We start from the raw sequence: 56,421 nt of genomic DNA on the forward strand, positions 1-56,421 counted from the left end.
CGCATAGCTGCGACGCTTGGCGATGCCGATACGCTGACACAGCTGGCCGCCGCCTTTGGTATTCACAGCCTGCGCGCGCCCCTGCTGGCGCTGCGCACGGCGCGGGTGAACGCGGCCCTCGCAGGCCGCAGTGCGATCACGGCAGAAGATCTCGAAACAGCCGCATCACTCGTCTACCCGCAACGCGCCACACAGGTGCCCGAGGCGGCGGAGCAGGAGAGCCAGCCTCCGGAGCCACCCGAAACGCAGGAAGACGCAGGCTCCGGCAAGGGCGACAGGCTCCCCGACGGCGACATGCTGGTGGACGCGGTCCGCGCCCTGTTGCCGCCCGATCTGCTCGCCGGGTTGGCCTCCGCCAGCAGCGCCCGCGGCGGCAGCGGTTCGGGGGCCGGCAGCAGCCGCAAGGGGAACCGGCGCGGGCGACCGCTGCCGTCACGCCCCGGGCGGCTCGACGGACGCGCGCGGATCGATCTGGTGGCGACCCTGCACGCGGCGGCACCCTGGCAACCGTTGCGGCGACGCGCGCAACCAAAGGCGCAGGGCCTGCTGATCCGGCCCTCCGACATCCGGCTGAAGCGTTACGAGGAACGATCGGACCGGTTGTTGATCTTTGCGGTGGATGCGTCAGGTTCGGCTGCGGTAGCGCGGCTGAATGAGGCCAAGGGGGCCGTGGCGTTGATGTTGGCGGAGGCCTACGCCGCGCGCGATCACGTGGCGCTGATCAGCTTTCGGGGCACGCAGGCGGAGCTGCTCTTGCCGCCGACCCGGTCGCTGGTCCAGACCAAGCGGCGGCTGGAAAGCCTGCCCGGCGGCGGCGGCACGCCGCTGGCGCACGGCCTGCGGGAGGCGGCGGCGCTGGCCGTGCAGGCCCGCGGCAAAGGGTTGACGCCGACGCTGCTGGTGCTGACCGACGGTCGTGCGAACATCGCGCTGGATGGCACGACGGACCGCGCCCGGGCTGCCAGCGATGCCGAAGACATGGCCCGCGTGATCCGTGCTCAGGGTGTCGAGACACTGGTCATTGACGTCTCGCAGCGCCCGCAACCGGGGTTGAGCCGACTGGCACAGCGTTTCGATGGCGGCTACCTCGCCCTGCCCCGCGCCGACGCGCGCAAAATCACCGGTGCGGTCAGCGCCGCGCTGGACGGGTAGCGCGGGATGCGCTGGCCGCCCCCGTCCGACTGGCCAAACGTCAGCCTATCGCGGCAGATCCATGCGCCGCCGCACCGATGGCACGTGCAGGAAACCGGCGCGGGGCCCTGCCTGCTCATGCTGCATGGGGCAGGTGGCAGCGTTCACTCCTTTCGGGACATGCTGGGTGCACTGGCGGCGCACTACCGCGTCATTGCCATCGACCTGCCGGGACAGGGATTTACCCGGCTGGGTGCGCGGCATCGCTGCGGTCTGGATCCGATGGCCCAGGATATCGAGAAGCTATGCCAGCAGGAAGGCTGGCAGCCGCGGGCGATTATCGGGCATTCGGCGGGAAGCGCCCTCGCGCTGAAGCTGTCGCAGACCCTGCGCACGGCTGAGGGAGAGGTGCCGCAGGTGGTGGGCATCAACCCGGCCCTCGATACCTTTGACGGGATTGCGGGGGTGCTCTTTCCCGCCATTGCCAAGATGCTCGCCGCGATCCCCTTCAGCGCCAGTGTCTTTTCCGCCACCTCCGCCACGCCGAGCCGGATCGAGACGCTGCTGCGTGGGACAGGATCAGTTTTGGATGCAGGCGGCCGGGCGCTCTACCAGCGGCTGGTCGCGGACCGGGACCACGTGGACGGCACGCTCTTGATGATGTCTCAATGGTCGTTGGACGCGTTGGTGCGCAGCTTGCCTGCGCTGGAAACACGCACACTTTTCATCATTGGCTTGCGGGACGGCGCCGTGCCGCCACGGGTGGCGCGTGATGCGGCGTCGCGGATGGCAGATGCCCGTGTGATCGAGTTCCCCGACCACGGCCATCTGGTCCATGAGGAGGTCGCGGACGATATCGCGCGGCACGTCTCAGCGTTTCTGGGCGACCGGTCCAGCGAGGGTACCCAGCCTCGATAAGGGCGATGTGCGCCTCGTCACCCCTCCAAAAATGTCGCTGTCATGTGTTCAAAACAGAAGCGCCACCCGCACGAACGGGTGGCGGCTTGACGCTCGTACCGGTGCTTAGCTCTGCGGCCCGACCGAAGCCAGATACGCGGCAACGTCCGCGCTGCCCTTACGGAGCTTGTAGGCCATACGGGATTTCGCCCCGTTGTCATCCAGATACTCCCGCAGGAACGCACGGGGATCTTCGACGTAGCTGGCGAGGTTCGCCTCGTCCCAGACCAAACCGGCCTCACCTGCCGCGACCAGATCATCGCCGTAGCGGAAATCCGCGACACCCGCCTGACGACCGATGACCCCGTAAAGATTGGGGCCGGTGCGGCCACCCTTCACGATTTCAGTGCCGTCATCGGCAACGATCATATGGCAGGATTTACACTGGTTGAAGGTTTTCTCTCCGGCTGCCGCATCCCCGGTGGAATGGCCATCCGCAAAGGCAGGGGCGGCCATGCCGACCATCATCAAGGTAGCAAGGATATGTTTCATGTTCGTCTCCTGGTTACTGTCCGTAAAAGGTAGCGGGCAGCCGCCAGAGTCAACCGGCACAATGTCGCGTGATCACGCCACAGCGTGGGATATCGCGCATTGTTTCCACAGCTCTTTGAGCGCCAGCACCAGATGTTCGATATCGTCGGTGCTGTGCAGCGGTGACGGCGTGAACCGCAGCCGTTCCGTCCCCTTCGGAACGGTGGGGTAGTTGATGGGTTGGACGTAGATCCCGTACTGCTGCATCAGATAATCCGCGATCATCCGGCATTTGACCGGATCCTTGATCATCACCGGGATGATGTGACTGGGATTGTCCAGATGCGGGATCCCCTCCTGATCGAGACGTTTGCGCAGATAGGCCACGCGCTCCCGCTGCAGCTTGCGCTCCTGATCGGACTGCTTGAGATGCCGGATGGAGGTCTGCGCCGCAGCCGCGACCGCAGGCGGCAGGGCGGTGGTAAAGATGAAACCAGAGGCAAACGACCGGATGAAATCGCACAACGCTTCCGAACCGGTGATATAGCCGCCCACGACACCATAGGCCTTGCCCAAAGTCCCCTCGATCAGCGTGATCCGGTCGGCCAGACCTTCTTGTTCGGAGATGCCGCCACCCCGTGGCCCGTAAAGACCAACTGCGTGCACTTCATCCAGATAGGTCATGGCACCGTGTTTTTCGGCGACCTCGACAATCTCCGCCATGGGGCAGATGTCGCCGTCCATGGAATAGACACTCTCGAACGCCACGATCTTGGGCGCGTTGGCGGGCAGCGCGCTCAGCTTGCGGTCGAGATCCTCTGGATCGTTGTGCTTCCACAATACCTTGTTGGCGCGGGAATGGCGGATGCCCTCGATCATGCTGGCGTGGTTCAGCTCATCGGACAGGATCACGCAATCGGGGATCCGCGCACCCAGGGTGCTGAGCGCCGCCCAGTTCGACACGTAGCCGGAGGTAAAGAGCAGCGCCTGCTCCTTGCCGTGCAGATCGGCGAGCTCCGCCTCCAGCAGCTTGTGATTGTGGTTCGTGCCCGAGATGTTGCGCGTACCGCCCGCACCCGCGCCGCAGCTGTCGATCGTGTCCTTCATGGCACGGGTCACCGACGGGTGCTGACCCATCCCGAGATAGTCGTTGGAACACCAGACCGTGACCTGATCGGGGCTGTCCTCATCGTGGCATTTCGCGGTCGGAAAAGACCCCGCCTGCCGTTCCAGTTCCGCGAAGATACGGTAGTTGCCATCGTCTTTGAGCGCATCGAGTTGCGTCTGGAACAGTGCATCAAAATCCATGATGTCCCCCCTTTATTTTAGCTGTCGGTATTGCGTCGGTATTGGGTCGGTGTTTTGTCGGTGCATCGGTCGGTATCATCCACCGCCAGAGGCGTTCGTCCGGGACCTTCAGCACCATCATCCAGTGCTCGAAAAGCGCCAGCGCCGTGATCGCAGTGAGCAGGCTGAAGCCCGCCACATCGCCCGGCTCGGATGCCGCGTAGAGCCGCTCCAGCCAGCAGGCCACGGCAAAGCTCAGCGCGGTGATCGACACCGGAAAAAGCCAGTTGAGCGGGCGGTGACGGAAGTGGCTGGGCAGATGCGCCAATGCGTTGGGCAGAAAATCAATGTTGATCTTGGGCACGCCGAAAAAGAGGTTCAACTTCGCCGACAGGCGCGCAAAGAACAAGACCGCAAAGGTCCAGGTGGCGAAACTATTGGTGGCCGCCAGATGCCAGTCGATCAGGAACATCGCGATCAGCACCGCCACCAGCAACATCTCGTGGTAGGCGAGCGTGCCCCAGGCGCGGATGAACCGCTCCCATTCCGGCACGTCGCTCGGCAGCGCATGATCGTTGGGCCCGGTGATCACCCCGGTGAGAAAGGCAAGCTCGATCCAGCCCCAGATCGCCAGGGCTGCCAGAAAGCCCGCGTACGCACCAAAAACCGACGCGTCGTGCAGTGAAGCCCAGACGCCGCCGAACCCGAGCGCGAGAACCGGCAGACCCCAGAGCACGGCCCGCCTGCGGGCGGCCATGCCTGCCCGGTCCGCGGATTTCACCACCCAGAGGATCGCACCGGTGGAAAACCACCAGACGAACAAGGCAAAGAGGGCCGGGATCCAGAAGCTCACAGGACGGACACCTCCGCAGAGGTGCTGGCGGGCAGCGGGGCACCCGTCACCCGTTGCTGGCAACGGGTGACCGCGGGCGCGCACCGCCTCGATGGCCCGCGCGCCCGCGTGCCCTCACCGCTTATGCCCGCTCCTTGGGTCAATACGCCGGCTCCAACCGGGTCGATGCCGGTACCTGGTGCTTCTTCACCGGGATCGTGAAGAGCGACACGAAGGCCGCCGCCGCCCGGGCCTGAGCACCGAGCTTGGCAAAGAACCTGCCAGAAGCCGTTGCCTCCGCCAGATCGACATTGGCCTTCTGCAGTTTCTCCAGCGTGGGCTGCCAGCGCGGATGCTCGATGTCGAGCGTGATCGGAAAGATCTGCTCTGTCAGCTTCGAAGTCTTGGTAAAGACCTCATGTGCGTACCAGTCGGGATCCACGCCCAGGGCCTTGTGGAACGCCGGGCGCTGGTGGTCACGCACGTACATCGTGGCGTAGACCGCCGTCAGGAAGAACTTGATCCAGTAGACGTTCTTGCCCGAGGTCAGCTTGGGGTCGGTCTTCATCAGCAGGGCAAAGGCCTCACCGTGGCTGAACTCATCGTTGCACCATTCCTCGAACCATTTGAAGATCGGGTGGAAGCGGTGCTCGGGGTGCGCCTCCAGGTGACGGAAGATCGTGATGTAGCGCGCATAGCCGATCTTTTCCGACAAATAGGTGGCGTAGTAGATGAACTTTGGTCGGAAATAGGTGTATTTCTTCTTCTGCGTCAGAAACCCGAGGTTCACCGCCACACCCGCCTCGCGCAGCGCGTCGTTGATGAAGCCCGCATGCCGCGCCTCGTCCCGTGCCATCAGCTGGAACAGCTGGGTGATGTCCTTGTTGGCCCCGCGGCGCTTCATTTCCTTGTAGAGCACGCAGCCCGAGAATTCCGCGGTGCAGGAGCTGATCAGGAAATCGATGAATTCCTTTTTCAGCTGCGGCTCCATCCCGTCCCAGTCCACATGGTCCCAGTCCTCGTTCTTGCGGAAATGCCCCTTGTTGGGGTCGCTGACCATCTGGTCGATCAGCTTGTCCCAGTCCTCGCGGACGGAGCTTACGTCGATGGCGTCGAGCTCGTCGAAATCCGTGGTATAGAACCGCGGTGTCAGCAGCGTGTTCTGCATTGCCACTTCTGTGGCGGCAACGCTGTCGAACTTGGCCTGCTCCTCCTGGATAGCGAGGCCTTCCTCGACCGTGGTGGCATCGGCGGTGTGGGTCGCACCCGCGGTGGGCGCATCGGGGTTCGGGGCGTTGTTCTGGATGTTCACAGCGTCACCTCCTCGGAGAACGAGAACTCGCACAGCTCCATCACTTCGAAATCACCCGTTAGTCGGGTCCAGAGCTGCTCAAGCTTGCTGGCGCGGATGATCGTGGCCTCGCGGTCCTCCACGACGATCTCGCCGAAGGGGGCCATGATCTCCTCTCCGTGTACTTTCACTTCGTCACCGGGGTAGATCACGGCGCCGTTGTTGAACCGCACATGCGCGTGCAGGCTCTCGAACTTGTGGCTGATCTCCACGGTGCAGGGGGCACGTTCAAAGTCCTTTGTCAGTAGTCCCATAAGGTGGCTTCCTTTCTTGGGGCTCAGGGTTGGTCCAGCAACCTGGCGAAGGTGCGGGTGTTGGATGCGCCAAAGCCCATGAGCTCGGCTGACCATCCGGTGACGGGGTCGTAGAGGGAAAGACGGTTGCCCGCGCGCAATCGCAGCAGGACAGGGTCGGTCGGGGCGGCACCGATCTTGGCGCGTTCGCGGGCAATGACCCGCTCGATCCCGGCGACAAAGCCGCCCTTGTCAGAGGCGAAATCAGCGATCACCGTCCCGGTGGCGTCGAGCACACGCGCGGCCCCGGAGGCGTCGCCGGTCAGCACGATGGCCCGTTCGGTCAGGATCTCGCCCTGTGGCGGCGTGCTTTGCACGGGCCGGTCGGTGAGGGTCGCAACAGTCACGATGAGCAGGACAACGGCTGTCAGCCCGAACATGGCGCGCACCATGATGCGCGGGATCATCTCTTCGGCCTTGGCGTGAATGCGGGGTCTGGCGTGGCTGGTCATGATGTTACTCCGCCGCAACAGCGTTTGCATGGCCTGCGCGCGCGACCGTGGGCCGTGCCACACGCGCCTCCGCGGCTTCGGCCAGCATCTCAGCCACCCGCTCGGCCTCGGGGATACAGCGCAACGCAGGCTGTGTGCGTTTCATGTGCCAGGGCCGCACGTGCGGCCAGCAAACGAGATAGCTGAGCTTGGTGTCGCCCAGCGTCTCCAGCGCGATGGTCCCCGTGCCGCTGCGGCGCAGATCCAGCATGGCATTGCCCACCTGAGTATAGGGCAGGTTCAGCGTGACGGTCAAAGCCGCCCCGATCCGCATGACCACACGCGCATCGGTCACCGTGTAGACCGTGGCGCGCGCCTGGGCATAGGCCACCAGCGCCAAGAGACCGCAGACGAAAAGACCCAGCAGCACGAAGGGCAGCGCCGCACCGATCGCCCGGCCCAGCGGCATGAGATCGACGAGCGACCCGAAGCGCCAGAGCGCCAGCAGCCCAAAATAGCTCGCCACCCACTTCAGCCACAGCGCTTCGCAGGCCAGTGTCCACCAGTCCGGACGCCCTTGCCAGAGGATCTGTTCTCCCTGCGGCGGACGCTCGGGCAGCCCCTCGATGGGCTCGATCTCGAAATCGTCGTGCCCGTGGGCGGGGGCTTGCGCGTATGGCTTCTGAGACATGGCGAGTATCTCCTTTCGGTTGCAAGAGGCGGTGGCAAGAGGGCGCGCGCCCTCTTGGCCGTTGCGCTCAGAGTTTCGGCTCGGCCCGGGACCCGGCGTAGAGTTTGCCGCCACCGTAGTAGCCCGAGATCTTGTCTTCTTCGAGCAGGGTCACCTGACGCGGGCTGGCAATGCTGGGGATGGTCGCGAAATGCTTGCCGTAAAGCGCATGTACCGCCACCCGGTCGGATTTGATCCGTGCGAAGGTGATCGGCATCAGCCGCGTGCCCGAGCCCCACTTGGGGTCCAGCTCCATCTCCAGATAGCGTACCAGCTGTTCGGGCTCGTCGATCCACATATCGGTGATCTTGCCCACGATCTCGCCGTCGCCCGCTACCACGGGAAGTCCGCGCGGATCGCGGCCCGCGGCCACGCGAAAGGCCTCCGCGCCCGACATCGGCACGATCTTTGGATGGCCATGGCCGTCAAGCTCGGGGTGATCCTGACGCGGCGCCCAGCTGGCAGGCCCGACACCATCCAGCATCGGGTCACCCGTGGGCTCCAGCGGATAGCCATTGCCTGGGCCCACCCGCTTCATCGGGATATCGGCGCGCTCGGGCGCTTGCCCACTGGGCACGCTGATCTCGCCGCGACCGTGCGGCAGCTTGAAGGTCTTGTCCTCAGGCAGCGGGAACAGCCCGGGCGAGGAGGCAGGATTGCCCTCGTCGTCTTCCAGCGGGTAGCCCTCGCGCATGTTCTCGCGCTGGATCCAGATCACCAGTGCGGCGAAGAAGATATAGAATAACCACAGCGACAGGCTCGCCAGGTCGAATTCGCCAAAGAATGTTTCCGTCATGTCGTTTCCCTCTCTAACGGGGTCATGTTGGGAAATCCGCAAGTCCCATGGGACGCTTGCTGATTTCTGTCGGGGTGAGGGGGCCGCTTTGGCGCACGAGCGGTCCCAGGATGACGAGCGTGGCGAACAAAAGGCCAATCTCGGTATGATAAACGAAAGAGTATCCGGTGGCCGGGCTGTTGAGCGCCTCGCCCATATACCCGGCGGTGGCCGCATGGCCGACCCAGTCGCGCAGCCCCCCACCAATGGCGATGGAGACACCCGCGGCGGTGGCCTGTGCTGCCCCCCAGGCGCCGAGCGCCAATCCACGGCCCGCCGTACCTGTCGCGGGCATGGTCATGGCCGCTGTCAGCGTGGCCACGGCAAAGAGCCCGCTGCCGAACCCGATCATCGCAGCGCCTGCATAAAACAGCGCGGGCGAGGCCATGGGATGCGCAAAAATCACCATGGAAAAGGCCCAGATACCGGCGACAAGACCCGCACCGGCCAGCCGGTAGGGGTTCGAGCCGCGCGCCAGCCGCGCCCCCGCAAGGGCAAAGCCAAAGAGCGCGCCCGCCGCCCAGAGCGCCGTCAGCAACGTGGTCGCCGCCACCGACAGGCCGAGGATCTCGCCGCCGTAGGGTTCCAGCAGCACGTCCTGCATGTTGAAGGCCATTGTGCCGGCGAAAACGCAGGCCAGCAGCCGCCCGGCCTTGCCGCCGCGCATGAAATCACGCCAGGCATCGCGGAACGGCGGGCGTGGCGCGGCCCGTTCGGCACGGCTCATCGGGCGGATGCGCTCTTGCTTCCAAAGCGCGATCAGCACCAGCGCGATGCCCAGGACGGCAGCCCCCTGCACAACGCGGATGAGCTTGAGCGCGGTAAAATCCGTGAGCAGCGCTCCCATGATCACCGCCGATACCCCCATGCCCACAAGGAACATCACGTATAGCAGCGCCACAACCCGGGGCCGCGTCTCGTCGGTCGCGCGGTCCGAGGCGAGCGCGAGCCCGGCGGTCTGCGTCATGTGCAGGCCCAGCCCGGTCATCAGAAAGGCCAGCGCTGCCAGCACCTCGCCCGCAAAGGGAATGTCGTGAACGACATCACCGCCCAGCACCAGCAGGGCAAAGGGCATCACCGCGAGCCCGCCGAACTGCCACAGGCTGCCGAACCAGATATAGGGGATCCGCTTCCACCCGATGGCGGATTTATAGGTGTCCGACCGGAACCCCAGCAGCGCCCGAAAAGGCGCAATCAACACCGGCAGCGCGATCATCAGCGCCACGATCATGGCAGGCACGCTGAGCTCCACGATCATCACACGGTTGAGCGTGCCCAAAAGCAGCACCGAAGCCATGCCCACGGACACCTGAAAGAGCGACAGCCGCATCAGCTGGCCCATGGGCAGATCGGCACTGGCCGCATCCGCAAAGGGCATGGCCGCAAGCGACAGGGACTGCAGGCGCGTGCTCACGCGGGCACCTCCATCGCCTGAGAGATGTAGAAGCCGGAGACCACACGGTCGACGGGACGCAGACCGCGCGACAGCCCTGTAGCGCGCGCAGCGCCCGCCAGTGCCACGGGGGCATGAGGGATCATGACAGGACTGCGGTCCGAGCGCGGGAACAGCTTGCCCGCATACCACATGGCCATGAGCAACCGTGTCCGCGGTGCGACAGTGAAGACGATGCTGCCCGACGTGCGGGCCTCCAACCCGGTCAGCGCCCGACCGATGGCCGCGGCGTCGTAGTAAATCAGACTGTCCATGGCGATCACATGATCGAACTGCCCCAGCCCCGCATCGAGCATATCGCCTGCCAGAAACTGCACCCGGTGGCGATCGTCAGCGGGCAGCCGTGCCTCGGCAATGCCAATCAACTGCGGAGAGATATCGATGGCCAGAACGTCCGCACCGCGGGCCGCCAGCTCGGCGGTCATCTGCCCGGCACCGCAGCCAGCATCGAGCACACGGGCACCGCGCAAGTCCTCCGGCAAGCGGCTCAGCATCAGCGCGCGCATCCGGTCCCGCCCCTGCCGGACCGTCTCGCGGATCCGCGAGACCGGCGCGTCAGAGGTCAACCTCTCCCAGGTCCGCGTCGCGGTCCGGTCAAAGTAGGTCTCCACCCGGCTCAACGTCGCGTCATAGCCAGCACCGACAGTCTCGGAGGAAGAGGCGAAATCCCGCATCAATCAAATCCCAGAAGCTCAAAGATCTCGCGGTCCGGCAGCGGCGCGGGGGCCAAAGGCTCGGTCCCGTTCCAAAGCGTCTCCGCCAGCCGGATGTATTCCTTGCGGACCTGCACGATTTCCTCGTCATCCGGCATCTCGAAAAGCGTCTTTTTCTTCAGCCGCGACCGCCGGATCGCATCCAGATCCGGCATATGGGCGATCCTGTTGAAGCCAACCGTCTTGCAATACCGATCCACCTCATCCGTCTCGCGCGAGCGGTTCGCCACACAACCCGCTAGCCGTACCTTGTAGTTGTTGGCTTTCGCCTGCACGGCGGCAATGATCCGGTTCATCGCATAGATGCTGTCAAAGTCATTGGCCGTGACGATCAGCGCCCGGTCCGCGTGCTGCAGGGGTGCTGCAAAGCCACCGCAGACCACATCGCCCAAGACGTCAAAGATCACCACATCCGTGTCTTCCAGCATGTGATGCTGCTTGAGCAGTTTCACGGTCTGGCCCACCACATAGCCGCCACAGCCCGTGCCCGCAGGCGGCCCGCCGGCCTCGACGCATTTCACGCCATTGAAGCCCTCAAAGACGAAATCCTCCGCCCGAAGTTCCTCGGGATGAAAATCCACCTCCTTCAGGATATCGATCACCGTGGGGACCAGCGATCCTGTGAGCGTAAAGGTGCTGTCGTGCTTGGGATCACAGCCGATCTGCAACACCCGCTTGCCCAGCATGGAAAAGGCCGCCGACAGGTTCGACGAGGTGGTGGATTTGCCGATCCCGCCCTTGCCATAGACCGAAAACACCTTTGCGCCCTCGATCTTGGCTGCATCATCCTGATGCACCTGCACCGAGCCCTCTCCGTCTTCCCCCCGCAGCGAAGGCGGTCGTCTGTCCAATGGACTCATGTCACTTTCCTCTCATGGGGGCGCGCTCCCCTGTCATCTTGCCAAATAAACTCCCGCCGGAGGCATCTGTCCTTGATCTGGCGCAACCTCTCATTGTGCTGCCACCCCTTCGAGCTGGTCTTCCAGATCATCCGCCGCGTCCTGCAGTGCTGCCAGCGTGTCCGCATCGGGCGACCAGTAGTTGCGGTCATTGGCCTCCAGCAAACGGTTGGCCATCCGGCTCGACGCGGTCGGGTTCAGATCCGCCAGCCGCCGCCGCATCTCAGCGTCCAGCACAAAGGTCTCCGATATCCGCTGGTAGACCCAGTCATCCACCTCACCGGTGGTCGCCGACCAGCCCAGGGTATTGGTGACATGTGCCTCGATCTGGCGCACACCTTCGGCGCCATGCTTCAACAGCCCTTCGAAAAACTTCGGGTTCAGGCTTCGGGTCCGCGTCTCCAACGCCACCTGATCGCGCAACGTGCGGACCTTGCCCGCCCCGCGCGTCTGATCACCGATGTAAACTGCCGCGTCCGAGCCCTTGGCCCGCTTCACCGCGCGGGCGATGCCCCCCAGCGTGTCAAAGTAGTGATCAACCGTGGTAACCCCCAGCTCGACCGATTCCAGGTTCTGATAGGCCACATCCACTTCGGCCAGCGTCGCCTGCAGCAAGGCCGCATTGGCTGCCGCCTTGCCATCGGTGCCATAGGCAAAGCTTTTGCGCGCCTCATAGGCATCCGCCAGCTCATCCTCATCACCAAAGGCAGAGCTATCGACGAGCCCGTTCACATTGGATCCGTAGGCGCCTTCCGCATTCGAAAAGACCCGCAGGGCGGCCTCTTCCATGGCGCAGCCTGTCTTCTCTGCGTAGGCCAGCGCATGGGCGCGGATGTAATTCTGCTCCAGCGATTCCTCTGCCGTCGCACATTTCAACGCGGCCTCTGCCAACATGCGCGTCTGCAAGGGCAGCAGATCGCGGAAGATGCCCGAAAGTGTCATCACCACATCGATCCTCGGCCGCCCCAGCTCCGCCAGCGGCACCAGATCCGCACCGCTCAGCCGCCCGAAACTGTCGAACCGCGGGACACAGCCCATCAACGCCAGTGCCTGCGCGATCGGGCCGCCATCGGATTTGATGTTGTCGCTGCCCCAAAGCACCAGCGCCACGGTGCGCGGCAGGCTCTCATGGGTCTCCAGCAACAGATCCGCCTGCTTGCGACCATCCTGACACGCAAAGGCGGTTGGCATCCGGAACGGATCAAAGGCGTGGATGTTGCGCCCCGTGGGCAGGATCTCCGGCGAGCGGATCAGATCCCCGCCCGCCACAGGCGGTGTGAAATGCGCCGAAAGCGCGCGCATCAACGCATCAAGTTCCGTCTCGCGCTGCAGGGCAGCATCAATCCGCGCCCGCGCGTCACCGTCCATTTCAGGCAGGATACGCAGATACTCGGCCCGCGCCGCCGCACTCAACGGCTCACCCACCACATGCAGACCTTCGGGGATCAGGGCGTCCTCGGTCTCCAGCAACCGCACCCAGAGCGCTTCTGCAGGGACATCGCCCATGTCAACCGCCGCTGCCTGATCGGCGATCAGCGCCTCGATCTCGGCGCGCTCCGGTGCCTCCGGCGCCGTGCGGCGCCACCGGGTGAGACTGTCCTTCAACTCCGCCAGACCCTTGTAAAGCCCCGCCGCCGCCAGGGGCGGTGTCAAATGGCTGACGGTCACGGCATTGGAACGTCGCTTGGCCAGCGTCGCCTCGGACGGGTTGTTGGCCGCATAAAGATACACATTCGGCATATCGCCGATCAGCCGATCCGGCCAATCCGCACCGCTGGGACCTGCCTGCTTGCCCGGCATGAACTCCAGCGCGCCGTGCATCCCGAAATGCAACAGGACATCGGCCTTCAGCGTGTTCTTCAGCCACAGATAAAACGCGGCAAAGGCATGTGTGGGCGCAAAGCCCCGCTCAAACAGCAGCCGCATCGGGTCGCCCTCATACCCGAACCCGGGCTGCAACCCGACAAACACCTTGCCGAAATGCGCACCCAGCACGAAGACACCGCGCCCGTCCGACTGCACGCGCCCGGGTGCAGGACCCCACTGCGCCTCGATCTCGGAGAGCCACGGGGTACCGGCCACGATCTCATCGGCGCTCACATGGGCGGCCACATTGGCCTCCTGACCGTAGGTCTGCGCCGACCCCCGCAGAACCGCCTCGCGCAGGGCGTCCACGTCCCGGGGCACATCAACGTCATAGCCCTCGGCCTTCATCCGCGTGAGCGTATTGAAGAGGCTTTCAAAGACGCTGAGATACGCCGCCGTGCCAGCCGCCCCTGCGTTGGGCGGAAAGCCGAAAAGCACAATCCCCACGGTCTGATCGGACACCGGCTGACGCCGCAGCCGCGCCTGCCGGATCGTCCGCGCCACGAGCGCCTCGATCCGCTCCGGACAAGGTGCCATGGTCTTGGCCCCGCCATCCCCGTCACAGCGCCGGAAACAGCCTTCACAGGCCGCAGGTCCGTGCCGTCCGGCAAAAACCGTCGGCGTCGTCGCACCATCCAGTTCCGGCAGGGCAATCAGCATCGTGGTCTCGATGGGGCCCAGACCCTGCGGCGACGCCGCCCACTGACCCAGCGTCTGAAACTCCAGCGGGTGTGCTGCGATATAGGGCACATCCAGTTCTTGCAGAACCTCGATAGCCGCTGAATTGTCGTTATAGGCAGGCCCGCCCACGAGGCTGAACCCCGTCAGGGAAACCAGTGCGTCGATGCAGACACCATTCGCATCATGGAAGTAAGCCTCGATGGCAGGGCGTGCGTCCAGCCCGCCCGAGAAGCCCGCAAGCACCCGGATCCCCCGCGCCTCGAACGCGCGAATGACCGCATCGTAATGGGCCGTATCAGAGGACAACACATAAGACCGCATCATCAACAGCCCGACGGTCATCGTGGCGTCGACGGGGCCGGGCACCGCGCGCACGTCCGTGGTGATGCGCCCGGGCAGATCGGGGTGGTACAAGGCGGCGTCCGGGTATTCGATGGGGGCGGCAGCCTCGGGCGCCGCCCGCCAGCCCGTGCCGGTCGCATAGCGCCCCAGCAGGAACCGAACCATCGCCTCGACGTTGTCGTCAGACCCGCCCAGCCAGTATTGCATGGTCAAAAACCACGCGCGCAGATCCTGGCTCTTGCCCGGGATGAACTTCAGGATCTTCGGCAGGCGGCGCAGCAAGGCCATCTTCTGCGCACCCGAGGAACTCGATGGTTTGGACGAGCCGCGCAGCCGCTTCATCAGCTTCATGGTGCCGGACTGCGGCGCCATCATGTCAAGCGATCCCATCCGCGTCAGCCGCACGATGGCCGCATCCGCAATCACCCCGATCATCGCATCGCAATGGTCCCGTCGCGCCTGCAGAGTGGGAAGGATGCGCGCGATATGCTCTTCGAGAAACAGCAGGTTGGCGATGATGATGTCGCCCGTCTCCACCGCCTCGCGCGCCGCCTCGAACGCCCCCGGCGTCTCGCCCCACTCGGCGGCCGCATGGATCGACAGCGAGAGCCCGGGATAATCCGCCCCCAGCCGCTCCATCGCGCGCAGCGCGGGACCCGCCGCATGGCTGTCCAGCGTCAGAATGACGACGCGGTATCCGGGCAACCGGCCCCCTATGCTGCGGTCATCGCGCATAATGTGCCTTCGCCTCATAGAGCGTCTCGACGCTGATCTCGGCAACACCACGATCCGCTGCGAACACTTCCGTATTGCGTCGCGCCTTGCCGCGCACGAAAAACGGGATCTTCTTCAACTCGCGCTCCGCTTCCTGCAGCCAGACCAGCGATGCCGCGGATTGCTCTTTCATCTTGCCCGCAAACTCCGGGGGGCGCGCCGCAGGCGCGGGGGGCTGGCCCCCCTGCTCCGCCTGGGGCTTGGGGGCATGCCCGCCGTGATGCGAGGGTCCTGCCGCATCGTGGAACTCAAAGTCATCCCGGAACATGTGCAGCAGATGTTCCTCCAGCCCCATGACCAGCGGATGCACCCAGGTGTCAAAGAGCACATTTGCGCCCTCCATCCCCATCTGTGGACTGTAGCGGGCCGGGAAATCCTGCACATGCACCGGCGCGGAGATCACAGCACAGGGGATGCCGAGGCGCTTGCCGATGTGCCGTTCCATCTGGGTGCCCAGGATCATCTCGGGCTGCAGCGCCTCGATCACCCGCTCCACCTCCAGATAGTCGTCGGTGATCACAGGTTCGACGCCGAAATCCTTCGCCAGCGCCCGGATGGGTCGCGCCATCTCCCGGTTATAGCACCCCAGGCCGACGACGTCGAAACCCATCTCATCGCGCGCCACCCGGGCCGCGGCGGCCACATGGGTGCCATCGCCAAAGAGAAACACCCGTTTACCGGTGAGATAGGTGCTGTCCACGGACTTCGAATACCAGGGCAGACGCAGGCGGCTTTCGTCGAGATAAGGCGCAAGACCGGTGATCCCGGCCACTTCGGCGACGAAATCGCGGGTCGCACCGACGCCGATGGGCACGGTTTTGGTGAAGGGCTGGTCCAACTCCCGCGCCATCCAGCGGGCTGCGGTCTCGGCGGTTTCGGGATACATCAGCACGTTGAAATGCGCTGCCCCCAACCGTGCGATATCCGCCGGAGAGGCCGTCATCGGGGCCACCACATTGACACTGATACCCATGTCCGACAGCAGGGTCGTGATCTCCGTGATGTCATCGCGGTGCCGGAAGCCAAGCGCCGTGGGGCCGATCAGGTTGCAGGTGATTTGCGCTGTCCGCGCCATCGGTTTTGCCAGCGCCCGGACGATCTGAAAGAAGGTCTCATCGGCACCGAAGTTCTCCTTGCGCTGGTAGCTGGGCAGCTCCAGCGGGATCACCGGCACGGGGATGTCCATCGTCTCGGCCATGCCGCCGGGATCATCCTGAATGAGTTCCGCCGTGCAGGAGGCACCGACGATCAGCGCCTGAGGCTTGAAGCGCGCGTAGGCGTCCTCCAGCGCCGTCTTGAAGAGGTCGGCGGTATCCGACCCCAGATCGCGCGCCTGAAAGGTGGTGTAGGTGACGGGCGGACGGTGATCGCGCCGCTCGATCATGGTGAAGAGCAGATCGGCGTAGGTGTCGCCTTGCGGCGCGTGGAGAACGTAGTGCAGGCCGGTCATGCCCGTGGCAACGCGCATGGCGCCGACGTGCGGCGGGCCCTCATATGTCCAGACCGTGAGCTTCATGACACAGCGCCTTCGGGGCTCTGCCCCCGAGGCTGCGCCTCTCCCCCGGAGTTTTTCGGGCAAAGTGAGGGAGCATCCACCGAGAGGAGGTCGCGGCGGCGCAGGGGGCGGGAGAAGAGGCCTGCGAGATCGCCTGCCTGTTCGTAGAAATGCACCGAGCTGAACACGAGCTCAATCGCCCATTTGGTGGCGAGGCCTTCTGCTTCCAGCGGGTTGGCGAGGCCCAGGCCGCAGACACTGAGATCGGGGCGGGCGGCGCGGCAGCGGTCGAGTTGCAGATCCACGTCCTGGCCTTCGGAGAGGGTGGGACCCTCGGCCAGCAGGTCGAGGTCGGGGCCGACGATGCCCTTGTGGATGAAGGGGGCGCTGATCTCGACCGCATCCATCCCGCATTCACGGGTCAGAAAGCGCGCGAGAGGGATCTCCAGCTGGCTGTCCGGGAAAAAGAAGACCGATTTGCCGCGCAGCACTTCAGAGGCCTGTGCAATCGCCTTGCGGGCCCGGGCGCGGGGGGCCTGGGTGACCCGCTCAAAGGTTGCGGGGTCGACACCGAAGGCATCGGCAATGGTACGCAGCCATGCCGTCGTGCCTTCTTCACCGAAGGGAAAAGGCGCCGCGAGATGGGAGGCACCGCGACGTTCGAGGGCTGCGTGGGTATCGCCGAGAAAAGGTTGGGTGAGGGCGAAGACGGTGTTGGGGCCGATGCCCAGACCGCTGTCTGCCCGCGGAGCCGGCAGCACCTTGATGGGGCCGATCCCCATGGCGCCCAGGAGCGACAGCGCCTGTTCTTCGACGACATCGGGCAGCGCCCCGACAAGCAGCAACTGGCGCGTGTCTGTCTCGGGCAGCACCGGCACCATGGCGGCGAGGCAGGCGTCTTCGCCTTGGGTGAAGGTCGTCTCGATGCCCGAACCGGAGTAGCTGAGCACCCGCACCGAGGGCGCGTATTTCTGCGTCATCCGCTCCGCGGCGCGGCTGAGGTCGAGCTTGATCACCTCGGACGGGCAGGAGCCTACCAGAAAGAGCTGCTTGATATCGGTGCGCCGCGCCAGCAGTTCGCCCACCACCTTGTCGAGCTCGTCCTGCGCATCGGCGAGGCCTGCGAGGTCCGTTTCCTCCAGGATGGCGGTGGCGAAGCGGGGCTCGGCAAAGATCATCACACCGGCGGCGGATTGCAGCAGGTGCGCGCAGGTGCGGCTGCCGATCACCAGAAAAAACGCATCCTGCATCTTTCGGTGCAACCAGATGATACCCGTCAGACCGCAGAAAACCTCACGCTGGCCGCGCTGTTTCAGAATCGGCGTGTTGCGGCAGCCACCGGAGACGGGAAGGCGGGGGACTTCGGTCATGCTGGCAGCCTCCCGCCATGGGCCGATGGGCTCTTGGCCTGCAGTCGGGCGGCCCGCAACTTCAGCACGAATTGCACGGCGTTGATGACGTAAGCCGCGTAGGCGGCGAGCGCCAGGAGCATGAGTGCCACAGGACCGAGCGCACCCGCGAAAAGCGCCCAGAGATAGGCGCTGTGCAGGGCAATCACGGCGAAGGAGAACACGTCCTCCCAGAAGAACGCGGGCGCGAAAAGATATTGACCGAAAACGATTTTTTCCCAGATCGCCCCGGTGATCATGATGAGATACAACAGGGCTGTCTTGAGCAGGATGGAGCCGGTTGCGATCTCATATCCGGCACCCGTCCAAAGGTACCTCAGCACCAGCACCAGCGACACCAGAAAGACCGCAAATTGCACAGGCGCCAACACCCCCTGAACCAGGGTCCAGACGGTCGCGTCCCGGCGCGCGCGCTCGGCGTCTGTGTAGAGTCCCGGAGGGACCTTTTTGATGGTCTTCTGGCTGCACATATCTGGAATGTCTTTGCCCTCTTGCCCCGTTGACGGTAGCTGCTTTGGCGGAAAAGTGTCAACTATAACTTACACTGGCAAAACTGACAGTTTGTGAGGCGAAACCACAGAGATTTCCTAATAGCTGAGCATCAGCAGCGCTATTCAGGAAATATCCGCTCCGGGATGGGCCGGGATCTTTTGGCAATCCGGCGAGATCTGTCAATTTAGTTTGACATTCTGCCGCTCAGAGCCGAAGCTATGGCGTGGAGTACGACTCGCACGGGCCGTCGTTCGTGCTTCCTGAAAGACCCAAGTCAATTCAGGTGGTGCCATGTCGGAAAGCAATCAATCTCAAACGCACAATTGGTCAGGCCAATGCCCGGACCGGGTGGATGCACTCGCAACACGGGTCATTTCCGTTCTGAGGGATCGTCAGGTCGGCACATCGGACGGGGTGCGGCGCTTTGTTGTGGACCACCTGGTGCGCGCCATCCTGGCCCGCGGCAAGTTCGACCCGATTTTGGTCCTGGATGAGATGCGCGGCCATCGGCTGACGCTGGATGATGTCATTGATCAGTATATCCCCCGTGCCGCCACGCTGCTGGGCGAAAAATGGGCAGCGGACGAGATCAGCTTTGCCGATGTGACCGTCGGCGCGTTGCGGCTGCAGTCCCTTCTCAGCGAGGCAGCCTGTCAGGCGCGAACCGACCTGCCCACGGACGAGACACGACCGAGCACGATGGTCGTTCTGCCGCAGGGAGAGCAGCATTTCCTGGGCCTCAGCGTTGTGGCCGCACAGCTCAGACGTATCGGTTGCGATGTATCCGTTTCCTATGACGAAACGCCGGGCAGCCTGCGCGCACGGCTGAAACTGGACCGTCCTGACCTGGTGCTGATTTCCTGTGCCCGTCGCGAAGGCCTTGAAACCGTTGCCGAAACGGTGCAAACCATCCGAACGTCGGCGCCCGCCGGCACCATCATTGCACTTGGTGGCGCCGTCTTGCAGGACGCGGACGCGTTGGAGGAACGGACGGGCGTGGACATCGTGACGCGGAATGCAAAAGACGCGGTTTCTCAGTTTTCCAGATCCGGCAGGACGCCGACGCGGTCATGACGACCGATGGCAATACGTTCTGGAGCAGCGGTGCAATACCGCTGATCGAACCCGAATTCCTCAGCAGCATCATCGCCGCGGCGTCAGACATCGCACTGGTGGTGTCGTCGGAGGGGATCATCCTGTCCGTGGTGCTGAACACCCACAGCGAATCCTTCGGCAATCTCAAGCATTGGGAAGGGCGCCCCGTCGTTGACTTCCTGACCCGCGAGACCGCGCCAAAATTCGAGGCAGCACATGCGGCCTTTCTGGCCGATGAGGTGCCGCGCAAGCAGCTGGAGCTGAACCACAGCGACAATGCGGTTTGGCAATACCCGGTGCGCTATACGTTTCACCGCTTCGGGCACGAGAATGCCGCCCTGCTGCTGGGCCGGGATCTGCGGCCCATCGCGGAGACGCAGCAGCAGTTGGTGCAGGCGCAGATCGCGCTGGAGCAGGGCTACGAGGCGCGGCGTGAATTCGATGCGCGGTTCCGTGTGCTGCTGGCCGAGACGGAAGAGGCGGTCGTTTACGTTTCTGTGCAGAGCGGGCGTATTGACGACGCAAACGAGGCGGCAGCGGCGCTTTTGGGTGTGACACTGGACGCGCTCAAGGGCAGCAGTTTTGCCCAGCAGTTTGCCAATCGCTCGACGGTGGAGCTGACCGAAAGCCTGATGAATGCCACGCTGGCCGAAGAAGGCGGGCGCGTCACCCTCAAGGCACATCGGGGCGGACGGGCGCTTGTCATTCTGCCGACCGTCTTTAGGGCGGGCGGGCAGCGGGTGTTGCTGTGCCGGATCCGGCCCGAAGGCGGCGCGACACCGGTTGTCGATACGGCGTCCAGTCAGGCGCTTGCGCTCTTTCGGTCCGGCAGTGACGCAATGCTCTTCATGACCGGCAAAGGGATCATCACGTCGGTCAACGACCGGTTGCTCGATATGGTGGGGGCCGCGCATCTGTCGGATGTGGTCGGGCGCAGCTTTGCGGATTTTCTGGGCCGGGGGCAGATTGACCTCGGCGTGCTGACCGATCAGGCTCAGCGCAGCGGGCAGATGCGGATCTATGCCACCAAGCTGGTCAATGAGCTGGGGGCGCGGCTGTCGGTGGAGATTTCGGGCGGGCCGCTGGATGACATGCCGGAGCCCGTGATCGGCTGCGTCATCCGCGATGTGAGCCATGTTGAAGCCACCCGGGCGCATCCCAGCACGTCCCATGTGCCGCAGGAACCCGCGCGCAACGTGATGGATCTGGTGGGGTCTGCCTCGCTCAAGGAGATCGTCGCGGAGACCACCGATGTGGTCGAAAAGATGTGCATCGAGACTGCGGTGGAGCTGACCAACAACAACCGCGTCGCCGCCGCAGAGATGCTCGGCCTGTCGCGGCAGAGCCTCTACGTGAAGCTGCGCAAATACGGGCTGCTGAGCAAGAACGGCTGAGCCCGCCCTGCCTCTTGCGTCGACTCAAACTGTCAGCCATAGTTGACACATGTCTGTCACTCAGGTCATACAGTCGCGCCGTTTTCCTGACCCCGCCGCCACCCTTCGGCTGATCAAGCCGATCACGTGGTTCCCGCCCATGTGGGCGTATCTTTGCGGTGTCATCTCGTCGGGCGTCTCACCTACCGGTCAATGGTGGCTGGTGCTGCTGGGCGTCGTGCTCGCGGGACCCATCGTCTGTGGGATGAGCCAGGCGGCCAATGACTGGTGCGACCGTCACGTTGACGCCATCAATGAGCCTGACCGCCCGATCCCCTCGGGCCGGATCCCGGGCCGCTGGGGGCTGTGGATCGCGCTCGCGATGTCCGTGCTGTCGTTGATCGTCGGCTGGCAGTTCGGGCCCTGGGGCTTTGGCGCCACCATCGTGGGCGTGCTGGCCGCCTGGGCCTATTCGGCAGAACCCGTCCGGCTCAAGCGCTCCGGCATCTGGGGGCCCGGCCTTGTCGGGCTCAGCTATGAGACACTGCCCTGGTTCACCGGAGCTGCCATTCTCAGCGCGGGCGCGCCCTCCCTGCCGGTGATGATGGTTGCGCTGCTCTACGGCATCGGCGCCCACGGCATCATGACACTGAATGATTTCAAGGCGCTGGAGGGCGACCGTCAGACCGGTGTCAATTCCCTGCCGGTGACGCTGGGGCCACGACGGGCCGCACAGGTCGCCTGCACCGTCATGTCGCTGCCGCAGGCGGGGGTGATCGGGTTACTGCTCTTCTGGGGCAAACCGCTGCATGCCGCCGGTGTTGCCGCCGTGCTGCTCGCGCAGTTCTGGGCGATGACGGTGATGTTCAAGGATCCCCGCGCCAAGGCGCCGTGGTACAACGGCACCGGCGTTTTGCTGTATGTCAGCGGCATGATGATCACGGCCTTCGCCGTCCGGGGGCTGGCATGACGCTGGGCTGGGGTGGCATCGCGCGATTGGGTCTGGTGCAACTGGCGCTCGGTTCCGTCGTGGTGCTGACCACCGCGACCATGAACCGGGTGATGGTGGTCGAACTGGCTTTGCCCGCGATCCTGCCCGGCCTGCTCGTCTCTCTCTATTACGGCACACAATTCCTGCGGCCCCGGTTCGGGCACGGCGCTGACCGGGGCGGACGGCGGACACCGTGGATCATCGGCGGTGTCGCACTGCTGGCCGCCGGTGCGCTTGGCGCAGCGCTCTCCGTCGGGCTGATGGCGCGGCATACCGGGATGGGTATCGCAGCCGCGGTGCCGTCGTTTCTGTTGATCGGGCTGGGCATCGGGTCTGCGGGCACGAACCTGCTGGCGCTGCTGGCCGCGCGCGTCAAACCGGAGCATCAGGCGCCTGCAGGCAGCCTTGTCTGGATCATGATGATCTTTGGACTCGCCGCCACGGGCATCACCGCGGGTATTCTGCTCGACCCCTACAGCCATGCGCGGCTGGTGGCCGTGACCTTTGGCGTGTGCACGCTGGCGATGTGCCTGACACTGCTGGGCCTGTGGGGGCAGGAGCGCGGGCAGACCGCCGCGCGAGACAAGACCGCCCTCCCCTTCCGCGCCGTCATCGCCGAGCTTTGGACAGACCGGCGGGTGCGGATTTTCACGGTGTTCGTCTTTGCCTCCATGCTGGCCTACAACCTGCAGGACCTCATTCTGGAGCCCTTTGCGGGCCATGTGTTTGGTATGACTGTCGGCGAAAGCACCCAACTCGGCGGGATGCACCACGCAGGTGCGCTGATAGGCATGCTGGCGGTGCTGCTGGGCGGCACGCTGCTCGCACGCTGGATTACCGTGCCGCTGCGCGTCTGGGTCGTTGGCGGGTGCGTGCTGTCGGGCCTGTCGCTGGTGGGTCTGGCCTACGGCGGGTTTCACGCCGCGCGCTGGCCGATCGCCGTGAATATCTTCACCCTCGGGCTCGCCAATGGCGCCTTTGCCGTCGCGGCCATTGGCGCGATGATGGGCCTCGCCCGCGAGGGCGGGGAGGGCGCAGAGGGCCTGCGCATGGGGCTGTTTGGCGCCGCTCAGGCCATCGCCTTTGGGCTGGGCGCCTTTATCGGCACCGCCATGGTCGATGTGATGCGCCTCCTGACAACACTGGACGCGCTGGCCTACGGCACTGTCTTTGCCCTTGAGGGCGGTGTCTTTCTGATCGCTGCAGTGCTTGCGCTGCGTTTGACCTCACCCCAAGCGACGCGTCCCGATGGAAGTGCCGCACTGATGCCGGGAGAATGAACGATGTATGATGTCTTTGTCGTGGGCGGTGGACCGTCGGGGGCCACCGCGGCGCTGGATCTGCTGCACTCGGGCCATAGCGTGGCACTGCTGGACCGCGAGGGGCGGATCAAACCCTGCGGTGGCGCCATTCCACCCCGGCTGATGCAGGATTTCGGCATCACAGATGATCAGCTGGTCGCCAAGGTCAACACGGCCCGCATGATCTCTCCCACCGGGCGGCACGTGGATATCCCTATCGAGAACGGCTTTGTCGGCATGGTGGACCGCAAGGATTTCGACCCGTTCCTGCGCGCCCGGGCGGAAGCCGCCGGCGCCACGGCGCTGACCGGGACCTTTCTGCGGATCGAGCGCGAGGGCGTGCGCACCTTCGTGGTCTACCGCGAAAAGGCAAGTGGCGAGGAACGCCGGGTGCAGACCAAGCTGGTGATCGGCGCGGATGGCGCGCGCTCCAAAGTTGGTCGCGCAGAAGTGCCGGGTGGTGACAAGATCCCTTATGTGCTGGCCTATCACGAAATCATCAAGGCACCGCCCAAGTCGGACATCTACGATCCCGTCCGCTGTGACGTGATCTACGATGGTGACATCTCGCCCGATTTCTACGGCTGGATCTTCCCGCATGGCGACAGCGCCAGCGTCGGCATGGGCACAGAGGTGTCGTCGGTCGATCTGAAACAGGCGACCGCCGCATTGCGCGAAACCGCAGGTCTGGCGGGCTGCGAGACCCTCCGGCGCGAAGGTGCGCCGATCCCGCTGAAACCGCTCGACCGCTGGGACAATGGCCGCGACGTGGTGCTGGCAGGCGATGCGGCTGGTGTCGTCGCACCCTCCTCCGGCGAAGGGATCTACTACGCGATGGTTGGCGGGCGCGTGGCGGCCACCGCCTGTGCAGCCACGCTGGCCTCGGGCCGGGTGCGCGATCTTCGGCTGGCGCGCAGCCTTTTCATGAAGGAGCACAAGACCGTGTTCCGCGTGCTTGGCTCCATGCAGAACGCATACTACCGCAGTGACGAGCGGCGCGAGCGCTTCGTGTCGCTCTGCCATGACATCGACGTACAGCGGCTGACCTTCGAGGCCTACATGAACAAGAAGCTGGTGAAGGCGCGGCCCATGGCGCATCTGAAAATCGGGTTGAAGAACCTTGCGCATCTCAGCGGTCTGGTGGCACCTACGCGCGTATGACGATCATGATCCCCGCCTGGGTCAAAGGCACGCTGACCCCGGTTGAAAAGCTCGAAGCGCACGTCAAAGGACTGCGGCACAAGGCGGTGTCGGTCTTTGTACTGGCGGGCGATGCGGTGCTGATGCAGCAGCGGGCCCTGTGCAAATACCACACGCCCGGTCTCTGGACGAACACCTGTTGTACCCATCCGGCGTGGGAGGAAGATCCGCTCGACTGTGCCATGCGGCGGCTGGACGAAGAGATCGGTGTGACCGGGCTGACCCCTGAGCATCGGCACCATCTGGAATATCGCGCCGATGTGGGCGGCGGGCTGACGGAGCATGAGGTGGTGGAGGTCTATGTGGCGCAGGCCACACGGGATCTCAGCGTCACGCCGAACCCCGAAGAGGTCATGGCCGTGGAGTGGATGCGCTTTGACGCGCTGCGCGCGGCGGTGGCTGAGACGCCCGAGCGGTTCACACCCTGGCTGCGGATCTATCTGGCCGAGCACGGGCAGAAGATCTTTGGCGATCTGGCGACGCTGTCGCAGCGGTAGACATTGCGTCTTAATGAGCTAACCGGTTTGAACAGCGGCTGCGCGACACCCCTGTAGTTGCCGTCCAGATCCAAGGGCAACGACCGAGCCTAAAGGATCTGACCTTCAACCTGAGACACACCGCTTCGTTCAGAGCACCCGCGCAACAGGCACTGTTGCGCCGCGCCGTTCCGCCCCCAAGGGGCGGCGCGATTGCGCCACCCCTCGGAACGGCGCTTCAGCATGAACGTCGGGTGTCTCAGGTTGAAGGTCGGATGCTTCAGGGTGGACGAGAAGTGCCCTCCCCGAGGAAGGGTCGGGCGCTGCCCGGCGCTGCCGCCGGTCGAGAGGTCTCAAATATCTGTTTGAAAACCGATAAGTCTTGGATGCTTCAGAGATCGTTCCCCGGGCAGTAAAAACCGCCTGGGGGTTCTTGCATCACGCGACCAGATCGAAACGGTCAGCGGTCATGACCTTGGTCCAGGCGCTGACAAAATCACGCACGAACTTCTCCTTGTTGTCGTCCTGCGCGTAGACTTCCGCGTAGCCGCGCAGGATCGAGCTGGACCCAAAGACGAGATCGGCACTGGTCGCCGTCCATTTGACATCGCCGGTCTTGCGGTCGCGCACCTCGTAGTGATCCCCCGCATCGATGGGCGCCCATGTGTTCGCCATATCGGTCAGGTTCACGAAGAAGTCCGTGGTCAACTGACCCTCGCGGTCGGTGAATACACCGTGTTTGGAGCCGCCGTGGTTGACCCCCAGCACGCGCATGCCGCCAATGAGCACCGTCATCTCCGCCGCCGTCAGGCCCAGCAGTTGTGCTCGATCCAACAACATCGCCTCGGGCGTGACGTCATATTTGTCCTTCTCGAAGTTACGGAAACCATCGGCGAAAGGCTCCAGCACGTCAAAGCTCTCGGCGTCGGTTTGCGCATCGGTGGCATCGCCGCGACCGGGGGCAAAGGGCACCTCTGCGCTGTAGCCCGCAGCTTTGATCGACTGTTCCAACCCGACGTTACCCGCCAGCACGATGACGTCTGCGATGGACGCGCCGGTCTCTGCGGCAATGGGCTCCAGCACGCCCAGCACCTTGGCCAGACGCTCGGGCTCGTTGGCTTCCCAGTCTTTCTGAGGAGCCAGACGGATGCGGGCACCGTTGGCGCCGCCCCGCTTGTCCGACCCGCGGAAGGTGCGCGCGCTGTCCCAGGCGGTGGCGATCATCTCTGGCCCGCTCAGCCCGCTGTCGGCGATCTTGGCCTTGACGGCGGCCACATCGTAATCCGTGGCACCGGCGGGGATCGGATCCTGCCAGATCAGATCTTCGGCGGGGACGTCTGGACCGTAGTAATTGTCCTTGGGCCCCATGTCGCGGTGGGTCAGCTTGAACCATGCGCGCCCGAAGGTATCGGCAAAATACTCGGGATCTGCACGGAACTTCTGGCAGATCTCATTGTAGATCGGGTCCACTTTCATCGCCATATCCGCGTCCGTCATCATCGGCATGTCGCGTTTGGACGGATCAGACGCGTTGAGCGGCATCTCGCTTTCCGGCATATTCACCGGCTTCCACTGATGCGCACCCGCGGGGGATTTCGTCAGCTCCCACTCGTAGTCAAAGAGATAGTCGAAATAGCCCATGTCCCATTGCGTCGGGTGCTTGGTCCACGCGCCCTCGATACCGGAGGTAAAGGCATTGGCTGCCTTGCCCTGATGGCCGGGGTTGGCCCAGCCGAAACCTTGTGCGTGGACGCCTTCGCCCTCAGGTTCCGCCCCGATCTGGTCGTGCGCGTTGCCGCCGCCGTGCGCCTTGCCGACGGTGTGGCCGCCGCAGGTCAGCGCCGCGGTTTCCTCGTCGTTCATTGCCATCCGCTGGAAAGTTTCGCGCACATGCAGCGCGGTGCGGGCTGGATCGGGCTCGCCGTTCACGCCTTCGGGATTCACATAGATCAGCCCCATATGGACCGCGGCCAGCGGGTTATCCATGGTGGAGGGCGTGTCGAGATCGCCGTATCGCTGTTGCGAGGGCGCCAGCCATTCGTTCTCGGATCCCCAGTAGACGTCCTTTTCAGGACCCCAGATATCCTCGCGACCGAAGCCGAAGCCAAAGGTCTTCAGCCCCATGGATTCATAGGCCATGTTGCCCGCCAGGATGATCAGATCGGCCCAGCTGAGCGCGTTGCCGTATTTCTTCTTGACCGGCCAGAGCAGACGGCGCGCCTTGTCGATGCTGGCATTGTCGGGCCAGGAGTTCAGCGGCGCAAAGCGGATGTTGCCGGAGCCCGCACCCCCGCGGCCGTCGCCCATCCGGTAAGAGCCTGCGGAGTGCCAGGCCATACGGATCATCAGACCGCCGTAGTGACCCCAATCCGCAGGCCACCAGTCCTGGCTTTCGGTCATGAGCGCCTCGACGTCGGCCTTGACCGCGTCAAAATCAAGCGCCTTGACGGCAGCACGGTGGTCGTAACCTTCATCCATCGGGCTGGTGCGTGCACCGTGCTGGTGCAGGATGTCGAAGTTCAGCCCCTCGGGCCACCATTTCGTCACGCTGTTGTCGGTGCCGGTGTTACCACCGTGCATGACCGGGCAGCCGCCACCGGGGTTCACGTTGCTTCCGTCCATGGGGATCTCCTGTGTATGAAGGGGAATTCTGTCGTTCTGCTGTCAGTTTAGAGTGGTTCAAAGATAAGTACCAATTTGAAATCCAAAAATACGTGATAAGAAAAACCTATGATTGGGCTCACGCTGAAACACATGCGATACTTTCAGGCCTTGGCCGCTCACGGGCACTTCGGTCGGGCGGCGGAGGCCTGCAATATCTCGCAACCCGCCCTGTCATTGCAGATCAAGGAGTTGGAGACATTGATCGGTGCCCCGCTCGTGGAACGCAGCGCGCGACAGATCCGGCTGACCACGCTGGGCGAGGACTTTCTGGCGCGGGCGCAGGACATCACCCTGCGCGTGGAGGAGTTGGAGAACCTGCAACGCTCCGCCACGGGGCCGCTGTCCGGACGCCTGCGGCTGGGGGTGATTCCCACGGTCGCGCCCTACTTGCTGCCGCGGATCATCGGGTTGCTGGCCGCGCGGATGCCCGATCTGGACTTGCAGCCGCGTGAGGCGATCACCGGCTCGCTGGTGGAAGGGTTGCTTGATGCCCGGCTCGACATCGCGGTCGTGGCCCTGCCCATCTCGGAGCCGAGCCTGCGCGAGTTCGCGCTGTTCGACGAAGACTTCCTGCTGGTGCGGCCAGCGACGGACGGGGCCAAACCGGTGCCCAGCCTCAGCGCACTGCGCACCATGCGGCTCTTGCTGCTGGAGGAAGGGCACTGCTTTCGCGAACAGGCGCTGGCGTTTTGCGATATCTCGGGCAGCGCGCCACAGGAATTGATGGAAGGCAGCTCGCTCTCGACCCTGGTGCAGATGGTCGGTGCCGGCATCGGCGTGACGTTGATCCCCGAAATGGCCGTCCCGCTGGAGACCCGCACGGCAGATGTGGCCGTCACCCGCTTTCCCGCGCCCTGCCCGCAGCGCACCATCGGCATGGTCTGGCGCAAGACCAACCCGCTGGGCGAGCAGCTGATGCAGATCGGCGCGCTGATCCGCAGGGCCGCCGAGACCCGCGCCACAGGGGGGCTTTCGCTGGGCGGGTGAAAGGCTCTAGGGTGCTGGAACGTCAGCGAAAAGGAACTGCCATGCCCGCGCCTCTCAACAGCTTCAAGAAATCACTGGCCGAGGGGGAGACGCTCTTTGGCTGCTGGATGAGCCTCGCTGAGGCGATCACCGCAGAGATCCTCGGCAGCGCGGGCTTTGACTGGCTGCTGATCGACGGGGAGCATTCGCCCAACGACATCCGCTCGATCCGCGATCAGCTGGTGGCGCTCAAGGGCAGTGCCAGCCATCCGGTGGTTCGCCTGCCGATCGGAGAGACCTGGCTGATCAAACAGGTGCTGGATGTGGGCGCGCAGACGATCCTCGTACCCATGGTCGAGACGGCCGATCAGGCCCGCGAGCTGGTGCGCGCCTGCCGGTATCCCCCCGCGGGCACACGCGGTGTCGGATATGCGGTGGGGCGCGTGTCGGACTTTGGGCAAATGGATAACTACGGCCCTACGGCGGACGCGCAGATCTGCCTTCTGGTGCAGGTCGAGAGCAAGACCGGTCTCGACAACCTCGACGACATTCTGGGTGTCGAGGGCGTTGACGGTGTCTTTATCGGCCCTGCGGATCTGTCTGCGAGCCTTGGATACCTCGGCCAGACCATGCACCCGAATATGCAGGCGACCATCCTGGATGCACTCACGCGGATCAGCGATAGCGGCAAGGCGGCGGGTATTCTCACGCCCGATGACATCATGATCCAGTCCTCGCTGAACGCGGGTGCCCGATTTGTCGCGGTGGCCATGGATATTGCGCTGCTGCTCAACAACGCCAAGGCGGTTTCGGCCAAATGGAAGGACGCAGAGGGCTAACGGCTCTTTCCTCCGCCGGGCAAGAGGTATAACAGGCGCGCACCATCCCTTTGAACTGGAGTAAGACAGATGGGTTACCGCGTCGTCATTGCGGGTGCCACAGGTAATGTGGGCCGCGAAATGCTGAACATCCTCGCCGAACGCCACTTTCCGGTGGACGAGATCACGGTGCTGGCCTCGCGCAAGTCGCTGGGTACGGAGGTCAGCTTTGGCGACAAGACGCTCAAGACAAAGGATCTGGACACCTTTGATTTCACCGGCTGGGACATCGCGCTCTTTGCCGTGGGGTCCGAGGCCACCAAGAAATACGCGCCCGCAGCGGCCAAGGCGGGATGCGTGGTGATCGACAATTCCTCGCTCTACCGCTACGACCCGGACGTCCCGCTGATCGTGCCCGAGGTGAACCCGCAGGCGATCACGGGCTATGCCAAGAAGAACATCATCGCCAACCCCAACTGCTCCACCGCGCAGATGGTGGTGGCACTCAAGCCCCTGCACGACCGCGCGACGATCAAGCGCGTCGTTGTCTCGACCTACCAATCTGTGTCGGGTGCGGGCAGGGAGGGGATAGACGAGCTGTGGGATCAGACAAAGTCGATCTACAACCCGACCGATGACAAGCCCGCCCGAAAGTTCACCAAGCAGATCGCGTTCAATGTGATCCCGCATATCGACGTGTTCATGGAAGACGGTTCCACCAAGGAAGAGTGGAAGATGGTGGCGGAGACCAAAAAGATCGTGGACCCCAAGATCAAGGTCACGGCGACCTGCGTGCGGGTGCCGGTGTTCGTGGGCCATTCCGAAGCCGTCAACATCGAGTTCGAAGAGCATCTGGACGAGGAAGAAGCCCGCGAGATCCTGCGCGAGGCGCCTGGCATCATGGTGATCGACAAGCGCGAGGACGGCGGCTACGTCAGTCCCGTCGAATGCGTTGGCGATTTCGCCACATTCATCAGCCGCATCCGGCAGGACAGCACGATCGACAATGGTCTGAACCTCTGGTGCGTCAGTGACAACCTGCGCAAGGGCGCAGCCCTGAACGCCGTGCAGATCGCCGAACTTCTGGGCCGCGAAGTCCTCAAGAAAGGCTGAGAGAGCAGAGCTCGTCCGAGTTCCGGGTGCGGCGGGCCTGCTGCACCTGACCGGAACAGATCGCCCGGGAGATCAGCGCCCCGGCGCAGAGCGTCTGAGCAAAAAGTCCCGGTCTGACGCCCGCAGCAAAGGCGACAACGTGCCCCTGTGTCCACGAAAGCTCCGCGAGCGCGGATCGTGTGGCTCCGTTACCTGCGCGTCCCGCTCGGCGGTGGGTTTGCTCTCCATTGACCCTAAGTAGCGCAGGGCACCGATGGCGCGTTGCCTGCGGTCGAACGAAATGGCGGGAACAATATGCACCGGTTGAAGTGGCCCCTTCTGATCTTTCTGCGGTATTACCGCAACCTTGGCTTGCGGGTCACGCTCTACGCGCTGTTGTCGGTCATCGTGGCGCTGACCAGCCCCTTGATCCGCCGGTTTCTGAGCGATGACCTGTCGGATCTCGTCGATATCGCCGCGGTCAAACCCATCCTGACGATCATGGCCTCCGCCATGCTGGGGGTCTCGACCTTCTCGCTCAATGTCATGGTCACCGCGCACAGGGCAGCCGCCGCCAGCACGACGCCCCGGGTGCACCGGCTACTATTGGAGGACACCACGACACAATCGGTTCTGTCAGTTTTCATCGGCGGGTTCGTCTACTTCCTGACGGCCATCGTCATGGTGCAGGCCGGGCTTTATCCCGATGATGTGGCGATTGTCGTGATGGCGGTGGCAGTGCTCGTGGTCGTGCTGATCATCATCGCGATGCTGCGCTGGATCCAGCACCTGAGCGATCTGGGCAGCATGGACAACAGCCTGCGGGCGGTGTCCGACCGCACGATCACGGCCCTGGAAACCCTGGCACGGCAGCCAGCGCTTGGTGCCAATCCGATCACCGACGATACCGTCCTTCCTGAAAGCACCACCAGCCTGTCCGCGCCGCGTTCGGGGTATCTGCAACTGATCGACGTCTCGGGGCTGCAAAAACAGCTGCCGGAGCAAGGGTTGATCTATGTCTCCTGCCTGCCGGGCACCCATGTGCTGAAAGGTGAGATCATCGCGCAGGTCTCCGGTCCGGTGGACGACGCTTGTCTGGAGGCCTTGCAGGAGGGTTTCGTCTTTGGGGATACGCGCACCTACGAACAGGACGCGACGCTTGGCGTCGATGTGCTGTCCGAGATTGCCGCAAGGGCGTTGTCACCCGGCATCAACGACCCCGGCACGGCCATCGCGGTCATCCTGCGGCTGAAATCCGTGCTGTGGCGCTATGGTGCTACAGAAGCGGACAGTGACCCACCGGAGGCGTCCCGCGTCTTTGTCCCGACACCGGCGCCAGCGAGGCTGATCGAAGCGGCCTTTGCCCAGACTGCGCGGGACGGTGCGGGCATGATCGAGGTCGCCCGCCATCTGCGGCAGAGCCTGCAGGCGCTGGCAGGCTGTCCCCGGGACGGGATGTCCGTTGCAGCCGCCGACATGGCAGCGCTGGCCCTGGCCTATACGGAACAGGCCAATCTGGTGGAGGCGGAACGCCGCAGTCTGCGCGCGATCGAGATGCCCAAGACCGGGGTTCAGTGATCTACGCTGCCTCTCGCGCAGGTGCTCAGCGTTTGCCGGACGAAGGCTGCCAAAGAGATCCGCACGGACGGCTTGCCGCCAACCCCCATCCAAATCATCCCACCTTAAATTTGAGACACCCAATGTTCATGCTGAAGCGCCGGCCCAAAGGGTGGCGCAATCGCGACGCCCGTTTTGCCAGAGGCAAACCTCCGGTTTGACGGGGGCTGTGCAACAGTGCCTGTTGCGCAAGTGCTCTGAGCGAAGCGGGGTGTCTCAGGTTGAAGGTCGGATGATTTGGAGACAGTCTTCGCTTTGCCTCGGGGTTTTGCCCACGCCGGGACCTTCACACCAAAGCGGCCAGTTTCAGCCTCTGGATCTTGCCGGATGGCCCCTTGGGCAGCTCGCTCAGAAAGTGGATGCAGTCGGGCGATTTGAACCTGCCGAGCCGTTCGTGACAGAGCGCGATGAGCGCTGCCTCCGACAGGACGGACCCGGGTTTGACCGCCACTGCCGCCTCCACCCGCTCCCCGTAGCTGGTGCAAGGTCGGGCAAAAGCAGCCGCTTCGATGATGTCGGGCTCGGAGTAGAGCACCTCGTCAATCTCGCGCGGGGCGATGTTCTCGCCTCCCTTGATGATCAGCTCCTTCAAGCGACCCGTGACAAAGACATACCCCTCCGCATCCATATGCCCCAGGTCACCGGTGCGCAGCCAGTCGCCCGCGAAGCTTTGGGCCGTGGCGTCGGGGTTGCGCAGGTATTCGATCATCACATTCGGACCCCGCACGGCGATTTCCCCTTCGGTCAGGGGCGGGGCGGGGTCAAGATCCCTGGTCAGAATGCGGATCTCGTTGCCATAGCCGGTTCCGGGCGAGCCGATCTTGCGGACACCGGGCGGCAGCGGGTTCGACAGGATCTGCGCGGCGGTTTCCGTCAGCCCCATCGTTTCGATCACCGGAACCTGAAAGCGGCTCTCAAACGCTGATTGCGTCTCCACCGCCAGCGCGGAGGAGGCCGACCGGCCAAAGCGCAACCGCTTGCGCGCGGCCTCGCTGGGGTTGGTGTCGCTGTGCAGCAGGTGGCTGATGATCGTCGGCACGACCGAGAACCACGTGACCTCTGCCGCGTCCGCCTGATCCCAGAACCGGCTGGCAGAGAACCGCGCCGTCATGGCCAGCGAGCCACCCGAGACCAGCGCGCCCATCATCGTCACACAGAGCCCGTTGATATGATAGATGGGCAGCACGCAAAAGCCGCGATCCTGCGGCGTCAGCGCGTGAGCCATCGCGGTGGTCCAACCCCCCGCCAGCAGGCTCGCGTGACTGTGCACCACACCCTTGGGCTGACCCGTCGTGCCGGAGGTATACATCAGGAGCGCATGCTGATCTGCACCAAAGGCGGGAATGTCCAGCCGGTGTTCGAGCATCGGCGCATCGAGGATTGTCAGGCGGTCGGGGGCGATGGCGCGGATCGCTTCGCACTGGTGATCGTGCACAAAGGCAAAGCGCGCCGCACTGTGATCCAGCGCATAGGCAATGGCGTCAGGGCCCGCCGCCAGGTTGATCATCGTCGCCCGGAACCCGCCATAAAGTGCCGCATAAACCGCCAGCACCCCGGCTCGCCCGTTGGGGTGGACGATGGCGACGCTCTCACCCTGCGCTATCCCCAGCCCAGTCAGCCCGCGCGCCATGTCACGGGCGGTATCGCGCAGATCGCGCCAGCTGAGCGCCTCACCCGTTTCGGGAAAGACGACCGCGATGCCATCACCGTCAGCGCGCGCATCCAGCCACTGCCGCACCGTCCCCTGCGGCGGCGTCTCCGGATCAAAGATCACTTGCCTGCCTCATCCCAATAATCCGCAAAGATGTCCTCGACACTGGGTTCATTGGCGGGGATTTCCCGCACGATCTTGGTCGTCTGCATGAAATGCCGCCAGTGCAGATTGGTGTCGATCGAGTTCCCGCCCCAGGACCCGCATCCCATGGAGAGCGAGAACGGCATCCCGTTGGTGAAGGAACCACCGGTCGCAAATGTATGCGCCTGATTGACGATGACCCGGCTGGTGGGGATCGCCTTGGCCAGCATCAGGGCCCGGTCCTGCGTTTGGGTATGCAGACCAACGGAATGGCCCGCACCCTGATGCAACTGGATATGCTGAGTGATCCGCAGGGCGTCATCGAAGTCCCGCGCGCGGTAGAGCGCCAGTACCCGGCTGAGCTTCTCTCCCGAGAGCGGATGCTCCGGCCCGATCCCGCGTGTCTCGACTGCAAGATAGGAGGTGCCCTCGGGCACCGCGCCCGTCAGCCCGAGCGCCGCGATCATTTCGGGCGCATCCTGCGCGATGACCTGCGGGTTCAGATGCCCTTTGACCCAGTGTTTGGCCGTTACCAGCCGCTCGTCCGTGATCAAGGCACCGCCGGTGCGGGACATCTCAGCCACGAAGGCATCATAGACGGCGTCCACCACCACGACCGCGTTTTCCGAGGAACAGGAGGTGGCGTTGTCGAACGTCTTGGACGCTTCGATTTTCTTCGCCGCAGCAGCCAGATCCGCGGTCTCATCCACGATCACCGCGACATTACCCGCACCCACCGCCAGGGCGGGTGTCCCGGAGGTATAGGCGCGTTTCACGTTGTTCTGGCTGCCGGTCACGACGAGCAGATCCGCGATCTCCAGCAGGCGTTGCGTCTTTTCCTTCGATCCGCGGCCCGGGATCATCTGCACCAGATCGCGGTCCACGCCTAGCTTGTCGAATTCCGCGTGTATGTAGCCCAGCAGCGCCTCACAGGTGGGCACCCCCTTGGGCGAGGGAGAGAGCACGATCGCGTTGCCGCATTTCAGCGCATTGATGATGTTGTTGGCGGGTGTCGCACCGGGATTGGTCGAGGGTACAACGGCACCGATCACGCCCATGGCGCGCGCGACCTCGGTGATGCCGGTAGCGGGATCATCGCGGATCACCCCAAAGGTCCGCGCTTGTTGAATGTCGCGCATCAGCCCCAGCGTCTTGCGGTGGTTCTTGGTGATCTTGTCAGCCACATTCCCAAGGCCGGTCGTTTCGACCGCAAGCTCCGCCAGATGGCGGTTGCGCGCGGGCTCCATGATGGCCCACCCCGCCGCCTGTGCCGCGCGGTCGTAAGCCTCTTGCGAGCCGCCCTGCTCAAACCGGTGCTGTGCTGCGCGGGCGCGGGCAACGATGGCTTCTACCTCTGCGATTGCGTCAACACTGTTCATGTCACTGTCCTGATAAGAAAGGCAGCGCCCGACACCTGGGCGCTACCTTTTGGTTTAGAGACCTGCCAGAAGCTCTTCGAGCGTTTTCTGACGGGCTGCCCACATCTCCAGTACCTCGTCGCGCGTCATGATCGCCATGGGCGAGCCACCGGCGGCCATCCGGCTTTGCACCCGCTGGTTTTCGAACATCGCCGGCACGGTCTCCGCCAGCTTGTCGATGATCCCCTGTGGGGTGCCCTTGGGCACCATCACGCCCCGGAAATTCACGGAGGCGTTGTCGATGTCAAAGCCCTGTTCCTGCATCGTGGGCACATCGGGCAGGAATTCCGCGTTCCGTTCCAGATCGAACACGCCGAGGATTTTGACATTGCCCGCCTGCTGCGCCCGGAACGCATCCGACAGGTTGTTGACACCGCCCAGAACGTCACCGGCGATCACCGCGCGCATGGCACCGGCACCGCCCGCGTTATTTGGGATGTAGGCCAGCTTGACCCCTGCCGCTTTCTCAAGCTGCAGCGCCGCGATGTGGTGGCCCACGAAGAGACCGGCCCCGGAGAAGGTCAGCCCGCCGGGATTCTCCTTGGCATAGGCAACAACATCCTCCATCGAGTTGAACGCGCTGTCCGCCCCCACCACGAAGACTGCCGGATCGGCACCCCAGTTGGCGATGGGCTCAAAGCTGTCAGCGGAATAGGACACGCCGCCCTCGATCGACTGTGCGATGAAGTGCGGGATATTGTAGGCGCCCAGCGTATAGCCGTCCGCCTCCGCCTCAGAGGCGAACCAGTTCCAGCCGACGCGCCCGCCTGCGCCGGGGCGGTTGACGATAGCGATCGGCATGCCCAGAGCGTCCTCATTTCCCGCCGTCATGGTAACGATGCGCGCCTGAAAATCGGTGGCACCCCCTGCGCCGTAGCTGACCATCATCATGACCGGCCGGTCGGGATAGTCCGCGTGACCGTCGGCAAAGGCCGATCCCGTCATCGCGGCCATGGCCAGCGCTGCTCCTGCAATCAAGTGTTTCATAGGTTCCTCCCTAGGGTTAAGTCCGCCGCTCTTGCGGTTCAGAAAAAGATCTCTCTCGGTGTGAAGACATTCAGCAGTTGCGCGAAAAGACCGTACATGACCGCCATGAAACCAGCGGTGATCAGGATCCGTTTGAGCCAGCTTTTGATGTCAGAATGCGGTGCCGGATCGTAGAGCGATAGCAGGACGAAAAACGCAGCACCCGTGGCGGTATAAAACCCGAGCGCCTTGGCGGCCCAGTAGATGTAGACGATCGCGACACCCAGCCCGGGCAGCATCCGGCGCAGAGCCACGCCACTGATCCCGTTGCCGACCTTTGTCCGGCCCAGCACCGCCTTGACGAAGGTCCAGACAGCCAGCACAGCAAAGACCGACGCGATGAGCCGCGGAAAGATGAACGCATCCGCGGGTTCCTGCGTAAAGCTGATATAGGCGATGCTGATGCCAATCGCAGCAATCAGTCCGGACGCCGCGATATGCTGGGTGCGGGGCAGATCGGTCATGACAGCGCCTCCTCCTTGGCGACCGCGTCGTCCTTGGTGGTATAGCGGCGGGCCGTGATCTCCATCCAGACCGAATAGCTGACCGAGGCCAGGACGATCAGGATCAGCAGCCAGTTCAGCCAGCCGGTGAAGAAATAGGCGCCCGTGCCCACGGTGGCATTTGCGATCATTGAGCCCTGGATGAAGTTCGCCTCTGCAATGGGCCCGAGGATCAGGCCGAGAACCAGCGGGGCCGCCGAAAAGCCGAAGCGTTCGAGAAAATACATCGCGATCCCAAGTGTGGCCATGACATAGACGTCACCCATGGAGTTCTGCACCGAGTAGCTGCCAAAGACGGCAAGGCCCAGCACGGTTGCGGCCATAACCGCATGGGGCACCCGGGCGACGCTGGCGGCGAGCCCCGCGATGTAGAGCCCGAGCACACACATCAGGATCTGGCCTATGAGCATGGAGTTGATGAAGGTCCAGGCCACCTGCGGGTAGTTCATGAAGAGATCCGGGCCGGGAAAGATCCCGTGGATCAAGAGCCCGCCCAGCAGCACCGCAGCCGTCGGCGAGCCCGGGATCGATAGCGTGAGCAGGGGCACCAGCGACGGGCCCACCATGGCGTTATTGGCGCTTTCCGCCGCGATCACGCCTTCGCTGTGGCCGGTCCCGAACTTCTCGCTCTCCCGGCTGAATTTCTTGGACTGGTCATAGGCCACAAGCCCCGCGATCTGCCCGCCTACGCCGGGGATCAGCCCGATGATCGACCCGGTGAGTGTCCCGATGGCAAGGGCCGTCTTGCGCCTGAACACCTCGATAAAGGCCAGCCGGATGGGGTGTCGCTCGACGCTGATCACCTCGGCATCCTCGCTGGAGCGACCCTTGGTGAACATGGTGATCACCTGCGGGATGGCAAAGAGCCCGATCAGGGCCGGTATCACGTTGATGCCGCCGCTGACCGACGGGTGAAAGATGAACCGCTGCGCCCCCATGATGTCGTCAAACCCGATGGTGGCGAGCCACAGCCCGATGCAGCCCGACAGCAACCCCTTGACCACCGAACTGGAATCAAGCGTGCCGATCACGGTCACCCCCAGAATGGCTAGCCAGAAAAGATGCGACGGCCCGAAGGCCAGCGCCCACCCGGCCAGAACCGGTGTCAGAAAGATCAACAGGAACACACCGAAGAGGCCCCCCACGGCGGAGGCCAGAAACGACAGCTGTAGGGCCTTGGCCCCTTCGCCCTTGGTGGCCATCGTATGCCCGTCCAGTGTCGTGGCGATATTGGCGGGCGCACCCGGGATCTTGAGCAGGATGGCACTCACAGCACCCCCCGCCACGGTGGAGGTATAGGCGGCCCCCAGCAGGATCAGCCCCTGCTGCGGTTCCAGCTTGAAGGTAAAGGGGATGAGCAGCGCCACCGCCATGGTCGGTGACAGACCCGGCGTTGCCCCCAGGATCAACCCGCCGACGGTGCCAAGCAGCAGCAGGCCGAAGTTTATGGGCGTGAACACATCGCCGAGGTAGAACAGAAACTCCATCCGGCCCAACTCCTCCCAAACTCAGGCTTGACGTCTTACGCTAAGCGATGAAAATAGTTTTGCAAATGTTTTCATAAATCCCGCAAACCCGTGTGTTAAATGGCTGATAAAAATCCGAAAAAAGCGGATATCATCACGGTGGCCAAGGCCGCCCGGGTATCTGCCTCAACGGTGTCGCGATACTTCAACCACCCCGATTTGCTCAAACCGGCGACGCGCAAAAGGATCGATACTGCGGTCCGGCGCACGGGCTACATCCGTAACCGCGCGGCACAAACCATCCACGGGATCCGGTCAGGCACCATTGGCGTGCTGATCCCGACGCTCGATCACGCGATCTTTGCCGAAGTGGTACAAGCATTCTCGGACACGGTCGCGGCACAGGGGTTCACGATCCTGCTGGCTTCGCACGGATATGACCTGCAGCGCGAATACGCGATCCTGCGCAAGTTTCTCGAACACCGGGTCGACGGTGTGGTGCTGACCGGGCTGGATCATGACGAGGCCGTGTTTCAATTGATCGACAGCCAAAGGATCCCCTGCGTGCTGATGTGGAACTATTCGAAGGGCGCGCGCTACCCTGCGATTGGCGCGGACAACGCGCTGGCAGGCAGGCTGATCGCCGAGCATGTGCTGTCGCTCGGTCACAAAAAGATCGCATGTATGTTCGCGCCAACCGAAGGAAACGACCGGGCGCTGGCGCGGCGCGACACTGTCATGAACACACTGCGCGCGTCGGGCATCGAGGTCCCGGAGCATTGGGCGCTGCAGACCCGCTACAGCATTTCTGATTCCAAACAGGACGCGCGGCGGCTTTTTTCGCGCGAGATACTGCCCACCGCCGTGATCTGCGGGAACGACATTCTGGCGACCGGTGCAATGCTCGGTGCAGTGTCCTGCGGATTGCGTGTGCCGGACGATGTGTCGATTGTGGGGATCGGTGACTTCAAAGGATCCTCCGAGTTTGAACCCGCACTGACAACTGTACGGCTTCCGGCGCGCCGGATCGGGCAGGAAGCAGGCCGGCAACTGGCGGCCACCATAGTGCAGACGGACGAACAGCCCGGTACCAGCCTGCACTGCACACCTGAGTTGATCGTGCGCCGTTCAAGCGCGCCGCCGCGCCCCTGAGCAAACGGATTTGACGTCCTTGGTAACGACCCGCAACGGTCTTGCAGACCTTCCACATCGGGGAGACCGCCTCTTCACCCGAAGGGCTTCTATCGACACATTTTACTTTGTGCATATCGGTGAGAAGACACTGACCATCATTGCCCGCTCGTTGAAGACCTGAGGTCAGCATGGCTCGGTTCAAGACAATCACCCGTAAGAAACCCCGTCCCGATGGCACGGGGCCTTACCGCCTGATGGGTATCCGCATCATGGGTCTTTGCATCTCCGGCCAGACATCGGGCTAGATGCTCCGCGTGAACCGTCACGCTAGTAGATCTGCATCCTCGCGTGACCGAAGTGTTGTGCCGCGATGCGAGGCTTTTGACCCTGAATCATGACGCGGCCCAACCCGCGCGCGGATCGACAGCAGAGGTAAACCGCAGTCAGATATGCTGGCCGCCGTTGATTTCGATCTCGGTGCCGGTCACATAGGACGCCTTGTCCGAGCAGAGGAAATAGATCACATCGGCGACTTCTTCCGTCTGCCCGATGCGGCGCAGGGGCAGGCCTGCAACGATCTCATCCGTTCCCGGCGACAGGATGGAGGTTTCAATCTCGCCCGGTGCAATGGCATTCACCCGAACACCGCGCGGTCCGAAATCATGGGCCATCTCGCGTGTCAGCGCTGCCAGCGCGGCCTTTGAGGTTGCATAGGCCGCACCCGCAAAGGGATGCACCCGGGAGCCTGCAATCGACGTCACATTCACCACCGCCCCGCCTGCCTCGGCCAGTTCTTCAATCAAACCGCGCGCCAGCACGATCGGGGCAAAGAAATTGACGTGAAAGACCTTCCCCCATGTCATCAGATCCGTATCCAGCGTGTTCAGCCGCCCGCCCTGCGCGCTTTTGGGCGAAATGCCCGCATTGCTCACCAACCCATGCAAGGGGCCGTCCAGACGTTCGCGGATCACCTCGACCGCGTTGATCGTTTCGGCCGGATCGGACAGATCCAGCTGGATGTGGTTATCCTCGCCCCCGGGCCAGGGGCAGTTCGCGTCGAAGGGTTGACGCGAACAGGTGATCACCCGCCACCCTTCGCTGGAGAATTTCTTGACGGTCGAATGACCGATACCGCGGCTTGCGCCCGTCAACAGGAGTGTCTTGGACATCAAAGGGGCTCCGTGCTGTAAAGGGTTTGTGCCAGTAGACAGCACCGGTGACGCAACGCAATGCCCGATGCAGAGATTGACCGGAAATCATTGCGGAGGGCGGTGCGGCCCTGCCAGATCCCGTGCGACGGCGGCAGCACTCTTGCGGTTTTCCTGAAACAGGCTGGCCGCGGTAGCGAGGTTTCGGACCTGCAGCAGGATCAGGACAATGAGAACCAGCGCCGCGAGGGCATCTCGGTCCGCCACAAGACCGCTGGCCACGAACACGAGCGCGATCATCGTGAGCATAAAGAGCAGACCCAGTGTTGCGTCAATGACGACAAAGCGCAGATAGCACTGCCTGTAGGTGCCGAGTCGCGCCAACCGGTCGGACAGGGGCGCTGCGTGACCGTCCAGCAGCATGTTGCGCGCGCTGCGCACCCGTCCGATCATCCGACCACGCCAGCGCACGTAGACAAGCAGCGGTGCCGCCGCCAGCGCGACGCCACCGATCACCAGCACCGAAGAGACCGGATCCAGACGGTAGAGCTGGATCAGGTAGATCAGGCTCGCAAAAGTCTGCCCCGGCACAAAGACGTAGAACCCGATCACACCCACTGCGAGGGTCACGTCGTTGTTGGCACGGGAGGCGGGAATCCCGGGGATCTCCATCAGGCGCGCGCGCAGGTCGATGTCCACCTTGGCGCTGGCGTAGTTCGACAGGAACCCCGTGGCATAGGCCGCCAGCACACCCGCGGCGAAAATCAGCGCAAAAGCGGAGGCTACGGTGCCTCCCTCCTGCCCGGTACGCAGCATTGACAGCCCAAAGAGGTTGATCGCGACCGTCACGATTTGCAGCACCGCACCGGCGATGATTTCAACCCAAACGCTCCGGGTGATTGTCTGTGCGAATGACACCGCAGCGCCTCTCCTGTCCGCTCATTGGGTTAAGAGTATCGCGCCAGAACACCGGTGGACGGGCCCTCCGAATGATGAGCGGCAGCCCGCAGACGCGGCGGCGGTTGAGCAGCGGTAATCTGCCGGGCGGAAAGCGCCTTGTGACGGCGGCAACCGACCGCCAACCGGCACCGCGGTAACGGGCCGGAACACGCCGCTTGCGTCCTCAGAAAGCGCTTTTTTAAGCCTCCGCACGACCAATGGGTAGACTGGCGACGCGTCCCCGAAAGCTGCCAAAACGGGCCTTCATGCCAATCGCCTATGCCCTCACCGCCACTCTCGTTCTCGCTCTTTTCGTGTCGTTTTCAGCGGCCCTGACGGACGCCGTCCGGGATCGCGCCGCGCACACCGCTGCGTGCAACATCCTGCCGTCGCTGTCAGCGCAGACGCGGCTTTCCTGCGCTGGCGGCGCCAACTGATGCGGCTGCATCCCGCGCGGGACCGACCGTGTGTGGACCGCGATGTCCTGCCGTTCATGAGGCGTATCGCAAAAGAGCGCTATCCCCATCTTGCCTTTGATGAGGTCCGCGCGCGGACCTGGCTGTTCAGCTTTCACACTCCTGATGACCGTGCCGAGTTGCACTGGTTTGCACCCGACGTATTGATTGCACTCCGGAAGGAGCGGTTTTCAGTCACTTGCACCACGATCTGGCGGGCCAGCGTCTTTGCGACAGAGACCACCGAGGTGACAGGGATCCTGTCCGGGATCATGAAGGATCGTGACGCGCCGATATGCCTGCTTTGCGAGCGGGAGACCGGGGGTGTTTTCCTTGGCCATCAGTATCTTCTGAGCGCATCAGATACGTGCGCTGAACCGGCCTGAACCCAAAGGCGCGCAGCAGACGGTCCGAGGACTGCAGCCGCACACCGGAGGACACACCGAACTCCACCGCATCTACCCGGTGGCTGTGCGCCCAGGTCAGGAAGCTGCGGATCAATCGGGGGCCGGTCAGGCTGCCCGCGCGCTGATGTGTCACGAAGGTAAAGACGTTGATGGCGCGTCGACCCAGAACCCAGTCAAGATCGTCTATCTCTGCGACCATCACACCGCAGACGGCAGTATCGCGACCCCGCGCGATCACACCCAGCCGGGGCTTGTCCTGATCGTATATCACCCGCCGAGCCATGGCCTCGACGGCAGCGGGATCCAGCCCAAAGGCCTGCCATTCGGATTCCTCCAGCATCTCCCGTGCCGCTTGTGTAACATCGGCAATATCAGCGGGCTTGAGCGGGCAAAGCGACGTCACGGCGTACACCAGAGCGTGCCGTCCGCCTCGATTTCGCGCGGTTTCACCGGGCATCGGGCATTGGCCTGCCAGCTTAACCGATGGATGATCCCATCGGTCGGCATCCCAGCCAACAGCGCTGGCACGTCTCCGGCCCTGGGGCGACCAACGATCCCGACACTGCCGTCCTGGCTCAGCACCATCTGCCGCGCACCGCGACACAAGGAGAGACCCCGCGTGCCATCGGATAAATGGGCGGGCGAGACCTGCCACCCGTCAAGCTCCAGCTGCACCGCCAGTGCGAATGTCTCGCGCGGCTCAGACAGCGCCTGGATCCAGACCGCCTCCCCGACCTCTTCCCATCGCGGCCATACTGTCCGGGGCCGCGGGGGCAGCGGGTAGACCGGGACTGCGGTGTATCTGTCCCCCTGCCGCGTGGCGCGGAATGTCATGCTCTCGCCCGCGAGCCGGAGCGCGAAATAGGCGTGATCCGCCGTGATCGGCGGCACGGCAGCTGTCGCCGGTGCCAGATGGACCTCGAGCGTCTGCGCGCCCTGCCGCGGTGCTGCCGTGAGCATGGCGGTGATCAGCGGATCCTCCGCTCCAATATTGGCCGCGCTGCCAAACTCTTGCGTCCAGAGGGCAGCGCCCAGCCAGACAGCCCATTCGAAGTTCACCGGACCGTCGCGGGCACAGGATGCAACAGGGCGCGACAGTTCATAGAGCGCGTGGATCTGCGCCCGCGTCTCCGCTCGGGACCGCCTGAACCGGTGCAACAGATCCTTGAGCGCGGGGGGCACGGGCTGCTGCAACCGATGTTCGATTTGCGCGATCCGGTCCTGTCGCAGCGCGGTCTCATAGTCAGCGGCATCAAAGACCGGGTGGGTTTGGGTCGCGCCTAGCATCCCAGATGAAGCTGCATTTCCGCAACCGACGCGGACATTGCCAGCGCATCCAGCTCCCGGCACCGAAAGGCACGGTAGGCGGGGGCAAAACGCGGGTGCGCACCCGCCGCCTCCAGCACAGGGCCCAAGGCGTCCATCGCCTGATCAAGCAAGGGCCGCATGGCCAGCACCGGCGCATAGTCAGGCACAGGCATCGGCTCGGGCGCGCGCAGAAAGAGGCTGGCCAGGATCACGGTCAGCATCGCGTAAGGGTCGCCTGACGCATCGGGAAAACGCAGCTCGATCCGCCCCACATCTCCGCCGCCAGCGTGGATCAGACGGATCAACGCCCGTCGGTCCGCGTATCCCGCAACTGGACGACCGCCAAGCCCCTGCCGCATCATCCACAATCGTCTCAGCCCGGAGGGTGACGGGGTGCAGAACGCCGACAGGCTGGGGATGGCGGCCGCGAGCGTCCGCAGGATCCGCCGCCCCTCATCCGAGCGTCTGCCGCCGGTGTAGAGCATATCCTGCCCCGCACGACCGGCGGAGATATGGACATGCAGCCCGCTGCCGGGGCACCAGGACAAGGGCAGCGGCATGAAGCTGGCGGTCAGCCCGTCGTGATCCGCCATCTCGTGTGTCGTGAGTTTCAGGACCGATAGCGCATCACAGGCCGCCACCGGCGGTTGCGGCGCCAGCGCGATTTCCTGCTGGCCGGGACCCGCTTCGTGATCGTGATGTGTCACGCCGACACCGCGCGCCGCCAATTGCTGCACGATCCGGCGACGCAGCTTTGCGTGCCGGTCAAAAGGCGGGGGCCGAAACTGCATCCGCGGATAGCCGACCCGGTAGGGTTGCGGATCTGCGGCGTCACGCAGAACCATATCGACGCTCTCCAGCCGGACCCGGCTGTGGCTGAGACCTGTCTCCACCTCCGCCTTCTCAAAGATGTAGAATTCTGCCTCCAGACCGATGCGCAGCTCGATCCCCTGATCGGCCAGCAAACCGGTCACCCGACCGAGCATCGCCCGGCTGTCGAACCACGCAGGAGAGCCGTGGCGGGCGTGGGTGATGGTGCCGAACGCCAGCTCTGCCGTGGCCCCGAAGCTTGCGGCCGCGTCGGGGTGAAAGACAAGATCGCTGTGCTGAGGGCGGCACCATTCAGGCAGAACGGAGCCTGAGAAACTGCCGGAGCTTTTCTGCGGTATGGTGCAGATCCGGCCCGCCATGTCGGTAAACACGAACGCAGGCTCCGGCGCATCATCCCCCATCATCGCCGAGCGGTTCGGGGCGCAGCACAACGCGGAACGGGCGTTCGGCATCCTGGGTATAGAACAGGCCGAAAAGCGTATTCTGCGCATCCGGTTCCAGGACGATCATGTTGTGCTCTCCCATCCAGATGATGAGCTCTCCGCCCACTTCGCGGCAGGGAGTGATCGTCTCGCCCGCTTGCTCCACCAGCACATTTTCACCCCATGACACATACGCCATGCAGCCGCCTGCATCGTCAGGTTGCAGAGCAAAGACCACGTCGAGCGTTCCTTCCCATTTACCCTGCCACAGCCCCGCAAAGTCGGCGAACTGCGGTGCGACCTCCTGCGCGACCGTCTCTGGCCGCGGCGCAGGTGCAAGCGTGTCCGCCCCATCACTTGCCCAGACACCCGTTGCCGACAAACACAAGATGAGCAGCCATCTCATGAGGTGCGGACCGTCGCAGTAAGGGACAGCGCCGTGCCGTCCGCAGTAGGCTCGCCCGTCCGGATGGAGAGATCACCCGGGGCGGGGCGCAAAACCGCCGTCCAGCGCGCGATCAGGCGGTCCAGCTCGGCGGAGGCCGCCTCGGCGCTGCCCTGCACCAGCACACCGTCGCGGTCGGTGATCGTGACAGCGCCGCCCGGATAGGTCGTGCCATAAGCCCAGCCGGGCGTGGGCTTTCCTGTCGCCGGGTCGGGCCTGCGGGTGAAAAAACCGGTGTCTTCCGTCGCAGCCACAAAGGACCGCAGACCAAAGCCCGGATCCGGCAGACGGGCAATGCGCGCGCTCAACGTCTCGCTACGGGGGCCGGGGTGCGACAGTCTGGTGGCGTCACGCCAGTCCGGCAGCAGGGCCGCCACGCTGAACACGCCCGACGCAGGGACAAAAAGCGTCGGCAACTGGGACATCACCTGTCCCGAGCGGTTCAGCATCAGCGACGCGTTCACCGCATGCGCCATGGTCACCGGCAACAACAGTACGCCCTCGGGGCTCAGTGCGTCCAGCATGACGCGCGGCACCCGGTCAAACGCGGCTGTCGCCACGATCCTGTCCTGCGGTGGCAGACCCGGCAGCACGTCGTTGAAGTCACCTTCGTGCAACACCAGGTTCCGGGGGCCGATCCGGGCCTGCCGGGCAGCCGCGGCGCGTGCAACCTCCGGCAAAATCTCGATGCCATGCACGATGCCCTCGGTGCCCACACGTCGCGCCATCATGGCAGCCATCCAGCCGCAACCCGATCCGATCTCCGTGACATGGTGCCCGGGCTGCAAATCCAGGAGAGAGATGAATTTCAATACGATCGACGGTGCCGATATGGTCGACACCGGCAGCCCCACATTATCGTAGGCCAGCACGAGCGGCGCGTCGCTCCATACCTCTTTGGACTGCTGCGGACTGGCGTCAAAGCTCTTGAAACGCGGCGCGCCCATCACGGCGTAGCGATCCGCGTATCGTTCGCGCGGCACCTCCCGGAGCAGCGACAGCAGTTCCTCATCCTCGGCCAGTTCGGGGAATTGTCGCAGGATCTGACGGACCAGCCCGTCCATCAGCGCGGTGCTGTCCTCTGCCGCGAGCGTCATCAGACGGGCGTCTTTTCATCAGTGGCGCCCAGCAGGATGCAGCCGATCACCGTCTCGTCCACGCCGTTGACGCCCAGGATCGCGTTGATCTCATCGTCGATATAGCCGCCCCAACAGAGGCTCGCCAATCCTTCGGCTGTGGCGGCATCCAGCAGGCATTGTGCCGCGCAGCCCGCCTCCGTCAGGGCAAACCTGTAGCCGCGCGCGCCATATTTCGCGGTGCTGCGCTGGTGGATCACCGTTTGCAACACGACAGCCGCCGGTGTGCCCAGCCGGTCCTGATCTGTCGCCAGCACGCCAAAAAGCCGCTGGGGGGAGAGCCCGGTGGCAACCTGTGCCAGCGCACCACGATGCGGATCAACGTACCAGGCGTCAAACGCCGTCCCGGTCTGGCCCGGCAGCAGCGCATAATGCTCCACCGGGAACAGACCACCCGCCGACGGATACCGCCCGAGCGCATAGACCACATCCTCCAGCGCGGCGGCCTGTCTGCGCCGGTCCCGGCGCAGTGCGGTGGCAAGGGTACGCTCCACTGCACCCAGATGCTGCGCCGAATAGGCCGGGAAGCGGCGCGCGGACTCGCGCAGCCCCGCCTCACCCGCCGCTGGCGGCAACGGGCGCGATGGCGCATCAAGATAAACCTTGTATCCATGCGCCCCGGCCCTCACCGTGGCCTCGTTGCGCAGATGCGGGATGATCCGGTACCTGTGCGCGCGGATGTTGCTCTGCCGCAGCTTTGTGTTCTCCGCAAACAACTCCACCAGATCGTGACCGTCGCGCTCCATACCCGCGATGCGGATCGTGGGGGTCACACTCGACAGGGGCAGACGCTCGGTGAGGGACATTGCGGAACCTTCTTCGGTCAGGGAAAGGGATGGGGGTCACGGTTGAGCGTTACCTCGGTCACGCCCAGATGATGCGCCGCGACCTCCAGACGCCGGAGATCGTCGGGAATGGCCAGACCGCTGTAGAGCGGCTGAAGCCCGGGCACGACGACCTTGCCCACCGCCAGACCAAGCTGTGCGGCATCAAGGCCGGTCATATCGAACCACACCGGGATATGCCCCGCATCGCCAACCCGATCGAGCAATCGCTGCAATGTCTCCGTTGCGCTGCTACCCGGCGAGAAATCGGTGCTGTAGTCGGTCACGGGGCCTTCGGTCAGCCACCAGAAGGCAGGCTTGCGCGCGGGGTCCAGGTAGTATTCCGCGTGCTCCAGAAAATTCGAGATGTCCTCGAAGGCAACGGGTTTCGTCCCCAGAAGCCTTTGTTGCGCCAGATAGGTCCAGCAGTGGATCGCCTCGCACACGGCCTTGGTGACGGCCTGATCCAGGGTGGGTTTGCACGAGGCGCCGATGCAAAAGACCGATCCATCTCTGTTGGATAGCACGACGAGGATCGTGGGAATATCCACGTCCACGCGGATGTCGTAGACCCGCACCACATGCGACCGGCTCTCCATCAACTCACGCACCTGCCGGGGGAGCGAAAGCGTGCCCAGCTGAGCGGCGGGAATGGCGTTCGGCGCGCGGCGCAACATCCAGTGGCAGGCAAAGGCGTCACGCTCGATCACCTCGCACAACCCGCCAAGGCGCGCGGCATCGATGTCCTGCCCGGCGGCGATGCCGTTGGACGTATTATGGGACAGCAGTTCGTGGTCGTGTTCCATGTGGTAGTTGAAGACAACCGTTTGCGCCGCCAGCCAGACCGGCTGCCCATCGAGCAGCGAGAGCCCGCGCACCCACCCGCGCGGCAGGTCGCGGTCATACTCGTGAAAGAACACATCCGCGTCCGCCAGCATCTCCGGCGAGAACCGGATCAGCCGCTGCATGATGCTATCATCAATACCCAGCTCATCACAGGTGCCGTGCACGATGGCGTCTTCGGGAAAGATCGCGGCGCTATAGCGCTCGACCGACTCGCCCACCGTCGCCCAGAGCGCATCTGTGGCGTTGCACCCGAGCGCACCACCGCGAATGGCTTTTTCGCTGGCCCGGCTGCGTCCGCGGCGCAGGCGGCGCACATCGGCGAGGGAAGCGCTGTATTGATGAAAACGCGGCAGATCATGGGGAACCGGCGTCTCCACCATCGTCTTGATCAGGCCAAAGCGGGGATGTGTGGCGCGCGCAATCGCATCGCGCAACGCGCCCGGCAGAGCAAAACCGTCAATCCGCTTGATATCCGCCAGCTCAGTCATTGACGTCCCGCTCGTGTGTCTCCCACACCAGCCGACCCGTTCGCACGGGCGATGCCGGGGCGAAATCCGGCCGGGTCCCGCACACAGCGCACCGCGGCGCCTTGAGCACGATACCGGCCTCGAAGGTACCCGAGAGGAACTCCTGCTCCCGCACCGTACCGAGTGGCGCGGTATGCTCCATCCCCGACATATGCGCGATCATCAGGGCGACGGCGTTTGTGGCCGCCGCCGTCGCCACCAAGGCACTCGGCCGCGCCACGGGTGGGGTGAGGGTGTCGTCCGGCTGCGCGGTCAACCAGTCTTCGGTGGCGCGACCCGCTTTGCCGTGCGCCGCGCGCCGTTCAAAGTGGCAGGCGTAGCAGGCTGCATCCTGCCCCCAGCACAGCGGCCCCGCGACCGCACGGGTCATATCCACATAGGCAAAGAGGTAAGGAAGGCCTGTCTTGGACAGTCGCTCATTTTGTCGGGAGAAGCCGTCGTGATCCCAGTGGTCCGCGCAGACGATTGCGGCATCCGCCCCCTCGGCGCCCGGTGCGGGATCGGCCAGTGCCAGCCCCGCTTCGCGGCAGAGCGCTGCCACACGGCTCGCCACCTGACCGCTCCCGATAACCGACAGGACCGGTTGGGCGAGCGCCTGGGTGTCGACCCTCTCGGGATCGTCCCCCAGAACCTGCTGAAACGCGCGCCGGGCGAGGTCGAGAGATTGAACGAACATGTCTTCACTCCAACTCAGAGGTGTCTCGATCAGCGCGCCGCGGTTCTTCAGCGCCGCGAAACCCGGTGTACCCGGGCCCAGGACCCCCGATCGTAGGGCCGCAGCAAGCGCCTCGTTATCCTGAACCGCAAAGCTGTCGGTCGCACTGCGGAACATGATGCGACGACCGTGTTCGGGGCCCCGCTCCGGGTCCTCTTCAAACGCGGAGGGCGCGCGCGCAGTGAGGCGACGCGCATCCAGAGCGGGGTGCAAGTGCATGGATCAGACCTCAGGCGCGGACGCTGGAGGCCATGTCACAGAAGACGGTGCAGAAGTCCGGCGATTGCGTGTCGCCACCGCCGCCACCGCCTCCGCCACCACCGAATGTGGCACCCTGATCCTGATAGGTCTTGGGGTTGGCAAGCGCAGGTGCAGGGTCAAAGGTATCGTTGTAGCTGTCGAGGATCGCGATGGTGTCTTGGTCAGTCGTCGTGTGGTTCATTGTATATTCTCCGGTTTGGGGGATCAGACAGAAGTGTCCGCGATGATCCCGATCGGTGATTAAACGCTGATATGGAAAGCCGCCGGGTTCGGCACTTTCGGCGATGACACTAACAAACGACCAATGACTACCGACGCGGGAATCGGATCTGGCCATGACCTTGGCAACTTCACGCTAAAGCACCCGCGTCGGCGCGGCAGCTTTCGGCTGTCGGCGAAACTTTACCTGCGCGGAACACTTGGTCGGGTTGCTTACCGCCGATTCGCAGCGGCGGGGAGCGTACAGCGTGCAGGGCAGTCGATCCTTCTGCGGAGACCGTCGTTGCGCGCAAAGTCTCAGAGCGACAGACTAATTCCTGGAAACCGGCTTTGAGCGCATGCGAGCCACGGTTTCACGCTCCGCGCGCTTGCAGCGCATCGGTGGCAGACCCTGATCCAGAAGCCGCAGATCCTCCAGCACCATGTCGCCCATCTGCTTGAACGCCACATCGAGCGCGCCCGCCCGGTGCGCGGACCGCAGGAAACCCGACAACTGCCGGACCTCGTGATCGCGCGGCAATGGCTCCTCCGGAAAGACATCACTTGCGGCAAGGATATGTCCCGACCGCACGGCGGCCATCAGATCATCGAAGTCGACCACATCCGCCCGGCTCAGCAGGATCAACCGCGCGCCCTGGCGCATCCTGGCAAAGGCGTCTGCGTTCAGAAACCCCTTGTTCTCCTGCGTGACACTGGCAACCACAAAGACCGTCTCACTCTCGCACAGGATCTCGTCCAGTGACGCGGGCCGGATCCCCGCCTCGCGCAGCAGCGAGGGCGGCAACCAGGGGTCAAAGGCAGAGATCTCCGCGCGAAAGCCCTGCAGCAACCGGGCAAGCGCACGTCCGAGATCCCCGAACCCGATGATCCCGATCCGCGAGTGCGACAGCAGCCGGGCGCTGTGATTGCTGTCCCCGCCCCAGATCTCGCGCCCCTGCCGAAACGCCAGATCCGCGTCGATCACATCGCGCGCCAGACACAGGGCCATCGCCAGACCGATCTCGGCCACCGGCTCGGCAAAGACAGCCCCCGTGGTGACCACATGGATGCCCCTTTCGAACAGATGATCATAGGGCATGTTGTTGATCAGATTGCTCTCCACGTTGAAGATACAGCGCAGATTTTCCATCTGCACCAGCGTCTCGCGTGACAAGGCAGGCTGACCGATGATGTAGCTAATCCGTCTCAGGGTCTGCGGATCGAGGGTTTCGATCTCCTCCGGCGCGACCTCCAGCAGATCGTAGTTCGCATGCAAGGCGGCCCGGGCCTCCGCCGAAAAAATCAGATCGAGCGACCGGGGATCGGGTGCGGAAAGGACAAGCGGTTTGGTCATGAGGCCCTGTGTGTGCGTGAGATATGCGCGGCGGCGGCGGTGCTTGCCTGCTCCAGCGCGGGCTGCAAGGGGAGGTCTTCGGCCAAAGCCCGGCACAGTGTCCCGATAAAGGCATCGCCCGCACCATGGGTGCTGACCACGTCAACGGGATGGGCCGGCAAGGCGCCTGATCCTTTGCCGCGTTCGGCCCAGGCGACACCATCGCCACCGGCGGTGACGACAACAGTTGGGATATGCTCGGAGAGCGAGATTGCCGCCGCCTCGGCGCTGGCAAGATCGCTGACAGCAGCCGTGCCCATATCCTCCGCCTCGATCGCGTTCACGACCAGAACGTCGAGCGCATCCCGCAACGCCGGCGACAGAGCGCGGTGGGGAGCGGCGTTGAGGCAGATCCGCAGGCCATGGGCTTGCGCCGCCCGGGCCGCTGCAAAGTTCACCGCCTCGGGGACTTCGTTTTGCAGGATCAACACCTTCGCATCCTGCCAAAGCGCCGGGTCGGCGAATTGCGCGGTGTCGATATGAAGATTGGCCCCCGATACGATCACCGCACCGTAGTCTCCCTCCGCATCGACAATGGCCACGCTCATCCCCGTGCCGCACCCCGCAATTCGCTGCACATCATCGGTGGCAATCCCTGCATCGCGCAACGTCGACAGCATCAGCTGAGCAAAATCATCCTCGCCCACCGCCCCGACAAACCGCGTCTGGGCACCGGCCTGCGCCGCAGCCACCGCCTGATTGCCGCCCTTGCCGCCAAATTTCGGATACCACGCCTGCCCGGTGACCGTCTCACCCTTGCGGGGGCGGTCGGGCGCCTCGACCATCAGATCATAGTGCAGGCTGCCCACGACAACGACGGCCCCGCTCATCCCTCGCGTTTCGCGGCGACAGCGCCCATGGTCTTGCCTAGGTTGACTTCGGCGGTTTTGAAATCCCGCTGCGCGATGGCGACATAGAGCGCATCGAGGATGTTCAGCTGCGCGATACGGGCCGCGGCGTTCTCTCCCAGCAAGGGCGAGCCGCGCGAGGTCGAGCACAGCACCACATCCGCTGCCTCGGCCACGGTGCTTTCGGCGTAGTTCGTGACGGCGATGGTCCGGGCACCCTGCTTGCGGGCAAGCCGCATCGGCTCCAGCACCGCGGTGGTCGCACCGGAATGGCTGAAGACCATGACCGCATCGTCAGGTTTCAGCACAGACGCCGACATCAGCATCATATGCGCGTCATCGTAAACGGAGGCCCGCATGCCAATGCGCAGGAACTTGTGGGCCACATCGCGGGCGATCTGGGCCGAGCCGCCGATGCCGTAGAAATCCCGGTTGTGCGCGCGGTACATGATGTCCGCCGCCCGGTCAAAAGCCTCAATGTCCAGAATGGCGATGGTCTCCTCCAGCGCCTGCATAGAGGTGCGGAAAACCTTCTGGATGATGCTGGCGGAGCTGTCGTCGGGCGAGATCTCGCTGTAAAGGCTGGCCACATCGGATTGCTTGTATTCCACCAGCCCCCCGCGTAGCGCCCGAAATCCGCTGAACCCCAGCTTCTTGGCGATCTTGACGATCATCGCCTCCGAGACGGAGGCATCGGTCGCCACCTGCTTGATGGAGGTCGCCTCGGTCAGGTCCTCGCGGGAGGTGATGGTATCCACCACGCGCAGTTCCAGCGGGGTCAGCTGCGGCAAGCGCATGCGGATCTGGGCGCCAATGGCGCGCGCATCCTGTCCGCTCATGGATTATCTCCCTCTCGTGGCACGGTCGATCAGCATTGCAACGATGATGATGATACCGGTGGCAAGCAGTTGATAGAAGGCCTGAACGTTCATCAAGGTCAGACCGTTGCGCAGCGCACCAAGGATGATGGCACCGATGATCGTCCCCACGATGCTGCCCTTGCCGCCCATCAGGGACGCCCCGCCGATGGCAGCGGCGGCGATGGCGTCAAGCTCCCACAGGTTTCCGATGGTGGGCTCTGCCGCCCCCAGCCGTCCCACCAGAATGAGCGCCGCGATAGAGGCAAGGCCGCCCGAGATCACAAAGGTCGCCACCTTGGTGCGTGCCACTGGCACACCCGCGATGCGCGCGGCCTCCTCATTGCCGCCCACGGCGAGGATGTATTCCCCCAGCGGGGTCTTGTTCAGCACCACCCACAGCAGCAGCGCGATCACCCCCACGACAATCACCGCATTGGGGATCCCCATTATATTGCCATTGGTCAGCGCACGAAACTCCGGCGGGATGCCAAAGATCGGGTTGCCGCCTGTGTAGATCAGCGCCAGCGCACGGTAGAGCGACAGCCCCCCCAGCGTGACGATAAAGGGCTGCAGACCCGCATAGGCGACCAACACCCCGTTGAAGAGACCGCACATCACGCCCACGCCCAGCGACCCCATGATGGCCAGCGGCACGGGCACCCCGGCGACCATCAGGCTCGCCCCGATCACCGCGGACAGCGCGGCGGTGGGTCCGACGGACAGATCAATCCCGCCCGAGATGATCACCAGCGTCATACCCAGGGCAATCGCCGCATTGATCGAGGACTGCTGCAAGATGTTGATCAGATTGGGGGTGGTCAGAAACACCGGAGACAACGATGCAAAGACCACCACAATCAGCGCAAGACCCAGCAAGGTGCCCGCATCGCGGATGTTGACCTTCAGGTTCAGGCCGGGCTTTGCGGTGCCGGGTGTCTTCTGGTTCATGAATGTCGCCTCTTTCGTCTTTGGGCTGCGTCAGGCCGTTGCCTGCTCTTTCCGGGGGATCGCGTGAAAGGCGATGTCGGTCTCGGAAATCCGGTCCTGGCCGAGATCGGCCACAATCCGGCCCTCGCGCATCACCAGAACCCGGTCCGACAGGCGGATGATCTCCGGCATCTCGGAGGAGACCACGAGGATCGCATTGCCCTGTGATGCCAGTTTTTCGATCAGGTCGTAGATCTCGGATTTGGCGCCCACGTCGATCCCGCGGGTAGGCTCATCAAAGAGGAAAATCCGGGTGGCCGCCGCAAGCCACCGGCCGATGATCGCCTTTTGCTGGTTGCCGCCGCTGAAGGTCCCGATGGGTTGACGCACGTTCAAGGGGCGCAGCCGCAGATCCGACATCACCTCCTGCGACCGGGCGTGCAGCCTGCCATGCCGCAAAAGGCCGCCGCGGGTGTAGGTCCCCATCGTCGGCAGCGCCATGTTGGAGGCGACAGATCGCGCATGCACGATGCCCTCCTTCTTGCGCTCTTCCGGGACCAGCCCGATGCCGGCCCGTATGGCCGCGCGCGGATCGTTTGGACGCACGGCTTTACCCCTGACACGCACCTCTCCGGCGGTGGGCCGGTCGATGCCCGCAATCAGCCGCAGCAATTCCGTTCGGCCAGCGCCAACAAGCCCCGAGATCCCCAGAACCTCGCCCGCGTGCAGGGTCAGGTCTGCGTCCATCACGGCGGTACCGCGGCTGAGCCCCTGCACCGTCAGCACCGGATCGGCGGTGGCATGAGAGACATGCGCCGCGCTCAGCACCTCGCGCCCGACCATCCGTGCAACGATACTATCTTCGGTTTCATCGGCAATGGTGACGACGGCAACGCGCTTGCCATCGCGCAGGATCGTCGCGCGGTCACACACCCGGAACACCTCGTCCATCTTGTGCGACACGTATATCACGGACACGCCCCGCGCCGACAGATCTGCGATCAGGGTCGCGAGGTTCTCGAACTCCGCGGGTGTCAGGCTCGACGTCGGCTCGTCCATGGCAATCACGCGCGCCTCGTCAATCAAGGCGCGGGCAATCTCCACGATCTGTTGTTGCGCCACTTTCAACGTGTTGATCTTGACCGATGGGTCGATGGTCGGATCCAGCCCGGCAAGCACGGCCCTCGCGCGCCGCTCCTGCTCCTGCCGCCGGACGAGCACACCGCCCAGCCCCGTCAGCGGCCGACCCAGAAAGATGTTCTGTGCCACCGTCAGCTCCGGCACAAGCTGCAACTCCTGATGGATCATCGCGATCCCGGCAGCGCGCGCATCGAGTGGCGTCCTGACGGTCAGCGGCGTGCCATCCACGGCGATCTCGCCGGTATCGCCCGGCCTGACGCCCGATAGTATATTGAGCATGGTGGATTTGCCCGCGCCATTCTCCCCCAGCAGGCCGTGGACCTCGCCCGGGGCCACCCGAAACGTCACATCATCCAGAGCGACGATACCCGGGTAGGTTTTGGTCGCACCGGTGATGCTCAGGCGGTCGGGGGGCATGTCGGGGCGTCCATGGATCGATGGTCGGGGAAGGAACGCACCGCGCACGGTGCGTCCCGGCTTTCACGTGCGGGCAGGTTACTCCGCCAGCAGCACCTCGCGTAGTGCCCCCATATCGGACGTGGCGTAGGCATCGACGTTGTCGGCGGTGATCAGCGCCTGCGGGGTGGAGACCACGCGCGGCAGATCCTGACCGTCCAGCATCCGCAACACGACCTCCATCGCGATCTCGCCGGTCAGAACGGGAAAGCTGTCCACCGTCCCGGTCAAATCGCCCGCCCGGATCGACGCATAGGCATCCGAGATCCCGTCCGTCCCGAAGACGGCGACCTGCTCTTGCAGACCGGCGGCCTTGACCGCCTCCATCACACCGAGCGCCATGCCGTCATTATTGGCATAAAACCCGATCAGATCGGGGTGCTGCTGCAGAATGGTGGAGGCCGCGTTGAACGCCTGCTCCCGGCTCCAGTTGGCGGGTACGGAGGCGACCACATCAAAGCCATCCGCACCTTCGGCTGTCTCGGTGAACCCGGCGGTGCGCTGGCCTGCCGCAAAAACGCCCGGCTGCCCCTCGATCACGGCGAGCTTTCCGCCGTCGGTGTTGTCGATGAACCACTGGGCGACGCGCACGCCATTGTCCTTTTGCACGTTGCCCACGTAGTTGGCGACCAGCGGGATCACCGCGTCGTTTACGTTCAGCACGGGGACGTCCTGAGCGACCGCAGTCTCATAGGCAGGCAGCAGATTGGCATCGGTCTGCGGTGAGAGCAAAAGCGCGTCGAACCCTTGGGTGATCAGGGTCTCTGCGATGGACAACTGGCCCAGCTGATCACCCTCGTTCGCCGCGGCCTGATAGACGACATCCACATCATGCGCCTTGGCCATGTTCGCGTAGCCCTCCCCAAGAGAGCGCCAGTATTCATTGGTCAGCGTTTTCGACACACCGCCCACGCGCGTCCCCTCCGGCACCTCCGGAAAGGCGCCGAACTTCTCTTCC

General features: G+C 64.0%; 52 protein-coding genes (2 of these 52 cut by a window edge). 14 read left to right on the top strand and 38 right to left on the bottom strand.

Going from position 1 to position 56,421, the window contains the following annotated elements:
* Both Q1A53_RS16875 and bchO read left to right on the top strand, forming a co-directional pair.
* Positions 1 to 1,152 carry the 3' portion of a magnesium chelatase subunit D gene (locus tag Q1A53_RS16875; protein ID WP_299968811.1) on the top strand. The gene continues 495 nt to the left of window position 1, outside the view, so only the last 1,152 of its 1,647 coding nucleotides appear in the window; its start codon lies beyond the left edge, outside the window; it ends in the stop codon at positions 1,150 to 1,152.
* Between the two features lie 6 nt (positions 1,153 to 1,158).
* The gene (gene bchO / locus Q1A53_RS16880) at positions 1,159 to 2,049 is read left to right on the top strand and encodes an alpha/beta fold hydrolase BchO (protein ID WP_299968812.1); all 891 of its coding nucleotides are present in this window, start codon (positions 1,159 to 1,161) and stop codon (positions 2,047 to 2,049) included.
* A 105-nt stretch (positions 2,050 to 2,154) separates the two neighbouring features.
* Here bchO and Q1A53_RS16885 read toward each other — a convergent pair whose 3' ends face one another.
* The 15 genes from Q1A53_RS16885 to bchF form a co-directional block, all read right to left on the bottom strand.
* The gene (locus Q1A53_RS16885; RefSeq protein ID WP_299968813.1) at positions 2,155 to 2,580 is read right to left on the bottom strand and encodes a cytochrome C; all 426 of its coding nucleotides are present in this window, start codon (positions 2,578 to 2,580) and stop codon (positions 2,155 to 2,157) included.
* Between the two features lie 72 nt (positions 2,581 to 2,652).
* Positions 2,653 to 3,867, bottom strand: a complete 1,215-nt coding sequence (hemA, locus tag Q1A53_RS16890) for a 5-aminolevulinate synthase (RefSeq protein WP_299968814.1) — start codon at positions 3,865 to 3,867, stop codon at positions 2,653 to 2,655.
* Positions 3,857 to 4,699, bottom strand: coding sequence for a putative photosynthetic complex assembly protein PuhE (puhE, locus tag Q1A53_RS16895; RefSeq protein ID WP_299968815.1), 843 nt, complete (start codon positions 4,697 to 4,699; stop codon positions 3,857 to 3,859). Before puhE ends, hemA begins: the two co-directional genes overlap by 11 nt.
* Positions 4,700 to 4,838: 139 nt before the next feature.
* Positions 4,839 to 5,990, bottom strand: a complete 1,152-nt coding sequence (gene acsF, locus Q1A53_RS16900) for a magnesium-protoporphyrin IX monomethyl ester (oxidative) cyclase (protein ID WP_299968816.1) — start codon at positions 5,988 to 5,990, stop codon at positions 4,839 to 4,841.
* Positions 5,987 to 6,283, bottom strand: coding sequence for a hypothetical protein (locus Q1A53_RS16905; protein WP_299968817.1), 297 nt, complete (start codon positions 6,281 to 6,283; stop codon positions 5,987 to 5,989). Before Q1A53_RS16905 ends, acsF begins: the two co-directional genes overlap by 4 nt.
* Before the next feature lie 23 nt (positions 6,284 to 6,306).
* The gene (gene puhC / locus Q1A53_RS16910; protein ID WP_299968818.1) at positions 6,307 to 6,774 is read right to left on the bottom strand and encodes a photosynthetic complex assembly protein PuhC; all 468 of its coding nucleotides are present in this window, start codon (positions 6,772 to 6,774) and stop codon (positions 6,307 to 6,309) included.
* Between the two features lie 4 nt (positions 6,775 to 6,778).
* Positions 6,779 to 7,444: a photosynthetic complex putative assembly protein PuhB gene (gene puhB / locus Q1A53_RS16915; protein ID WP_299968819.1), complete on the bottom strand. Its 666-nt coding sequence runs from the start codon at positions 7,442 to 7,444 to the stop codon at positions 6,779 to 6,781.
* A gap of 67 nt (positions 7,445 to 7,511) precedes the next feature.
* Positions 7,512 to 8,279 carry a photosynthetic reaction center subunit H gene (gene puhA, locus Q1A53_RS16920; protein WP_299968820.1) on the bottom strand — a complete coding sequence of 256 codons (768 nt, stop codon included), beginning with the start codon at positions 8,277 to 8,279 and terminating at the stop codon, positions 7,512 to 7,514.
* Between the two features lie 22 nt (positions 8,280 to 8,301).
* Entirely contained in the window at positions 8,302 to 9,696 is a 1,395-nt protein-coding gene (locus tag Q1A53_RS16925) for a PucC family protein (RefSeq protein ID WP_299968922.1), read from the bottom strand.
* 32 nt (positions 9,697 to 9,728) lie between these two features.
* A complete protein-coding gene (gene bchM / locus Q1A53_RS16930) occupies positions 9,729 to 10,445 on the bottom strand; it encodes a magnesium protoporphyrin IX methyltransferase (protein WP_299968821.1) in 717 nt (238 codons plus the stop codon).
* Complete coding sequence (bchL, locus tag Q1A53_RS16935) at positions 10,445 to 11,344, bottom strand: ferredoxin:protochlorophyllide reductase (ATP-dependent) iron-sulfur ATP-binding protein (RefSeq protein ID WP_299968822.1); 900 nt, start codon at positions 11,342 to 11,344, stop codon at positions 10,445 to 10,447. Before bchL ends, bchM begins: the two co-directional genes overlap by 1 nt.
* A 90-nt stretch (positions 11,345 to 11,434) precedes the next feature.
* Positions 11,435 to 15,007 (bottom strand): magnesium chelatase subunit H, encoded by a 3,573-nt coding sequence (locus Q1A53_RS16940; RefSeq protein WP_299968823.1) that lies wholly within the window; start codon positions 15,005 to 15,007, stop codon positions 11,435 to 11,437.
* Entirely contained in the window at positions 14,997 to 16,562 is a 1,566-nt protein-coding gene (gene bchB / locus Q1A53_RS16945; protein ID WP_299968824.1) for a ferredoxin:protochlorophyllide reductase (ATP-dependent) subunit B, read from the bottom strand. Before bchB ends, Q1A53_RS16940 begins: the two co-directional genes overlap by 11 nt.
* Entirely contained in the window at positions 16,559 to 17,911 is a 1,353-nt protein-coding gene (locus Q1A53_RS16950) for a ferredoxin:protochlorophyllide reductase (ATP-dependent) subunit N (RefSeq protein ID WP_299968825.1), read from the bottom strand. The genes bchB and Q1A53_RS16950 overlap by 4 nt, the downstream gene beginning before the upstream one ends.
* Positions 17,908 to 18,420 (bottom strand): 2-vinyl bacteriochlorophyllide hydratase, encoded by a 513-nt coding sequence (bchF, locus tag Q1A53_RS16955; RefSeq protein ID WP_299968826.1) that lies wholly within the window; start codon positions 18,418 to 18,420, stop codon positions 17,908 to 17,910. Before bchF ends, Q1A53_RS16950 begins: the two co-directional genes overlap by 4 nt.
* A gap of 370 nt (positions 18,421 to 18,790) precedes the next feature.
* On the opposite strand from bchF, the gene Q1A53_RS16960 reads away from it, so the two are divergent.
* From Q1A53_RS16960 to idi, 6 genes are read left to right on the top strand one after another with little or no spacing between them, the layout of a single operon-like run.
* Entirely contained in the window at positions 18,791 to 19,516 is a 726-nt protein-coding gene (locus tag Q1A53_RS16960) for a cobalamin-dependent protein (RefSeq protein WP_299968827.1), read from the top strand.
* A complete protein-coding gene (gene ppsR / locus Q1A53_RS16965; protein WP_299968828.1) occupies positions 19,513 to 20,931 on the top strand; it encodes a transcriptional regulator PpsR in 1,419 nt (472 codons plus the stop codon). The genes Q1A53_RS16960 and ppsR overlap by 4 nt, the downstream gene beginning before the upstream one ends.
* 49 nt (positions 20,932 to 20,980) lie before the next feature.
* Positions 20,981 to 21,880, top strand: a complete 900-nt coding sequence (gene chlG / locus Q1A53_RS16970) for a chlorophyll synthase ChlG (RefSeq protein WP_299968829.1) — start codon at positions 20,981 to 20,983, stop codon at positions 21,878 to 21,880.
* Positions 21,877 to 23,181, top strand: a complete 1,305-nt coding sequence (locus Q1A53_RS16975) for a BCD family MFS transporter (RefSeq protein ID WP_299968830.1) — start codon at positions 21,877 to 21,879, stop codon at positions 23,179 to 23,181. Before chlG ends, Q1A53_RS16975 begins: the two co-directional genes overlap by 4 nt.
* Positions 23,182 to 23,184: 3 nt before the next feature.
* Positions 23,185 to 24,363: a geranylgeranyl diphosphate reductase gene (locus tag Q1A53_RS16980; RefSeq protein WP_299968831.1), complete on the top strand. Its 1,179-nt coding sequence runs from the start codon at positions 23,185 to 23,187 to the stop codon at positions 24,361 to 24,363.
* Positions 24,360 to 24,899 carry an isopentenyl-diphosphate delta-isomerase gene (idi, locus tag Q1A53_RS16985; RefSeq protein ID WP_299968832.1) on the top strand — a complete coding sequence of 180 codons (540 nt, stop codon included), beginning with the start codon at positions 24,360 to 24,362 and terminating at the stop codon, positions 24,897 to 24,899. Before Q1A53_RS16980 ends, idi begins: the two co-directional genes overlap by 4 nt.
* 417 nt (positions 24,900 to 25,316) lie before the next feature.
* Here the strand turns inward: idi and katG are convergent, their stop codons facing one another.
* Positions 25,317 to 27,500 carry a catalase/peroxidase HPI gene (gene katG, locus Q1A53_RS16990; RefSeq protein ID WP_299968833.1) on the bottom strand — a complete coding sequence of 728 codons (2,184 nt, stop codon included), beginning with the start codon at positions 27,498 to 27,500 and terminating at the stop codon, positions 25,317 to 25,319.
* A 108-nt stretch (positions 27,501 to 27,608) separates the two neighbouring features.
* On the opposite strand from katG, the gene Q1A53_RS16995 reads away from it, so the two are divergent.
* The 4 genes from Q1A53_RS16995 (at position 27,609) to Q1A53_RS17010 (ending at position 31,996) form a co-directional block, all read left to right on the top strand.
* A complete protein-coding gene (locus Q1A53_RS16995) occupies positions 27,609 to 28,529 on the top strand; it encodes a hydrogen peroxide-inducible genes activator (RefSeq protein ID WP_299968834.1) in 921 nt (306 codons plus the stop codon).
* Positions 28,530 to 28,570: 41 nt separating this feature from the next.
* Positions 28,571 to 29,347, top strand: a complete 777-nt coding sequence (locus tag Q1A53_RS17000) for an HpcH/HpaI aldolase/citrate lyase family protein (RefSeq protein WP_299968835.1) — start codon at positions 28,571 to 28,573, stop codon at positions 29,345 to 29,347.
* Positions 29,348 to 29,416: 69 nt separating this feature from the next.
* Positions 29,417 to 30,439 (top strand): aspartate-semialdehyde dehydrogenase, encoded by a 1,023-nt coding sequence (locus Q1A53_RS17005; RefSeq protein ID WP_299968836.1) that lies wholly within the window; start codon positions 29,417 to 29,419, stop codon positions 30,437 to 30,439.
* 294 nt (positions 30,440 to 30,733) lie between these two features.
* Positions 30,734 to 31,996 carry a DUF2254 domain-containing protein gene (locus tag Q1A53_RS17010; RefSeq protein WP_299968837.1) on the top strand — a complete coding sequence of 421 codons (1,263 nt, stop codon included), beginning with the start codon at positions 30,734 to 30,736 and terminating at the stop codon, positions 31,994 to 31,996.
* Positions 31,997 to 32,321: 325 nt separating this feature from the next.
* On the opposite strand, the gene Q1A53_RS17015 is transcribed toward Q1A53_RS17010, so the two are convergent.
* The 5 genes from Q1A53_RS17015 to Q1A53_RS17035 are packed head-to-tail and all read right to left on the bottom strand — an operon-like array spanning position 32,322 to position 38,264.
* A complete protein-coding gene (locus Q1A53_RS17015) occupies positions 32,322 to 33,809 on the bottom strand; it encodes an AMP-binding protein (protein ID WP_299968838.1) in 1,488 nt (495 codons plus the stop codon).
* Positions 33,806 to 35,209 (bottom strand): aldehyde dehydrogenase family protein, encoded by a 1,404-nt coding sequence (locus Q1A53_RS17020; protein WP_299968839.1) that lies wholly within the window; start codon positions 35,207 to 35,209, stop codon positions 33,806 to 33,808. Before Q1A53_RS17020 ends, Q1A53_RS17015 begins: the two co-directional genes overlap by 4 nt.
* A 54-nt stretch (positions 35,210 to 35,263) precedes the next feature.
* Positions 35,264 to 36,235 carry a tripartite tricarboxylate transporter substrate binding protein gene (locus Q1A53_RS17025; protein WP_299968840.1) on the bottom strand — a complete coding sequence of 324 codons (972 nt, stop codon included), beginning with the start codon at positions 36,233 to 36,235 and terminating at the stop codon, positions 35,264 to 35,266.
* A 38-nt stretch (positions 36,236 to 36,273) separates the two neighbouring features.
* On the bottom strand, positions 36,274 to 36,738 hold the full coding sequence (locus tag Q1A53_RS17030) for a tripartite tricarboxylate transporter TctB family protein (RefSeq protein WP_299968841.1): 465 nt from the start codon (positions 36,736 to 36,738) through the stop codon (positions 36,274 to 36,276).
* A complete protein-coding gene (locus tag Q1A53_RS17035) occupies positions 36,735 to 38,264 on the bottom strand; it encodes a tripartite tricarboxylate transporter permease (RefSeq protein WP_299968842.1) in 1,530 nt (509 codons plus the stop codon). The genes Q1A53_RS17030 and Q1A53_RS17035 overlap by 4 nt, the downstream gene beginning before the upstream one ends.
* A 99-nt stretch (positions 38,265 to 38,363) precedes the next feature.
* Between Q1A53_RS17035 and Q1A53_RS17040 the strand changes: the two genes are divergently transcribed.
* Positions 38,364 to 39,395 (top strand): substrate-binding domain-containing protein, encoded by a 1,032-nt coding sequence (locus Q1A53_RS17040; RefSeq protein ID WP_299968843.1) that lies wholly within the window; start codon positions 38,364 to 38,366, stop codon positions 39,393 to 39,395.
* Between the two features lie 425 nt (positions 39,396 to 39,820).
* Here Q1A53_RS17040 and Q1A53_RS17045 read toward each other — a convergent pair whose 3' ends face one another.
* Together Q1A53_RS17045 and Q1A53_RS17050 are read right to left on the bottom strand one after the other, a co-directional pair.
* Positions 39,821 to 40,546, bottom strand: coding sequence for an SDR family oxidoreductase (locus Q1A53_RS17045; RefSeq protein ID WP_299968844.1), 726 nt, complete (start codon positions 40,544 to 40,546; stop codon positions 39,821 to 39,823).
* Positions 40,547 to 40,633: 87 nt separating this feature from the next.
* Entirely contained in the window at positions 40,634 to 41,443 is an 810-nt protein-coding gene (locus Q1A53_RS17050; RefSeq protein ID WP_299968845.1) for a hypothetical protein, read from the bottom strand.
* Between the two features lie 287 nt (positions 41,444 to 41,730).
* Between Q1A53_RS17050 and Q1A53_RS17055 the strand changes: the two genes are divergently transcribed.
* Complete coding sequence (locus Q1A53_RS17055) at positions 41,731 to 41,901, top strand: hypothetical protein (RefSeq protein ID WP_299968846.1); 171 nt, start codon at positions 41,731 to 41,733, stop codon at positions 41,899 to 41,901.
* Between the two features lie 288 nt (positions 41,902 to 42,189).
* Here the strand turns inward: Q1A53_RS17055 and Q1A53_RS17060 are convergent, their stop codons facing one another.
* The 15 genes from Q1A53_RS17060 to Q1A53_RS17130 all read right to left on the bottom strand — a co-directional run.
* On the bottom strand, positions 42,190 to 42,729 hold the full coding sequence (locus Q1A53_RS17060; protein WP_299968847.1) for a hypothetical protein: 540 nt from the start codon (positions 42,727 to 42,729) through the stop codon (positions 42,190 to 42,192).
* Complete coding sequence (locus Q1A53_RS17065) at positions 42,726 to 43,613, bottom strand: hypothetical protein (RefSeq protein WP_299968848.1); 888 nt, start codon at positions 43,611 to 43,613, stop codon at positions 42,726 to 42,728. Before Q1A53_RS17065 ends, Q1A53_RS17060 begins: the two co-directional genes overlap by 4 nt.
* Positions 43,607 to 44,869 (bottom strand): hypothetical protein, encoded by a 1,263-nt coding sequence (locus Q1A53_RS17070; protein WP_299968849.1) that lies wholly within the window; start codon positions 44,867 to 44,869, stop codon positions 43,607 to 43,609. The genes Q1A53_RS17065 and Q1A53_RS17070 overlap by 7 nt, the downstream gene beginning before the upstream one ends.
* Positions 44,856 to 45,293, bottom strand: coding sequence for a hypothetical protein (locus Q1A53_RS17075; protein WP_299968850.1), 438 nt, complete (start codon positions 45,291 to 45,293; stop codon positions 44,856 to 44,858). The genes Q1A53_RS17070 and Q1A53_RS17075 overlap by 14 nt, the downstream gene beginning before the upstream one ends.
* A complete protein-coding gene (locus tag Q1A53_RS17080; RefSeq protein WP_299968851.1) occupies positions 45,290 to 46,429 on the bottom strand; it encodes a hypothetical protein in 1,140 nt (379 codons plus the stop codon). Before Q1A53_RS17080 ends, Q1A53_RS17075 begins: the two co-directional genes overlap by 4 nt.
* Positions 46,429 to 47,274, bottom strand: coding sequence for a SagB/ThcOx family dehydrogenase (locus Q1A53_RS17085; protein WP_299968852.1), 846 nt, complete (start codon positions 47,272 to 47,274; stop codon positions 46,429 to 46,431). The genes Q1A53_RS17080 and Q1A53_RS17085 overlap by 1 nt, the downstream gene beginning before the upstream one ends.
* A 17-nt stretch (positions 47,275 to 47,291) precedes the next feature.
* The gene (locus Q1A53_RS17090; protein WP_299968853.1) at positions 47,292 to 48,626 is read right to left on the bottom strand and encodes a YcaO-like family protein; all 1,335 of its coding nucleotides are present in this window, start codon (positions 48,624 to 48,626) and stop codon (positions 47,292 to 47,294) included.
* A complete protein-coding gene (locus tag Q1A53_RS17095; protein WP_299968854.1) occupies positions 48,619 to 49,599 on the bottom strand; it encodes a TOMM precursor leader peptide-binding protein in 981 nt (326 codons plus the stop codon). Before Q1A53_RS17095 ends, Q1A53_RS17090 begins: the two co-directional genes overlap by 8 nt.
* A gap of 10 nt (positions 49,600 to 49,609) precedes the next feature.
* Positions 49,610 to 49,822: a hypothetical protein gene (locus Q1A53_RS17100; protein ID WP_299968855.1), complete on the bottom strand. Its 213-nt coding sequence runs from the start codon at positions 49,820 to 49,822 to the stop codon at positions 49,610 to 49,612.
* Positions 49,823 to 50,170: 348 nt separating this feature from the next.
* Positions 50,171 to 51,193, bottom strand: coding sequence for a hydroxyacid dehydrogenase (locus Q1A53_RS17105; RefSeq protein WP_299968856.1), 1,023 nt, complete (start codon positions 51,191 to 51,193; stop codon positions 50,171 to 50,173).
* Positions 51,190 to 52,062 carry a PfkB family carbohydrate kinase gene (locus tag Q1A53_RS17110; protein WP_299968857.1) on the bottom strand — a complete coding sequence of 291 codons (873 nt, stop codon included), beginning with the start codon at positions 52,060 to 52,062 and terminating at the stop codon, positions 51,190 to 51,192. Before Q1A53_RS17110 ends, Q1A53_RS17105 begins: the two co-directional genes overlap by 4 nt.
* Complete coding sequence (locus tag Q1A53_RS17115) at positions 52,059 to 52,919, bottom strand: MurR/RpiR family transcriptional regulator (protein ID WP_299968858.1); 861 nt, start codon at positions 52,917 to 52,919, stop codon at positions 52,059 to 52,061. Before Q1A53_RS17115 ends, Q1A53_RS17110 begins: the two co-directional genes overlap by 4 nt.
* 3 nt (positions 52,920 to 52,922) lie before the next feature.
* On the bottom strand, positions 52,923 to 53,888 hold the full coding sequence (locus tag Q1A53_RS17120; RefSeq protein ID WP_299968859.1) for an ABC transporter permease: 966 nt from the start codon (positions 53,886 to 53,888) through the stop codon (positions 52,923 to 52,925).
* A gap of 30 nt (positions 53,889 to 53,918) precedes the next feature.
* Entirely contained in the window at positions 53,919 to 55,424 is a 1,506-nt protein-coding gene (locus Q1A53_RS17125) for a sugar ABC transporter ATP-binding protein (RefSeq protein WP_299968860.1), read from the bottom strand.
* Between the two features lie 78 nt (positions 55,425 to 55,502).
* Positions 55,503 to 56,421, bottom strand: partial view of a substrate-binding domain-containing protein gene (locus Q1A53_RS17130; RefSeq protein ID WP_299968861.1) — the 3' portion only. It continues 128 nt past the right edge of the window; 919 of the gene's 1,047 nt are visible here — the last part of the coding sequence; its start codon lies off the right edge, out of view; its stop codon occupies positions 55,503 to 55,505.

It is taken from the genome of uncultured Roseobacter sp. (genome assembly GCF_947496515.1).
GTDB lineage: Bacteria > Pseudomonadota > Alphaproteobacteria > Rhodobacterales > Rhodobacteraceae > Roseobacter.

What these genes read in the sequence shown, in the direction of transcription:
- puhA (WP_299968820.1), bottom strand. Translation starts at nt 8,279, where the DNA reads ATGACGGAAACATTCTTTGGCGAATTCGACCTGGCGAGCCTGTCGCTG.
- chlG (WP_299968829.1), top strand. Translation starts at nt 20,981, where the DNA reads ATGTCTGTCACTCAGGTCATACAGTCGCGCCGTTTTCCTGACCCCGCC.
- bchF (WP_299968826.1), bottom strand. Translation starts at nt 18,420, where the DNA reads ATGTGCAGCCAGAAGACCATCAAAAAGGTCCCTCCGGGACTCTACACA.
- Q1A53_RS17110 (WP_299968857.1), bottom strand. Translation starts at nt 52,062, where the DNA reads ATGAGCGGGGCCGTCGTTGTCGTGGGCAGCCTGCACTATGATCTGATG.
- Q1A53_RS17040 (WP_299968843.1), top strand. Translation starts at nt 38,364, where the DNA reads ATGGCTGATAAAAATCCGAAAAAAGCGGATATCATCACGGTGGCCAAG.
- hemA (WP_299968814.1), bottom strand. Translation starts at nt 3,867, where the DNA reads ATGGATTTTGATGCACTGTTCCAGACGCAACTCGATGCGCTCAAAGAC.
- Q1A53_RS17010 (WP_299968837.1), top strand. Translation starts at nt 30,734, where the DNA reads ATGCACCGGTTGAAGTGGCCCCTTCTGATCTTTCTGCGGTATTACCGC.
- Q1A53_RS17085 (WP_299968852.1), bottom strand. Translation starts at nt 47,274, where the DNA reads ATGTCCCTCACCGAGCGTCTGCCCCTGTCGAGTGTGACCCCCACGATC.
- puhB (WP_299968819.1), bottom strand. Translation starts at nt 7,444, where the DNA reads ATGTCTCAGAAGCCATACGCGCAAGCCCCCGCCCACGGGCACGACGAT.
- Q1A53_RS17055 (WP_299968846.1), top strand. Translation starts at nt 41,731, where the DNA reads ATGCCAATCGCCTATGCCCTCACCGCCACTCTCGTTCTCGCTCTTTTC.
- Q1A53_RS17070 (WP_299968849.1), bottom strand. Translation starts at nt 44,869, where the DNA reads ATGATGGGGGATGATGCGCCGGAGCCTGCGTTCGTGTTTACCGACATG.
- bchB (WP_299968824.1), bottom strand. Translation starts at nt 16,562, where the DNA reads ATGAAGCTCACGGTCTGGACATATGAGGGCCCGCCGCACGTCGGCGCC.
- Q1A53_RS17100 (WP_299968855.1), bottom strand. Translation starts at nt 49,822, where the DNA reads ATGAACCACACGACGACTGACCAAGACACCATCGCGATCCTCGACAGC.
- Q1A53_RS17020 (WP_299968839.1), bottom strand. Translation starts at nt 35,209, where the DNA reads ATGAACAGTGTTGACGCAATCGCAGAGGTAGAAGCCATCGTTGCCCGC.
- Q1A53_RS17025 (WP_299968840.1), bottom strand. Translation starts at nt 36,235, where the DNA reads ATGAAACACTTGATTGCAGGAGCAGCGCTGGCCATGGCCGCGATGACG.
- Q1A53_RS17005 (WP_299968836.1), top strand. Translation starts at nt 29,417, where the DNA reads ATGGGTTACCGCGTCGTCATTGCGGGTGCCACAGGTAATGTGGGCCGC.
- Q1A53_RS17105 (WP_299968856.1), bottom strand. Translation starts at nt 51,193, where the DNA reads ATGACCAAACCGCTTGTCCTTTCCGCACCCGATCCCCGGTCGCTCGAT.
- Q1A53_RS17090 (WP_299968853.1), bottom strand. Translation starts at nt 48,626, where the DNA reads ATGACTGAGCTGGCGGATATCAAGCGGATTGACGGTTTTGCTCTGCCG.
- Q1A53_RS17030 (WP_299968841.1), bottom strand. Translation starts at nt 36,738, where the DNA reads ATGACCGATCTGCCCCGCACCCAGCATATCGCGGCGTCCGGACTGATT.
- Q1A53_RS17035 (WP_299968842.1), bottom strand. Translation starts at nt 38,264, where the DNA reads ATGGAGTTTCTGTTCTACCTCGGCGATGTGTTCACGCCCATAAACTTC.
- puhC (WP_299968818.1), bottom strand. Translation starts at nt 6,774, where the DNA reads ATGACCAGCCACGCCAGACCCCGCATTCACGCCAAGGCCGAAGAGATG.
- Q1A53_RS16940 (WP_299968823.1), bottom strand. Translation starts at nt 15,007, where the DNA reads ATGCGCGATGACCGCAGCATAGGGGGCCGGTTGCCCGGATACCGCGTC.
- bchM (WP_299968821.1), bottom strand. Translation starts at nt 10,445, where the DNA reads ATGCGGGATTTCGCCTCTTCCTCCGAGACTGTCGGTGCTGGCTATGAC.
- Q1A53_RS16885 (WP_299968813.1), bottom strand. Translation starts at nt 2,580, where the DNA reads ATGAAACATATCCTTGCTACCTTGATGATGGTCGGCATGGCCGCCCCT.
- Q1A53_RS17045 (WP_299968844.1), bottom strand. Translation starts at nt 40,546, where the DNA reads ATGTCCAAGACACTCCTGTTGACGGGCGCAAGCCGCGGTATCGGTCAT.
- ppsR (WP_299968828.1), top strand. Translation starts at nt 19,513, where the DNA reads ATGACGACCGATGGCAATACGTTCTGGAGCAGCGGTGCAATACCGCTG.
- Q1A53_RS17065 (WP_299968848.1), bottom strand. Translation starts at nt 43,613, where the DNA reads ATGCTAGGCGCGACCCAAACCCACCCGGTCTTTGATGCCGCTGACTAT.
- Q1A53_RS17000 (WP_299968835.1), top strand. Translation starts at nt 28,571, where the DNA reads ATGCCCGCGCCTCTCAACAGCTTCAAGAAATCACTGGCCGAGGGGGAG.
- Q1A53_RS16925 (WP_299968922.1), bottom strand. Translation starts at nt 9,696, where the DNA reads ATGCCCTTTGCGGATGCGGCCAGTGCCGATCTGCCCATGGGCCAGCTG.
- Q1A53_RS16905 (WP_299968817.1), bottom strand. Translation starts at nt 6,283, where the DNA reads ATGGGACTACTGACAAAGGACTTTGAACGTGCCCCCTGCACCGTGGAG.
- Q1A53_RS16950 (WP_299968825.1), bottom strand. Translation starts at nt 17,911, where the DNA reads ATGACCGAAGTCCCCCGCCTTCCCGTCTCCGGTGGCTGCCGCAACACG.
- katG (WP_299968833.1), bottom strand. Translation starts at nt 27,500, where the DNA reads ATGGACGGAAGCAACGTGAACCCCGGTGGCGGCTGCCCGGTCATGCAC.
- Q1A53_RS17115 (WP_299968858.1), bottom strand. Translation starts at nt 52,919, where the DNA reads ATGAGCGGACAGGATGCGCGCGCCATTGGCGCCCAGATCCGCATGCGC.
- Q1A53_RS16980 (WP_299968831.1), top strand. Translation starts at nt 23,185, where the DNA reads ATGTATGATGTCTTTGTCGTGGGCGGTGGACCGTCGGGGGCCACCGCG.
- idi (WP_299968832.1), top strand. Translation starts at nt 24,360, where the DNA reads ATGACGATCATGATCCCCGCCTGGGTCAAAGGCACGCTGACCCCGGTT.
- Q1A53_RS16995 (WP_299968834.1), top strand. Translation starts at nt 27,609, where the DNA reads ATGATTGGGCTCACGCTGAAACACATGCGATACTTTCAGGCCTTGGCC.
- Q1A53_RS17075 (WP_299968850.1), bottom strand. Translation starts at nt 45,293, where the DNA reads ATGAGATGGCTGCTCATCTTGTGTTTGTCGGCAACGGGTGTCTGGGCA.
- bchL (WP_299968822.1), bottom strand. Translation starts at nt 11,344, where the DNA reads ATGAGTCCATTGGACAGACGACCGCCTTCGCTGCGGGGGGAAGACGGA.
- Q1A53_RS17080 (WP_299968851.1), bottom strand. Translation starts at nt 46,429, where the DNA reads ATGACGCTCGCGGCAGAGGACAGCACCGCGCTGATGGACGGGCTGGTC.
- Q1A53_RS17125 (WP_299968860.1), bottom strand. Translation starts at nt 55,424, where the DNA reads ATGCCCCCCGACCGCCTGAGCATCACCGGTGCGACCAAAACCTACCCG.
- Q1A53_RS16975 (WP_299968830.1), top strand. Translation starts at nt 21,877, where the DNA reads ATGACGCTGGGCTGGGGTGGCATCGCGCGATTGGGTCTGGTGCAACTG.
- Q1A53_RS17095 (WP_299968854.1), bottom strand. Translation starts at nt 49,599, where the DNA reads ATGCACTTGCACCCCGCTCTGGATGCGCGTCGCCTCACTGCGCGCGCG.
- Q1A53_RS17120 (WP_299968859.1), bottom strand. Translation starts at nt 53,888, where the DNA reads ATGAACCAGAAGACACCCGGCACCGCAAAGCCCGGCCTGAACCTGAAG.
- bchO (WP_299968812.1), top strand. Translation starts at nt 1,159, where the DNA reads ATGCGCTGGCCGCCCCCGTCCGACTGGCCAAACGTCAGCCTATCGCGG.